The following is a 57671-nucleotide window of genomic DNA, read 5'->3' on the forward strand; positions in this document are numbered from 1 at the left end:
GTATCATCGAATAGTCTTCAAAAAAAGTCTTCGCGGCAAGACTATAATTATAGGCCAGTAATTTATACCGTAGATTGATCGCATAGGTCATGCTTTTATAGGCCGGATGATCCACAGGAGCGATATTATACGGCTCGCGGTAGGGATATTGTCCATGCGCCCTGAACAAAGGCAAGAATGCCCCGTATTGGTACCAGCGGCTATTTAGCTCGCGCCACTCCTCCAAGTCCGCCGCATTAGGTTTGTGAAACCTATTTTCAACCAAAAAGCCACCCGCATCCATGGTCCAGTAAGGTGTCCCGGACATCGAGAAATTGATACCCCCGGCAATCTGATCTTTCATGTCATGCCATCTCGAAGCAATATCGCCGCTCCAGGCCGCCGCCGCATAGCGCTGCTGCCCTGCAAAAAAAGATCGCGTCAGAATAAATACCCGTTTGTTAGGATCTGTTTCACGCTGGCCCTCATAGATACCCTTGGCATTTTGCAAAGGGAACGCATTATAATAGCGAACAGATGACCCTATACTCGGCTGAAAAACCGATTTACGCTCATCCAGATCAATATTGGAGTGAATATCTGGTTCGCTGGCATCCATCCACCAGGCATCAATCCCAATTTTGAACAGGTTGTTGTCCAACAATTTCCAGAACCCGTCGCGTGCCGCTTTGTTGAAAGGATCATAAAATGTCGAGGTATAGCCCTTTCCGATCCAATCTTTTCTGCCATCATAAATATTTCGTGGATAGATCCATTTATTAGCCTTAAATTCTTGGTATACGGAAGACTCTTCATTGATTTTGGGCCAGGCCGAAATCATGATCTTAAAGTGCTGATCATGCAGCTTCTTCACCATGGCCTGAGGATCTGGGAAACGCTTTACATCAAATTTCTGGCTCCCCCAGTCATTTTCAGCCCAGTAAGACCAATCCTGCACAATATTGTCGATTGGAATCTTACGTTTGCGAAATTCAGCTGCGACCGCTTCAATTTCCGCTTGCGTCTTGTAGCGTTCTCTGCTCTGCCAAAATCCGAAGCTCCAAAGCGGCATAATCGGTGCCTTGCCGGACAAGTGGCGATAACCTGCAATGACCTCATCCATTGATGCGCCCTGAACAAAGTAATAATCAATGGCATCGCCGGCTTCCGAATTAAAGGAAAATACGTTTTTACGCGCTTCTGGGATTGGACTCTGCCAGTTTAAGGTAAAATAAGACTCCCCTCCATCTGGTATCCATTCCATTCGGATCTGGTGGATCTTATCTTTCTGGAGGTCTCTCTCAATCTCAAAGGTACCTGCATTCCAGGATTGCCGCCAGCGGTCGGCGACCTGCTCGCCATCAATCCAGACTTTCATATAACCCGAATATTTAAAATGCAGCACATGTTTGCCTATGTAGGGCGAAGAGAAACTTCCGGCATAGATGACTTTGCTTTCGGCCAGATTTACGCCCTTTGGAAACTTGTGCTGATCTGTTAGGTAGCCATAGTCAATGATCGATTCCGGCCGGGATAGATAAACCTCTTCGCCCTTGTTCCGATTTACATAGGTTGCTGTGAGCCACCCCGGTTCACCTTCTTTTGACTGTAGCTTAAAAGCATTTAAGGGCAATAATGGCCTCACGTCGCCCGCTTTTGTAATGGAGTAATTGTGCCATAAAATACCATAGTTATTGGTGGAAAGTAAAAAGGGAATTCCGATTTCTGTATTATATTGCAGCAGCGAAACCTGTTTTCCGCGGTTATAATTCATCACCGCATTCTGATGTTGGCCGAGTCCATAGATCCCTTCTTCCGCATTGACAATAAAGTCTTGGTTAATGTGATAAAATGCATCACCTTGATAACTATTGGCTAAGAAAGAACTGGAATTCCGCTTTGCTTCTTTAAAGATGGATTGCCCCTTAAGATCAAAAAATTCCACTTTACCATTCATCAAAGAAACCACTGCTTGCATATTGGCCGTCTGTACATTTACCGTCGAGTCGGTCGAGCTTACCGCGAGTGATTTTACTTGCCGGCGCAGTGAATCGACGATCACTAAGCTTGTTTGTCCCGGTAAGGCTGCGCCAGCCGGAACAGCTGTGACACGCACAATCTTGTCGGTCACGACATCCAAATAAATATCCTGATCAATGGAGGTCTCCGAATTTTTGAAGCTGACCTTAATACCAGAAGGCATTTTTTCATAATGAGCTTTATTGGCTTGGCTAAATCCCTGCTGCACGATTGCGAAGAGCATCAAACCACTTAAAGCGTACGTTAAGTTGCGCATTTAAATAAGATTTATTGGTTATTATATTCCCTTGGTTATTACGCGTCCTTTCCTATTGAAAGAACAGATCAAATATAGAATGCAACCGGTTGTATAAGGGGTATGTTTTGTTAACTTTTAGGGGTTATTTTGTTAACTTATGCGGGAATACTCGCGGGCAACACTATCGATAATCCACTTATTTACAAGCTTTTTCGATAAAAAGAAGGCAGGTTACCAAATGCAGATTTAAAATATTTGCTGAATTGTTTCGGATTTCCGAATCCAACTTCATAAGCGATTTCAGCCATCGATAATTTCGAGTTCTGAACCAGATGCATGGCACGCTTGAGCCGAATATGTCGGATGTATTCCATCGGTGAATAGCCTGTGATGGCAAGCACCTTTTTATAAAGCCCTACGCGGGTGAGGTTCATTCTTTTAGCTAGCAGTTCGACAGAAAGCGAAGAGTCACTGAGATCCTGTTCAATTTCCTTTACAAGCACACGGATAAACTGTTCATCAGCAGATACGATATCGGGCTGCGCCAGATTAACGTTGATCTGTTTTTTATACCGTTTTACCAACGTCTGCTGCTGATGGAGTATCTGTGCCAGTTTTGAACGCAGTAGACTGATATTAAAAGGTTTGTTGATATAATCTGTTGCACCTGCCTGTAAGGCCTCCAGTTCAATCTTCTGATTGACTACCGCAGTTACAATCAGCACAGGGATATGAACCAACTTAGCCTGGGCTTTTATAAAGCGGCAAAAATCCAGTCCGCTCTCTCCAGGCAGGCTGAGATCGGTGATGACAAGGTCGACCTGCTGCTTGCTTAGGATCAATTTTGCATCATTAATACCTTGTGCAGAGTGAATTAGGTAAACCGAACTCAGGGTTCGCTCCAAGTAATGAAGGAAGTCAATATCATCTTCCACCAATAAAATAGCGGGTTTATCCTGCTTACTGCTTTCGACGGGATCGGCACTCGCTACGGCCTTATTTATGGGCAACTGAACATTAAATGTCGTCCAGTGCGCATTGCTACTCAGCCTGATATTTCCACTCAAGAATTCGACATAGTCTTTGACAATAGAAAGCCCGATGCCTGTACCTTGATTCAGTTTTCCATTTGGCACATCCAGTTGTATGTAACGCTCAAAAACGCGGGCTTGTAAATTTTCGGGAATCGCTATACCCTGATTTTGAACTTCAATACACAGTATCTTTTCTGTTTCTTGTTCAGTGATTTCGGCATGGAATGCCACAATACCGGATACTGGGCTAAATTTGACCGCATTTGACATCAGATTGAAAATAATGCTTTCCAATTTGTTTTTGTCAAACCAGGACAGATATGTGTCTGGAGCGATATTGACCTGCAGCGAGATTTGATTGCTTTGAGCTATCCCGGCAAAGGCATCGAGCTGTTCGCGGATAAATCCCATGAGGTCCCCATATTCTTCGTTCAGTTCAAGTTCACTTTTCTCCAATTTTCTAAAGTCCAGCAGCTGGTTGACCAATTTAAGCAGACGGTCTGCATTCTTCTTGATCAAGTTTAGGTCGGCTTTTTTTTCTGGATGCTGTTCTTCATCCAGCAGCTGCTGTGCTGGAGTTAGAATCAAGCTGATCGGAGTCCTGAATTCATGGCTGATATTGGTAAAGAAACGTGTTTTCAACGCATCCAGCTCCTTTGCCTGTGCAGCTTGCTCTTGTGCGAGGTAAAGTTGATTACGCGTCCTGACACGCAGTTTTGTCAAATAAAAATAAGTCCATAGGACGACTAGTATCAAACCGGCATAAAAAAGAAAGGCCATTGTTGAGCGCCAAAACGGTGGCTGTATATCGATTGTCAAAAGTAGTACACCATCTGACCAGCTACTTGAATCGATAGCATGCCGAATATACAAGCTGTAGCTGCGGGTGTCCAGATTGGTAAAACTGGCCCGCATGGTTCCCGGTTCAAAATCAAACCATTCATCACTTAGACCAGCAAGCTGATATTGGTAGAGTCCATTATGTTGCTGTAGGTAGTCAAAGGTTGAGAACTCCAGCGAAATGGCATTGAGGTTGTACGGAAGCCTCAGTTCCTTAAGATTATTCAGGGCTTGATCGTAAATGACCCGGCCCGAAAATTCTTCACCTACGGCTACCCGCTTGTTGAATAAATAGAGATTGGACAAAAGCGGCAAGATCAGTTCACTTTCGCGGCTAATTTTCGCAGGATCAATAAAATTGAACCCCTTTGGCCCCCCAAAGACAAGTCTTCCGTCCCGCATTTTTAAAGCAGCGTTTTCATTGAATACATTCCCCTGAAGGCCCAATTCCTGCGTAAAATTGCGGATGATAAACTTCTCTGCCTGCCCTGTACCGACAATCGCCGACAGGCCTTTGTTTGTGGAAGCCCAAATATCACCTTGATCATCTACCAAGAGCGCCAGGATTGCATCGTCACTAAGCCCATCTTGCTGTGTAAGATAGCTTATTTTTGCACCATCAATTACATGCAGTCCCTCTTGTGTCGCTACCCAAATACGACCAGTTTTGTCCTCTTTGATATCATAAATTAAATCATTCATGAGTTTCATAGGCGAACTAGATGTATTGATATAAGTAATCTTGTCGTCGGGGGCCAACAATGCCAATCCTGTAGCTGTGCCGATCCAGAGACGTTTTTTTGAATCCTCAAATAAGACAGAGATATAATTGCTGTTGATGGTTTGGCCCTGCCGTGTATATGTTTTCGAAAACTGTTCTGTTTTTTTATCAAACAGGTACAGGCCGGTACTTAGTGTTCCTATCCAAAACCGATGTTGACTATCTTCATAGATCTCCCATACACTATCGTCGTTCAATTTCCCGGGAGCCGAGTCACGGTGGAAAACCTTAAAACTTTTGCCGTCAAATCGACACATACCACCTCGATAAGTTCCTATCCACAGCCTGTCTTCCGCATCCAGCAATAAGGAAACAATCACGTTACTGCTCAAACTATTCGGATCCTGAGGATCATGCAGGTATTGCGTAAAGGTTTTCTGACTGATATCATAATAGAGCAATCCCCCACCATTTGTCCCAATCCAGAGATTACCCTTTCGATCCTGTACAAACTTATTGACGTCGTCAAAGGGAAGTGATTTGGGAAGTCCAGGATAGTTCTTGACTAAGGAGAATAATAACAAGTTGGGATGATAATAACTGATGCCGCCTTTGTATGTTCCCGTCCAGATAATACCTGACTTATCCCGATATAAAGCCGTTATGCTATTATAAGGTAGGCTCCGTAAATCATATTTATCGTTACCGATGATTTGTACACTTTTTGTTTTTTTATCATAAACATTGATCCCACCATGGTCAGTTCCTAGCCAGAGGTGCCCTTTATCATCTTGCACGATATTGCCTACAAAAGGATTGGATAGTTCTTTTTGGAGATGTTGAATTGATCCATCTTTCGGGTCAAGCCAGTATACACCGATTGGAATATCCTTTGAGAAGATCCATATCGCCCCATCCTGATCGGCAAATAGATTATAATTTACCAGCTTATTGCTGATCGGCAATAAGCTAGTTTTGGTACTTCGCAGTGATTTCGTATCAATGTGACCCAGCAGGCCATTTTCGTAGATTACCCAGATCGTCTGCCCTTGCCCAGCTATCACATCGGCTATTCGGTTGTTTTTGGTCAACTGCGGTACAGTACGATAGGTTTTCTTTAGGCTATCGTACAAGATCAGCGAACGATCGCTATACAATAGTGCAAAGGTCTGCCCTTCCAGCTGTCTTATCGTATGTACGTCTTTAACGGGCAACTTTAAACGGGTGAGTATGGAATCAAGCTGCTGGACGATAATGCCTGAATGCTGATCATACACATTCATCCGGTTGCTGGTACGGATCCATATATTGCCTTCTGGTCCCTCAAAGATTGCGGAAATCGCATTTCCACTTAGGCCGGTACGTTTATTGGCGGAATAGCGAAAATTTGTAAATTGCGCCCCATCAAATCGGCTCAGGCCAGATTCGGTACCAAACCAGAGGTAATTGTACTTATCCCTGAGTGCGCAATTGACATGATTATGGACCAGACCCTGGTCAGAAGTTAAGGTTTTAAACGCATACGTATTGACCTGGCTCCAAACGGAAGATTGCCCTAAGAAAAGGAAAAGAAAGAGTTGGAGATACGCGTATAAAAAAGACTTAAGCTGCTGCATTGGTTATCATCTCCTCAATGATACAAAAATTGAGCAAATACAGCAAATCAAGTTGCTATTAATATAAGCTTTAACATGGTCTGTTGATCGTTTAATCATTCTACAGCACGCACTATCACCTCTTATCATATTCCCAATATAAAAAAAATGGCATTATTGAGACAGCTATTCTTTATCCGCTAACCAAGTTACCACATTGCGATCACGTTCGTAAGTTAAATCGGAATAATACCATTTTTACAGGGGATTAACAGGGGGTTAGCAAGGGTTTACCCCTGTTATACCCCTGTTAACCCCCTGTTATCCCCTTGTTAAACCCCTGCTAATAGTAGAACTGGTATAAATTAATTAATACGTTTTGTAGGAAAAATTGAAAATCAGTTTTACAATGAAGCGCTTACAAAAGATTGCTATTAAATAGCCATGAAAATAGCACTATTTAAACAGCCCTATCAGGCAATAGAATTGCTAAAACCAGATGTTTAGATCTGACTAAAAATTCTTTATTTACCACTCGAAATAGCAGTTCAAAATACTGGAAACTTACTGAAATTGCTTAGGCCTGTCTTTTTCAGCCGCCCTTGCCACGATCTCATCAATGCGTTTTTTGCGGGTATCTGGTCTTTTGGCGAGAACAATCCATTGCAACATCATTTTTTTGACGGATTTACTCAATCCAAGAAAATAATCTTTTGAACCAGTATAATGTTGAAATGCTTCATCCAAATCCTCGGGAATAATTAATTCTTCCACACTGTCCAAAATTGACCAAGAACCATTTTCTTGTGCAATTTTTATAACCTCATACCCCGCTGGAGTCATCAGATTCGCATCGATTAGTTTTTTAACTTTTTCTTTATTGATTTTAGACCAGGTACTATTTGGCTTTCTTCTACTAAATAGCTGCATAAATGAATAGGGATCAATCGGCCTCCTCGTGCTATCAATCCAGCCAAAACACAAAGCTTCATCCACAAGTTCTGTCCAGTTGACCACCGGTAAATTTGATTTTTTAGTATTACAGATCACCCAAATTGATTGTGCTATGTGATGATTGTTTTCAAGCCAAAATCGCCACTCTTCCTTTGTATTCAGGTAAATAGTGATTCTCTCCGCCGAATTCCGTTTGATCATTGATATAGTTTTTTAGTCCTTACTGGTATGGATAAAATTTGTCTATTGTGAAAATACGTTTTTTTTGAATACTAGTCATCCATGTTTTGCAGAACAACAACGACCAGCTTGTCCTATTGACAATATCAGCCGGCTGCTCTATTATCCATTTTTCCACACTTGCCAAATGATTATTTTTCGTAGGTGCCAAGTCGATAGCGTCGAATAGCGTAAAAAAAAACCATCAACAGCCAATAATGGTAATTTAAGTCAAGCTAATCCGGATTTTCTTTATCATACGTATTTATTTTTGCATTTCGTTTCAAATAATAAGTCCTTAAAAAAATTATGATCAACACAGAAGTTAATCCCGAGACCAGAAAAGACGAAAACTGGAAAATAGCTTCACCAAAAGCTTTACTGTCGCCAAAACACTGTACTGAGTTTCCCCATATATCAGTGCCCATAGCTCCCTCATAAATACATTTCCGACAAGCCCAATATTCGGGAAGTATAATTCCGAGATAAATTGGTAGCAAAATACCATAACAAGTAAGAAGAATAATTGTTATTGCACGAATCAATTTCATATTATCTATATACCTAAACCTTTTATTCGTTAAACACCACAATCGCCAATTTACAGTATTACAATAGCTAAAAAATCGATAGTTTATATGTGTTGGCAATTATTTATAATTCGTTAGCGATCCATCAATTTACACAAACGTTTGTCTATTCAATTTACTTGAATCTCTAATTTATTCTCAGTATACTCGTGATAACATTATAATCAATTACCCAGAACAGTGGTTCAAAAAATAGACTAAACAGACCGTAAAGCAACATTACCGGAATACGGACTAATATATTCTTATAGCAACATATTTTAAAACGCTAAAAAAATGAAACAGATTGGCTTAAAAATCAAACGGGAATGGAAGTTTCTTTCCATATTCGTCATCTGCTCTTTACCCAGCTTATTCAGCATGGCACAATCCAACACACCGGTTCTCCGTATCGGTATCATGGCCGATATGCAATACGCAGACAAAACAGACCACGGTAGCCGTTTCTACCACAATTCATTAATGAAGGTCGATACGGCTGTAGACTTCTTCAATCGCAATAAGGTCGATTTTTCATTGATTCTTGGCGATCTTGTCGACGAAGGTCCAAAAGATCTTCCAGTACTGTTAGAACATCTCTCCCCATTAAAAAAAACGACTTATTGTCTACTTGGAAACCACGACTATGTCAACGTATCCAAACCAGATCTTTTGCACACTACTTTTGGGATGCCAGCTAAATACTACGCATTTACAAAAGGAAAATGGCGATTTGTTTTCTTAAATACGAATGCGCTCAGTGAATATGCCACAACGCCCAATTCAGCAGACCAACGTGAATGGAAAACCTTGGTGGATAGCCTACAGGCAGGCGGAAGGAAAAATACGCAACCCTGGAATGGCGGAGTTGACCGTAAACAACTCGAATGGTTACAAAACGAACTTGCCCAAGCGCGGAAAAACAAAGAGCATGTGATCGTATTGACACATCATCCTTTATTGCCAGAAAACGGCTATGAAACACTCAATAACCGGGCGGTTCTTGATATACTATACCAATTCCCCGAAGTTAAGCTGGTACTTTCCGGTCATAATCATAAAGGCAATTATGTAATGGCAAATAATATTCCTTTTGTAACCATGGAAGGTATGATCGAAACAGCTACCAGCAACGCCTATGGACTTTTGGAACTCTATCCGAAAGAAATCAAAATCAAAGGCCAAGGTAGACTCAGTTCAAGAGTTTTTAAATTATCATCCAAATAGGGCTCAATCGGGTGATTAATAAACTCACCATAAATGAGATTTAAATAAAACACCCGCAACAGCTAAAGCCGTTGCGGGTGTTTTTTATTGAATGGGTTTAGACAAAAATACTATTCCATGGTTGGATTAAATGTTCCGCCCCAATCTTTATTCTGCTTGATATTTGGGTTCTTGTCAATGACCGACTGCGCGACGGGAAAGAAATAATAGGTATCGGGTACCAAATTCACTTTGTTTCCTGTGCTTGGCACCTGCAAGACGCTATATTTGAACTGATTTTCCTTCAATGTATATGTTTTGGCCAATGCATTGGCATCATCCAGATTCATCTCGGTTCCATTTGAATTTATTGCTATCGCTTCAACTCCATGTTTGGTTGTATTGTTCAGTATATTGAGCTTACGTAACCTTCTTAAATCCCAAAAACGATGTCCCTCAAAACAGAACTCAATATTACGCTCTGCCAAAATAGCTTCACGCATTTGTTCCTTCGTGGTCGCCGTTATGCCATATTTATTGTCTGCGCCCGGCTCGATTCCCGCTCTTTTCCTAATTTGCGTAACCAGGTCTAAGGCTGTCGCAAAATCTCCTGTTTCATTTGCCGTTTCAGCATAATTCAATAGGACCTCGGCATAGCGCATCAACACAAAGTCGACATCATACTGAGTTTCCACTTCGGTTTGCTTTAATGACAGTTTGGAATTTTTTAAGATAAAAAACCCGCTATATCGATCCAAATTGGACGATGGAGTTTTTGCCTTCGGGTTAATGCCAAAGTCATCTAAAGCCGGAGCAATACCGACAGAAGTGTATTGTCTTTTGCCGGTCTTGCCGGAAACTTCATAGATTTTGGCATTCCACACAATAGACTTGTCAAAACGCGGATCGCGGTTTTCCCAATAGGATTGTAAAAATTGATCTTCTGTCTTATGGTATTTACCCGCTTGATCGGAATATAACTTTCCATCTTTCATTGGAAAAGCTTTTACAAATTCCCAGGATGGAACGGAACCTGCCGGCCCCCTACTTTCGGATCCCGGACGTACACCATTATCCCAATTGGCAACTTTATTTGGATAGGTATTAATCACAGCAAAAACAACCTCTGGACCCTTTTCTACCAGCGCAATGTTGGAATAATCTGAAGTCAAACTATAGCCATCCGCCTTAAGCTGATCATAAGCTAATTTATTTGCGGTATTGGCCTCCTGCCAATAGGCATTTCCATAAGGATTGGAAGGGTTAAACTGTGGAGAAGCTTTATATAGCAATACCTTTGCTTTAAAAGCGGCTGCAAAATCACCATCAATTTTCCCATAATCTGCCGTTCCTTTGGCAATTGTTTTTGGCAATTGTGAAATAGCCTGATCCAGATCTTTAACGATCAGATCAAAACATTCTTTTGTCGAATTGCGGGGCACATTAAGATCATCATTTTTTAGGTCTTGCGGTACAGTAATATAAGGAACACCGCCGTGAATCCTGACCATGTTAAAATACATAAAGGCACGCATAAACAACGCTTGGCCAATCACCGTTTTTTTAAAATCATCTTTTAACGAACTACTTTCATTGACTTTCTGTATGGCTGTATTGATTTTCCGGATGGTTGTATAATCCCATGATTTGTAAGAACCATTGTTGACGGTAACCGCATCCAATGGAAAAGCGATCCCGATTAGTTGTTCCGAATTTCCGTCCGCACCAGAATTCCAGTTACCAAATAGTGGATATAAATTGGCAAGATAGCCGTTCACTAGATTTGGATCAGCCCATACCTTAGCTTCATCCAGCGAATTGAGGTCCTCAATGTCCAATACATTTTTACAGGAGGACATGCACAAGGCCAATGCAATTAAAGGATAATATATTTTTTTCATCTTTTTTTCATTTAAAATTTAACATCAAGTCCAAACGTAAAGGTTTTCATGACTGGATAAGAATCATACAGCTTTTGTTCGGGATCGTGAAACTCTTTCATTGGCGAAAAAACAAACAAATTGGTCCCGTTAAAAAACAGATTGACATCTTTCACACGCAGTTTCTCTGTCATGCTTTTCGGCAATCGATAAGAAACATTAATGTCACGTAAGCGCAAATAGGCTCCATTTCTTATCCAGAATGACGAAGGGGCTGCACCGGATTCGGCCCAGCCAGAGTATCCTGTTGGCCGCGGATATTTGGCGTCGGTATTATCCGGTGTCCAGACATCGGAAGCCCAAATTGGATAATATGGACGGAAAGTATCGCCGTGCTGGCGCATTCCGCCGCCTTCTTGATTACTGATCATGCGATCATAAGCAAGAACTCCCTGAAATAAGGCCGAGACATAAAAGCCCTTCCAGCTCGCATTGAATCCAAACCCATAATTGATGCGCGGAGAATTATTGTCCGACAATAACTGCAAATCGTTATCATCAATTTTCCCATCCGGACCACCGGAGTAGTTCGCTCCCTGAATATCTTTATATAAGATCATCCCAGGAAAAGGATCCCTTCCGTAGGTCTTAAATCCTTTTGCTTTCAACGCATCAGCTTCCGCCTGTGTCCTAACCAAACCAAGGGATTCTAAGCCGATAATTCTATTCTCAGGTCGTCCAATTCTGGAGCGAAAGTTCTGCGGTTGGCCCGATGCATAAGAAGGTTCTTCGTCAATGATGTCCCAACGGTCTTTGGCATACCCCAGATTGGCATTGAGACCATAAGCCACTTCACCAACCCTGTCATTCCAGTTAAAAGAAATCTCGCCGCCTTTATAACTTCTCGCCGCATAATTTTCGGGAGCAAGTGCACGACCGTAATTGTCAGGGACTTTCAACGATCTTGGACCAAGAATATTGGTTTCCTTGCGTGAAAACAGATCAAGGCTACCGGTCAGCTTATTATTAACAAATCCAAAATCTAAACCCAGGTTGACACTCTTAGAAGTTGTCCAGGTTAGATTTTGTGTTGGGGTTGCACCATACGCAATACCATTATAATAGCGGTCACCAAACATATAGCCGCCCGAGGTGGTATACTTTTCTAAATAACCAAATTGCCCGATTCGATTGGCATTGACATCCAAATCATTACCCGTTGTACCATAAGAAGCTCTGAACTTCAAATCCGATATTGTATTTTTTAAATCCGTAAAGAAGTTTTCGTCCGATACACGCCAGGCTGCTGATACTGAAGGAAAAAATCCCCACCGCTTATCCGTCGGAAATAATGGTGAACCATCGTAACGAAAAGAAAACTCCGCAATATATTTATCCGCATAATTGTAGTTGGCACGCCCGATGATACCACGTCTCGAATCGATCGTTTCATTGGCAGTTGTCGACCTAAAGTTGCGATCTGTAGGATAAATAAACATTTGATCTAGGGCTGTAATTGGATTTTCTGCCCTTGAAGTGACATAAGTCCCTCCTTTTTTGGACTGTTCATAAACCAATGTTCCGTCTACGGAATGTTTACCAAACTTGCGGTTATAGTTTAAAAACCAGTTTACCTGATATTCCCACAATCGCTGTGGGCTGTAATCCATGAAAGGCTGGCTCTGACTAAAAGTAAAAATATTAATATTAGCTTCTGATGGCGGAGCTGGTATAAAGCGGTTGTCATTCGGATTTAAAGAGGTAAAGGTATAGTTCTTTTGAAAACTCATATAACGCTTGCGCATATAGTCTTGAGCAATGTAACTTCCTACAACTTTTGTCGAAAGGCCCTGTACCAATTTATCCAGCTTCAAGTTTAGGGTCATAATAGGATTGACCTGCCGCACTTTACGGTCTATATAGCGATCCCCGATGACCTGATCGATCACATTCCACGCCTGCCAGCTTCCCATAGGCGTCTGTACAGGATAAGCCGTTGGTGTATTGCTCGGTGTTCCGTCTGCATTCAGGTAAAACGGATACATCTTTGGCCAGTTGAATGTAACGCGGTAGAAATCGGATACATCAAAATCATCATCATTCGAAGATGTGCTGAATGGCCAAAAAAAGCGCTTCGAATTCGTCTGGTTGGCTGAAATATTAAAATCCATGCTGAAATCTTCGGTAATCTGCGCGGAGATATTGCTCCTTAGATTAAATTTCTCATGATCCAAAGATTTATAAGATCCATTTTCTTTACGGTAGCTCAGCAAGCTATAATAAGTAATTTTGTCGCCACCCCCATTAACCGATATCGATTGTCGATGTGTAAACGGATTGCGCCAGATAACGTCATTGGCATTGTAATTTTTGTCCTTGAAATAATCAAACTCTTTTTGTCCATTTGGGATGGAAAGACCACGAAATTCGGCAACCCGGTTTTGATAGGTGAGTTCATCTTTCGCAGTCGTTAAATTAGCAAGGAGCTCCTGTGTTGGCGTATTGAAAGTATAATTACTTTGTACATTAAAAACAGGTGCTTGCGCTGTTCCTTTTTTTGTCGTAACCACCACTACACCATTACCGGCCCGGGTGCCATACACTGCGGCTGTGGCAGCATCTTTTAAGAAGGTCATTTGGTCAACCTCGTTCGCTTCAAGCACATCAAATGCAGCTTTATCGCGAACCACGCCATCAATTACATAGAGCGGTTCGGCAAAACTCCCCCGTATACGCAAGCTCGACGATGCTCCGGCCATCCCCGAAGTATTGGTGACATTGACACCCGCGGCTCTACCGGCAAGTGAATTGGAAAGATTTGAACTGGGGATGTTTTTTAACTGTTCTGCATTGACGGTAGCAACCGAACCGGTGATATTCCCTTTCCGCTGCTTACCATAGCCAATGATTACGACCTCTTCAAGTGCCTGATCACTCGAAACCATAACTACGTTCACGTTACCTTCGGAAATCGCTACTTCCTGTTTTGTAAACCCTTGGTAGTTCACGACCAAAACATCACCACGCTTTGCGCGAATAGAAAAAACACCTTGTTGATTGGAGGACGCTTGAACGGATGTTCCTTTGACAGTGATGGTAGCACCGGCTAATGCCTGACCTTTCTCATCTTTGATGATCCCTGTAACCTGATCTTGATCGACAATAGCATTGATCGGATCCAGATTCAGCGCGTAAGAATCAGGCTGACTAAACAGCAGGCAGAGCCCCAAAAGGCTAATGGGTCTCGCCTTTCCATGAAGAAAAAAATTTCTCATCATAATTACAAATTGGTTTAAAATAATAAAGAACCGTGGGGTTCAACTTTGGTTTATTGACTTTGCATGCCTCTCTTTTTATAAAAAACAGCAAAAGTGGATTAGATTGTCTATTAAATTTAAAAAACAAAATCTTATTAACGAAACTAATATGATTTTTTAATCTAAAATTCACAGAAACGTTACATGCTTAAAATAGGGAATGGAAATGCCTGACACAGCAGTCCCGATCTTCAGGTAGAACACCTAAAAACTGCAGTGAACACAGGGATTTAAAGTGGATTTATATCCCTGTAAGAATAATCTCTAGGAAATTTTGTTTTCAGGCGAGCCGCGTACGAGCAATGTAGAGGCTCCGAATGGGGCTTAAAAAAATAAGAGCCTAAAACTGTAAGCTGGCATTTAGACAAAATTGCCGCCCATTATAGGTTGGTAATACCACATAACTCTTTTTTGAATTCTGCAATCGACTGTCTACCAAAGGTAGCAACCAATAAGCGATTTTAGTACTTAAGATACCGACCCCAGCTCCCATAGCGATGTCTGAGAACCAGTGCTTGTCATTGTGCATCCGCAGATAACCGGTACCAGCAGCAACAGCATAACCCGCTATTCCGTACCAAATTGACTCCTGTCTGTATTCCTGCCAAAGAAGTTCAGCTCCAACAAATGCAGTGGCAGCATGCCCTGAAGGAAAGGAATTGTTCGCTGAACTGTCCGGCCGCCACACAGGAATCGTAGATTTCATAATTTTTACGGTCGAAGTCATGATAATATTGGAAACCGCTGTGGTAAACAGCCGTTGCTTAAGGTTATGTTTCGCAGGTACCCCGACCGCATCCAGAACAAAAACTCCGGCAGTTCCAGCAAAGCGGGTGAAATCGTCCAGTTTAATTTTTCCGCTCTTCCCTCTCGATACACCGTCTCTAATGTCTTCATCTATCCCTTTTAAAAAGGGATTCCCTTTGGCAACAATACCATAGGTGATCAATCCAACAGGAACAGCAAGTTCTTTGTAAGGAATTTTCTTAAAAAAATGAGATCCGCTGCTCGAATCCGAAGGTTGTTCCAACTGGATCTGCGCAAATGAGGTAACCGGCATTACAAAAAGTAAAACCAGTAGACAATAAAAAACAATCTGTTTCCTGTAATCGATCATTTTAGCCTTAAAAAATTTTATAATGCGCAAAGATAATATTTATAAACTACCTCTTTGACAGTATTACTCTATACAGCACGACAATATTGGGCATCAATCTCCATTTTATCATTAAAACAAAGGAAAAAGCAACGAAAGTCTGCTGTTTACACCATTTATATACACAGCAGACTTTAACTTCAAAATATATAAATTATCAAAATCCTATCGTAACCCCGTTGGCAATGATAGCATCTTTTTTCACAACAACGATGCCGTCACAGATCATATGCGTATCAAAATCGCCATCATTCAAGCCCGGTCCACCAATGATACGAACGTCATCTCCAATACGGCAGTTCTTATCCAAAATTGCATTTTCAATATAACAACGTTTACCCACGCCTACCGGTGGTGGCTTTTGTGTATTTCCCAATTCCAATACTTCTTCCAATTGCTCATAGTAATCTGTTCCCATCATGTAGGTCGATTTAATAACCGTCCCTTCACCAATACGGGAGCGTATCCCAATAACAGACCTTTCCAGTTTATCTCCATTTAAAATACATCCATCAGCAATTACCGTATTATTTAAAGTCGTTCCTGAAATTTTCGAAGGCGGAAGCATCCGCGCACGTGTATATACGGTCTCATTAAACAAGTTGAAATCCGGGATATCATCCGTTAATCCGATATTGGCATCAAAAAAAGATTTGATGGTCCCGATATCGGTCCAATACCCCTCAAATTGGTAGCTCAATACCCGAAGTGCTTCGATGGCATCGGGTATAATTTCTTTGCCAAAATCCATCCCCGGGTTGGCAATTAAAAGGTTACGCAATATATTTTTTGAGAAAACATAAATCCCCATGGATGCCAAATAATGCCTTCCCTTCTTATGTAAATCCTCCGAGACCTCTGAGGTCCAATTTAATACTTCGTCCTTATCGGGCTTTTCGACAAAAGCGGTAATTTCATTTGCTTCATTCGCTTTTAAAATACCAAATCCCGTAGCATCCTTACCATTGACTGGTATGGTCGCAATGGTAACATCACCCCCATTTTCAACATGGAAGTCAATAAGCTTCGAATAATCCATTTGGTATAACTGATCACCAGACAAGACAAGAATGTAGTCGTAATCGACATTCAGGAGATGTTTCTGCGTTCGCCTAACAGCATCGGCCGTACCCTCAAACCACCGATCGCCCTCATTGGTCTGTTCAGCAGCCAAGATGTCAACAAAGCCCTTACTGAAAATGCTGAAATTGTAAGAATTTTTGATGTGCGTGTTCAAAGAGGCTGAATTGAACTGCGTCAGTACGAAGATCTTATTATAGCCAGAATTCAAACAGTTCGAAATCGGAATATCGACCAAACGATATTTTCCAGCTATTGGAACCGCTGGTTTCGAACGTTGCTGTGTCAATGGGAAAAGGCGCGATCCTCGACCTCCTCCCAATACAAGGGAAACTACTTTGTGTATCATACCTCAATCCATTAATTGGTTATAAAATTGTTATCTTCAAGAACAAGGACCTGATCAGGTTTAGTCTCGAGATTCTTTAAATTCAGGTTTAAGAATCCTTATTAAATTAGCAATTTTCCGGATAAGAAGCAAACAACAATTTTGATCAATCATTCTTTTTACAAAAAAAATAATTTTCGAAAAACGAGCAGAAACATGTTTAATTTTAACCGATTAAAAGACGATGATGACAAGTCCGTGTCTCCCACAGGTTTAATATCCAAATAGACCAGTGAATAAAAAAAGGCAGTAGATATAGCCAACAAGCAATAGGTTAACACCTATTTGCGGATATTTCTTTTGGGTAAATAACCATAGGATCTCAATAAAGGCATAAATGGACAACGGTGCTGCAAGACTGACGGTCATAAAATAGAGTAAATATCCAGCCCCCAAACCATCATTTTGTTGTTTAAGAATCAAATATGGGACAAGAAGTAGCAGAAAGGCGATGCAGACTACAGAAAATCGAATAAAAAAATGTCGTTTTAGTTTTCTATCCCCTTTAAGAGGCTTATACATAAACAGTGTTGAGCCTGATATATATAGTGATAACAACAAATAACCGATATAGTGATGCACACTCTCCAAACCATTCCAATCTTGATTAGCGTAGGCAAGACCAACAATTAGAAATAAAACAATAAATAAAACTACTTTAATATAATTCATCTAAAAACATCAGGGATTATCCCTACTAGAGTAATTGAACGCTATAAATTTTAATATCGTATGGAACACACGTGAATTTCAAGATTTCTCTCCAATACGACATCTTGCCAATCGAACTTTGACCACGATAGCGCAAATCAATAGCACATCATTGATCCATCGATTTAGAAAATCTACTTAAATCTGAATACCAGCGACAAAAATAACTATTTAAATAGATAATTATAATTATATGTAATAATAATGGCATATATTAAATTGTTTGAATGGCTCAAAATTCAAAATTTCTACCAAATCCACCTGTAATTTGTCTTGTAATTCGACAACCCAACATGAATGGCGTTAATTTTAGCCACTATTGTTGTGGAGACATTTGTTTAATATAAGCTAAACATAAAGGTATGCGCTATTTTAAAGTAACTCTAGTTTATTCAATAGCCATGGTACTATTGCTATTTTTTAGTCTGGCGAATGCACAGACAAGCAGTAATTTGACATATTTTATCAAAAGTGCCCAGCTCAATAGTCCCCTATTGACAGACTACAACAATCAGATGCTTTCTACACGCATTGATAGCCTAAAATTAAGAGCGACCTATGGATTTATTGTCACCGCTGAAGGTAATGCCAGCTATGCGCCCAATAGCAAAGGCTGGGGCTATGACAATGCACTAACGAACGGCCAATCAATCTTTGCAGGCGTCCGTGTCTCGCGAGAATTTATCAGCCGGAACAATCTCTCGACAAGACTCAAGACTTACAAAAATAGTATCGCTCAAGTTCTCACACAAAAAGACCTTGCGATTCAAACACTTAATAGACAGATTACAGATCAATACATTGCGACATACACCAGCCAAAAACAGATGGACTTGAGCGCTGAAATTATTGCCTTATTGTCCAAAGAAGATCTGGTACTACAAAAACTAACACAAAAAGCAACGTTTAAACAAACAGACTACCTTTCTTTTAAGGTTACATTACAGCAAAATCAACTTGCATTACAGCAGCAGACTGCAGACTGGCAAAATAACTATGCCCTGCTCAATTACTTGTCGGGAATTATCGATACCAACTTTCATGCGCTTAGCCTTCCTGATCTAGGAGAAATATCATTTTTTCCTTCTTTTCAAGAAAGTATTTATACAAAATCATTTCAAGCTGACAGTACAAAGCTGGCGAATGAGGCAATGGTTATTGCATATGATTACAAACCAAAGGTAAATGCTTTTTCCGATGGTGGCTACCAATCATCGCTCACACATACCCCTTTTAAGAATTTTGGTATGAGTATCGGTCTTTCAGTCTCTTTACCATTTTATAACGGACATCAGAAACAACTCCTATTGCAGCAAAACAACCTTGCCTTACAAACCCGAAAGAAATACCTCGAACAAACGCAGAACCAGTATCAACAAGAAGTTTTCAATCTGCAGAATCAGATACGACATTATGATAACATGTTGGGAATGGCAAGTCAGCAAATTGAATATGCGAAGGCTTTAGTTGAGGCTAATGCAAAACAATTGCCCACTGGAGACGTAAAAATGGTCGATTTTATCCTGTCCATCAATAATCTCCTCAATCTAAAAGCAAATATTATCCAATATAACAATGCGTTATATACACTTAAAAATCAGATGAAATACCTCATCATCCAATAATTATGAAACATATTCTGGCCCTTTTCATATGTTCTTATTTGCTGTTTTCTTGTCATTCAGGGAAAAGTGAAAATGCGAACATAGCTGATCCGATCATAAAACCGGCAACCGAAGTGAGTATTGCATTTCCTTCGGATACAGCCAAGCTAGCCAATATGGTCACGCTCAATGCAACAGCATATTATCTATTAAAGTCCGATGTCAAGGCTAACACCAATGGTTATATTACAAAAATTACCATAAAAATGGCCGATCATGTCAATAAAGGAATGTTATTATTCGGTCTGGAGACAAAAGAGGCCCGGGCCCTGGGCAATACAATCAATAAACTGGATCCATCGTTTCATTTTAATGGTAATACCACTGTGGTAAGCCCAGCAACAGGATACGTCGCTATGCTTAATCATCAAATCGGCGATTACGTCCAGGATGGTGAAATCCTGGCTACGATAACCGACGCGAACAGTTTTGGTTTTGTAGTGGACGTTCCCTACGAATATCTTCAGGTCGTAAAAAGCAAAAAGATATTACCGATTACGTTGCCAGACGGCATTGTTTTGCAAGGCTCAATAGCGAAGGTCATGCCAACGGTGGATGCCGTCTCCCAAACAGTAAAAATTTTATTAAAAGTCGCTCCTAATGACATTCCCGAGAATCTTATTGGCACAATTAGTTTCTCAAAAAATCTCGATTATGGCCTTTCGGTTCCCAAGATGGCCGTATTGAGCGACGAAGGACAGACCTCTTTCTGGGTAATGAAACTCATGAATGATTCGACCGCAATAAAGACAACAATCGAAAAAGGTATCGAAACAGATAAATTTATTCAAGTGAAATCAGGCGATTTAACAACAAAAGACCGCGTGTTAATATCCGGAAATTTCGGCCTGGCAGACACCGCTGCAGTTCATATCAGAATAAATGGAAAACGATAAATAATAGGACCCTAGTATCCCTAAAAGCATTTTCTCATGAAAAAATCATTCTTCGTTACTTATAAAATCCCCCTGTTTGTTTCGATACTCCTGATCATTATGGGCGGTATATATGCGTATTCCAAGATTCACGCGGCATTATTCCCGCAGATTACTTTCCCCAAAATAAAGATTATAGCAGATGCTGGGCAACAACCTATTGACCAGATGACTGTAGGCGTAACTAAAATACTGGAAGATGCAATCAAAAAAGTACCTGATTTGCAATTACTCAAAAGTACGACCAGTAGAGGGAGCTGCGAAATATCGGCATTCATGTCCTGGGATATGAATATAGATTTGGCCAAGCAACAAATAGAGAGTAGTATCAACCAGATACGTAATCAATTGCCTAGCGATATTAATATCACTGTAGAGAAAATGAATCCTGCTATTTTACCCGTCATCGGCTATTCATTAAACTCAAATACACTTGATCCAATTGAACTAAAACAACTTGCCCTATACACCATTAAGCCATTTCTTTCCCAGGTGCCCGGGGTCAGTGAAGTGCGGATTATCAGCGGTCAGGACAAAGAATACCAGGTTCTCATGAATCAGCAGATGATGGCGCGATTGGGTATTACGTCCACTAAAATAGAACAAGCCATCAATAGTACAAACTTTATTAAATCCAATGGCTACTCTGCTGATTTCCATTTTTTATACTTGACCTTGACCGATGCACAAATCCGTAATGAAGCGCAATTGCAAAATTTGGTCATCAGCAACGATGGCAACCGTATTGTTAAGCTCGGAGATATTGCTCAAATTATGGTACACCAAGCCAAACAATACATAAAGGTAAATGCCAATGGGCAAGAGAGCATTCTGCTCGCCGTGATCCAACAACCCAACGCCAACGTTGTCGACGTGACAACAGCCATGGAAGCGAAAATCAGTGAGCTCCAAAAAACATTACCGAAAGACCTTACCTTAAAACCGTACTATGTTCAGGCAGATTTTGTAAAAGATTCAATAAAAAGCGTAACAGATGCTTTATGGATTGGACTATTATTGGCAATTATTGTAGCCGTTATTTTTCTGCGTTCCTGGAAAGCTAGCCTTGTTATCCTAATTACCATTCCGATAACACTGGCACTGACGATTTTATCGCTTTACGCCATGGGGCAAACGTTTAATATCATGACATTAGGAGCTATTGCAGCAGCTATCGGACTTATTATCGATGATGGCATTGTCGTTGTAGAACAAATACACCGTACACACGAAGAACATCCCGAAGAAACGGCCACAACACTTGTGCAAAAAGCTATAAATTACTTGCTAAAAGCCATGATCGGGTCGTCGCTTAGTACCATCGTGATATTTCTACCATTTATGTTGATGAGCGGCGTAGCTGGAGCCTACTTCAAGGTCATGACCGACACCATGATCTTGACGCTTATATGTTCATTTTTTGCAAGTTCAATTTTACTTCCTGTCATTTACCTCTTTTTTTCATCCGAGAAAAAAAGGCAGCACACGTCCCAGCATCATGATGTCAAAGAACGGAAATGGGTAGGATTTTTTCTGGCCCGCCCCTGGCTAAGTTATTCGTTCATCGTTATTTTAATACTGTGTGCAATGGTTATTTTGCCAAAGATCGACACCGGTTTTCTACCAGAAATGGATGAGGGCAGTATCGTTCTTGATTATAACTCACCTCCAGGAACCTCGCTGGAAGAAACAGACAGGGAGCTGAAACAGGTTGAAAAAATAATAACCTCTACACCGGAAGTAGAAGCTTATAGCCGGAGAACGGGCACACAAATGGGCTTTTTTATTACGGAACCGAATCGAGGCGATTATCTTATTCAGCTAAAAAAACAGCGTAATAAAACAACAAATGAAGTCACCGACGAGATACGAAATCGCATTGAAGCATCAGGGCTGCCTTTGACAGTTGACTTTGGACAGGTGATCGGCGATATGCTTGGCGATCTAATGAGCAGCGTCCAGCCAATAGAAATCAAAATCTTCGGAACTGACCAAAGAACAATACAGGCATACTCAAAAAAAATAGCCAGCATTGTACAAAAGGTTAACGGTACAGCTGATGTATTTGACGGTATTATCATCGCCGGTCCTTCGATAATCGTTAATCCCAAATTCCCTGTACTAGCACAATACAATATTTCTCTCGCCGATTTCCAAAGTCAATTACAGACCAACTTAGATGGTAATATTGTGGGCAACATCTTTGATAAGGTGCAATACACGCCAATACGTTTACTTTACAACTCGCGTACAAATCAATCACTCAGTGACATCAACAACAGCATGATCGCCCTCCCTAATGGTATACTGAAGCCACTAAGCGAATTTGCAAATGTTACTATTACTGCGGGATCGGCAGAGATCAATAGGGAAGATCTTCAATCATTAGGTATTGTGACTGCTCGATTAGACAATGGGGATCTTGGCGGAACTATCCAATCAATCCGGCAGCAAATCGACCAACAGATCAAATTGCCAACAGGTTATTCCATTATCTACGGTGGAGCCTATGCCGAACAGCAACAATCTTTTGGCGAGTTATTGACAATTTTGCTCATCTCCTGTTTATTGGTTTTTGCGATCATGCTATTTCTATTTCGGAATTTCTTGCTTGCGCTTACGATCTTATTTATCTCAACATTGGGTATTTCCGGAGGTATTATACTCCTCTACCTTACCAGCACACCCCTCAATGTTGGCAGCTATACGGGTCTTATTATGATGGTCGGGATAATTGGCGAAAATGCTATTTTCACCTATCTACAATTTCAGGAAACTTTAGCAACCAAGACAAAGGCACAGGCAATCATCTATGCCATTAGCACCCGATTACGCCCCAAACTAATGACTGCAATTGGCGCTATCATCGCCTTGATGCCGCTCGCCTTAGGCATCGGCACAGGGGCTCAGATGCATCAGCCTCTAGCAATCGCAGTTATTGGGGGATTTATCGTTGCTTTACCCCTGTTGCTCATTGTTTTTCCGACTTTACTCAATAAAATCAACTTCCGAGCGGGTAGCTAAAAGCAATTTTCAGCAAAGAGAAGCACCCTATTGACTTAATATTTATGTAAATTGCTAAAGCATATAGAACAAAACAGCTATGAATTCTTCACTATTGGATGGAAACTATTGGGATGAACGTTATAAGAACAAAGCAACAGGCTGGGATATTGGCTATGCCTCTCCTGCTATTATCAACTATGCAGCGGAGTCTATTGCCAAAGATGCATCTATTCTTATTCCCGGTTGTGGAAATGCCTATGAAGCAAAGGCTCTACTTGACATGGGGTTCCATCAAATTACCTTACTTGATATCGCTCCGACCCTCGTTGCGAAGGTAAGAAAGGAGTTTGCCAATAGCCCTCAGATCCAAATTGTATGTCAAGATTTCTTCCAGCACCAGGGCCAGTACGACTATATAATTGAGCAAACATTTTTTTGTGCACTGGATCCTTCATTACGCCCCAGCTATGTACAACAAATGCATACTTTGCTCAAGCCTCAGGGTATACTGATGGGTTTATTGTTCAAACGGGAATTTGCACAACAGGGACCACCTTTCGGTGGAGATCAAACGGAATATCAACAATTATTCGCATCGCAATTTGACATTTTAAAGCTGACAGATTCAACCAATAGTATTCCCCAAAGACAGGGAAATGAACTGTTTTTTGAGCTGCGCAAAAAATAGTCTACTTGCCCGGCATGACCCGATAGGTTGGATCTTCCATGATATTGACCTTCACAATGCCCGCAGCATTTTTTAACAAAGAGCGACAATCTTCACTGAGGTGCCACAATTCGATTTTTTTCCCTTGTGCAGCGTAGCGTTCGGTAATTTTGTTGAGTGCATCCACGGCGGACATATCCACCACACGACTTTCCTTAAAATCTAAAATCACACGCTCGGGATCTTCCAAAACATCAAATTTATCCAAAAAATTAGCTGTCGAACCAAAGAAAAGAGGTCCATAGATTTCATAATGCTTGATGCCCTCGGCATCCAAATATTTTCTTGCCCGAATGCGCTTTGCATTATCCCAGGCAAATACAAGTGCGGATACCACTACACCAATAAGCACCGCAAGTGCCAAATTATGTAAAACCACGGTAATTCCGGCGACAATAATCCCAACGAAAATATCTGATTTGGGAAATTTATTGACGATCCGTAAGCTCACCCATTGGAAGGTTCCAATGGCTACCATCATCATCACACCGACCAGCGCGGCCATGGGTATCTGCTCAATAAAAGGAGCACCTACCAAAATAATCACTAAGATGGTCATCGCTCCAATAAAAGAAGAAAGCCGCGTGCGTGCACCAGCATTTAAATTGACCAGTGTTTGAGCAACCATGGCACAGCCACCCATTCCCCCAAAAAATCCATTGATTGTATTGGCTATCCCCTGCGCCATGGATTCGCGGTTTGCATTTCCTTTACTCGCCGTTATTTCGTCCACCATGTTCAGTGTCAAAAGCGACTCCACCAACCCTACTCCAGCCATCACCAAAGAATACGGAAAAATCAGTTGCAATGTTTCCCAGCTCAGGGGTACATTAGGTAAATGTAGATGTGGTAATGTCCCACTAACAGAGGCAATATCTACTACTTTTTTGGTATCAATACCTAAAAGAGAAACCAGGCCAAATACAACCAAAATAGCAATTAAAGAAGCTGGAACAGCCTTCGTTATCCGAGGAAATCCAATCACAATCAACATCGTCAGCAGAGTCAATCCCCCCATGATGTATAAGGTACTTCCCGACATCCACTCCGCCCCCTGTCCGGTATTTACCTTAAATTGGACTACTTGAGCCATAAAAATGATAATGGCCAGTCCGTTCAAAAAACCGTACATAACGGGCTGCGGAATTAAGCGTACAAATTTCCCCCATTTAAAAAGCCCAACTAAAAATTGCAGGAGCCCCGCCAAGACGACAGCAGCAAACAGGTAATCAATCCCGTGACTTGCCGCCAGGGCCATCAAAACAACCACCGTTGCGCCAGCACCTCCAGATACCATCCCTGGCCTACCTCCCAAAACGGAAGTGATCAAACCCATTAAAAATGCTGCGTAAAGTCCCGTCAACGGTGGTAGCCCGGCTAAAATTGCAAATGAGAGTGATTCCGGAATCATTGTCATTGCGACCGTTAATCCTGCAAACAACTCATTCTTAAGATTAATCGATTTTATATTGAATATTTCAAAGGTATTGTTCATTTTTAAATTACTTGAACAGGATAATTGCCGCAAAGGTACTAATCACACAAACACTTTTCCCCTATATTTGTTATTCTTTACAAATTTTATCGCAAAACAGTATGTTCATTTCGATCAAACAACGCATTAACCAACGTCATTATAGTCTCTTTATATTTATCTTTTTGTTGCTTGTCCAGCTCGGGAGTATAGGGCCTAGTAAGGCTGCATTCCTACCAGCTAGAGATTCCTTAATGACTTCAGATAGCCTATTTCGAGCGAAACCTATCGAAAAATATCCCATGTACCACGATGAGCAACCACGACTTTGGAACAATCATCTTATCAACGTAAAACAAACAGACAGTCTATTCGACTACCAAAAAAAGAATTTCTTAAGGGCGGGAATTGAGTGGTTTTCCATCCAAGCTATTCCTGCTTCGGTTAATTACTTCATTCGAAAAGATCCTGTTTCCCATATTTCCTTTAAAAACTTCTTTAGCCATTTAAAACTGTCTGCCTGGACCTGGGACGACAATCTTTTTGCAACAAATCAAATAGCGCATCCTTATCACGGTCAGTTTTATTTTAATTCGTTCCGATCCAACAACTACAGTTTTCTACAATCGACAGCAGCAACCGTAGCTGGTAGCTATATCTGGGAAACTGCAGGTGAAACGGAACCACCATCCATCAATGATATCATCAACACAAGTTTTGGCGGTACTATTTTAGGTGAAATGACCCATAGACTATCGCATCATATTCTTTCGCGCCCAAGTCTGACCAAAGGACAACGTAATAAAAAAGAACTATTGGCCATGCTGATCAATCCAATAAACGGGCTCAACCGTCTGCTCGACGGGCGCTGGGGAGATAAGGTAAAAGGTGCGGTGGTCGACAGTTCTTTAGTGCACACCGAAGTTGAATTGGGACTAAGACGGTTTGATGCCAAGGAACATGACATCTTGAATAAAGGAAAGAACGACATCTATGCACGTATCAAACTGATTTACACCAACGATGATCTTGACAAAAAGAAACCCTTTGATGACTTCTTCCTCAATTTGGAACTTGGATCAGATGATAGTTCCATCGTCAATGCGGTCAATGTGTATGCCTCGTTATACGGTAACCGTATTTTATCCAATTTAACAGGACGTCATCGTGGTATCGTGTCTGCGCATTTCGACTTTCTACGCAATGAAGCTTTTTATTACGGATCACAGAGCATCAATTACAATGTCTTTTCAAACTTCAATATTGGTAGCCGTACCAAGCTCACAACCATCCTTGGTGGTGGTCCAGTGGTACTGGCCGCTGTACCCGATCCTTATCTCCATTTTGGTGAAAGCCGCACATACGATTATGGCCCCGGGGCCGATGTTAGGGCTTCAGCCACCTTGAGCACATTAAACCGCTTTAAATTTGGTGTAGATTATCGTGGCGGATATTTTGTCACAATCAGTGGCAACAAATCCCACCATTTTCTACACGCGGTATCCACAAGTGCTTCAATGCGTATCTGGAAGAACTTCGGTCTCAACCTTTACTCCGGTTACTTTAGATTGGAAGGTCATTATCAAGACCATAACAATGTCAACAAAGACTATCCTTTTGTCCGGATAGCGCTAGCCTACAACTCTGAATACTAGCTATAAAAAAAGGCTTAACTAAATGAGTTAAGCCTTTTTTGTTAATTTGTCCAATATTTCTTTAACGCTTCCTTCAAACGCGAATCATAACCATATATATCCGGGTAAGTAACGATTTTTCCTTCGTCATCCAACCAGGTTGTATAATAGGTGATATAAACTGGCATCTGCCGTTTTAGTGTTACCCAGCGAGACTTTGAAATTGAATCTGTCGTAATTTCCTTCGCTATTTTTTCGGCCTGTTTTTCATTATTGACAAGGTAAGATGCCAAATCAACGGGTTTTTCAACACGCACACAACCATGGCTCACGGCGCGATTGCTCTGCCCAAACATTTGTTTTGCAGGCGTATCATGCAGGTAAATGGAATAGGGGTTCTCAAACAAAAACTTCACATTCCCCAATGAATTATCCGAACCAGGATTTTGTTTAAAACGAAAATTCTCCACAGAATCCGAATTCCAGTTGACCGTTGCAGGATCCACTTGTTTACCTTTGTAATAAGCCACCATATTGCGCGATGCCAAATAGTTTGGATTGTTTCGAACGCTTGACAATAACTCTTTCTTGACAATACTGCTTGGAATATTCCATACAGGATTTACTTGCATGGCATCCAACACCCCTTGCATGACAGGCGTCTCGTGGTTCTCACCTTTTCGCGTATACGCCGGATTATCTGTTTCACCGACACACACATTCATCAGTTGACTTGTCTTCCCTTCTTCCATAATATGTAACCGTTGTTCAGGTATGTTCACAAATACATATTTCTCCGGAAAAGCATCTCCCATCCAGCGCAATTTTTCCAATACCATTAACACCTGGCTACGTTGTGCACTGTTTAGGTTCCCATTTTCCAATAAATCCTGAAACCTGGTGTAATACTGATTTTTAGGTTGGATATCGGTCAACACAGTTCCAATTTTTACACTATCCAGCATTTGTACAACTTTGCCATAGCTCATACGCTTTTGAGGAACGAAATATCGTCCATAAAGGCGTTTGGGATTGACCACACCATATTTTATGCTGCTGATATAAGCCACGAGCCCATCAGTACTCAATAAGTCAAGTTTGGCCAATAATGGATAAACTTCAGCAACATCTTTGCTTTTCAGTTTTCGAAGCGAAGATAATGTTTCCTTAATCGCAGTTGTATGGAAATAACTAGCTCGAATACCATGCGCATCACTTCGCTCAAAGTAAGTTAACATGGTGTCGATACTACCATCAAAAAGGTGTTCGGCAATTAAAGTCATCCCTTCAGTAGAATCCGATAATTCCTTCATCCAGCTCGGATTAACCAATTGAGATTTTTCCTTGCCATACACTTCATGGAAGGCCTTTACATAAGCTGCTGTGTCAAAATCCTTATAAGACTTATTCTCAAACCCCTTCGCTAAAACATCACCATAAGTTGGGGGATTCTCCTTACAAGAAAAAAATACTACTGAAACAAATGAAATAAAAACTAAAAATCGTAACATATTACAAATCGTGAAAAAGAAATGGCTTCGCAATAATGAAGCCATTTTCTGAGGACAAAGATAAATAATTCTTATTGTCTAAAGAATCTTACCTGTCATTGAATCACTACAGAATCAATCACTGTATTTTTTCAGGAAATCTTCCAGCAATTCCACCATATCGGTATTACCCAAAAAAGCTGCTGATCGCTGGTGCAAAGTTTTTGGCTCAATATCTAATATACGCTGAGATCCATTCGAAGCTTTACCCCCTGCCTGCTCAATGATGAAGGCAATTGGATTGCACTCATACATCAATCTTAGTTTACCATTAGGGTGCGCAGAAGTCGTTGGATAAAGAAAGATGCCCCCTTTGAGGAGATTGCGGTGAATATCGGCGACCATTGAGCCGATGTACCGTGATGCATAGGGGCGTTGCGTTGCACTGTCCTCCATTTGGCAATATTTGATATATTGCTTAACGCCGTTTGGAAATTTGGAATAATTTCCCTCGTTAATCGAATAAATTTGACCCGAAGCCGGAATTTTCATATCAGGATGGGATAAACAAAACTCGCCGATCGAAGGATCCAATGTGAATCCGTTTACGCCCTTTCCCGTTGTGTACACCAACATGGTTGAACTACCATAGATCACATAACCTGCAGCGACCTGTTTCGTTCCATGCTGTAAAATATCATTGCTATTACAAGAAACACCCGTATCAGAAATTCGTCGATAAATGGAAAAAATGGTCCCCACAGATACGTTAACATCGATATTGCTTGAGCCATCCAGTGGGTCAATACACACAATATATTTGGCATTTTTGGAAACCCCTGATTGGATATACACTGGATTTTCATGTTCCTCTGAGGCAACTACACAGCATTCTCCCCCACTTTGAAGCGCTTTGATAAACTGTTCATCGGCATAAACATCCAGTTTCTTTTGTCCCTCGCCCTGCACATTGACCTGTCCTGCATCGCCTAAAATATCAACCAATCCCGCTTTATTAACCTCTCTATTTACAATTTTTGCGGCGATTCCAATATCGCGCAGTAGCCTAGAAAGCTCCCCTTTAGCATACGGAAAATCGGCCTGTTTTTCAATGATAAATTGACCTAGTGTAGTTATACTACTCATAATGTTGTTTTATTGGATATTTGTTGCACAAAGCTAAAAAAGTTAAATAAACTTTAGCAAATACATCCTTCTCATATTTAGCATTTTAGCAGACTAAATACGCAATCGATTGCGCTAAGTTTTGAAAACTCTTCTTTGCTAAAACGATTATTAGCTATTAAAAAAATAATAAAAGGTTGAAAGCACTGGATAAATTTCAAATAGCAACGATTAGAAAAAAAACAATAAATGCTAAGTATTTGGTAATTTTGGCTAAATATTTTGATACAATGCAACAACTTATACAACTCATCGAAAAAGAAAAATTAGGCAATCGGCCGGCAACACAGCACACGTTGATCATCGACGATAAGCAAGTGATTCACGGAGCTCTTTTCCTGGTAAAAACCGCCCGAAAAACATTTAAATTGATGATCCCGGCTCCTTTTCACGAAGCAGTTCTGAAAGAACAAGTAACCATCAATACCTTGATCAAACATCCCCAAGTAATGTTACTGGCTTAATCAAAGGGAAATTCCCCTATCCCATACCTACCCCAGAGCAAACAAAACATCGCTCGGTTGTGTTTATCACAGCGTAATTTCGCTGTTTTTTTTACACCATATTCCATTTCCGGAAGACTATAACGCTGGTTCGACCTAGAAAATGAGAGCAAACCGGAAGCACATATTATCAACGGGAAATTTTACAAGAAAACCCGGTAAAAGTGTAAAAATCACCTCGATATAACGTTTAACTTTAGGCAACAAAGACAACGCTATGCAACACCACTATACACTTTCGGGAATGTCCTGTGATGGATGTAGAACCACAATCGAACATGCATTGAATGAGTTTCCTGGGCTTCATGCCGAGGTAACTTTAAACCCGCCAAGCATGACAGTAACATCCCAGAAACATATTCCGTTACAGCAATTACAGGAAATAATATCAAAATTAGGTCCTTACCAGGTCGACGAAATACATAAGCATAAGGGTGACGTACAATCCGATCAACACATTGTAGCACAAGCTTCAGACAGGTATGGTTGCCCTATGCATTGCGAAGGTGAAAAAACGTACAGCCAGCCAGGAAATTGTCCGATCTGTGGTATGCATTTGGTGAAGCTGGATGCAGACACAGCAATTAAAAATAAGCTACATACTGAGCATGCAGCGACCTCGCATGCCCATCACGAACAGCAACACAACCATTCCGCTCAGTCAAATGCTACGGTACATCAATCACAGACAATATCTTCAGCTGACAAAGCACATGGTCATACATCCGCTGATAAATACTATTGTCCGATGCATTGTGAGGGCGACAAACTTTATAACGAACCTGGAAACTGTCCGGTATGCGGCATGAATCTGGAAAAGGTCCCCATGTTAAAGACAGACCTTCAATATAGCTGTCCTATGCATCCTGAGATTGTACAAGATCATCCCGGAAATTGCCCTATATGTGGTATGGACCTTGTGCCTATAGCCAATGGTAATGATGAGGCCGACGATCATACCTATCGTGATCTACGCATGAAATTATGGGTCTCTATCCTATTTACGGTTCCGATCTTTATACTTTCCATGGGTGAAATGCTTCCTGGCAATCCAATAGGTAAAATCATTTCGCCCAGCTGGTCTGGATGGATACAACTGGTTTTATCCCTGCCGGTCGTTTTTTATACCTGTTGGTCTTTTTTTCAACGAGGCTGGGTATCTTTCAAAACTTGGCGCCTTAATATGTTTAGCCTGATTGCACTTGGTGCTGGAGCTGCATTTGTCTATAGTTTGGTTGGTCTATTTTTTCCGCAGGTCTTCCCTGCTGAATTAAAAAATCATCATGGCTACATTGCACTTTACTTCGAGTCTGTTACCGTCATATTGACTTTGGTATTATTAGGCCAGGTGATGGAGGCCAAAGCACATTCCAAAACCAATTCGGCGATCAAAGAGCTAATCAAGCTGAGTCCTTCCGAAGCTACGCGCGTAGAAAATGGAATAGATAAAAAAATCGGCATAGATCAAATTCAACTCGGAGATATACTGAAAGTAAAACCCGGGGACAAAATCCCCGTTGACGGACAGATTACGGATGGCAACAGTAACATTGATGAATCCATGCTGACGGGTGAACCTATTCCGGTAGAAAAACAAGCTGGAGATCATGTCAGTTCAGGAACAATCAATGGCGACCGTAGTTTCCTCATGAAAGCAGAGCGTATCGGTTCGGACACACTACTGGCTCAGATCATTCAACTCGTCAATGATGCGAGCAGAAGCAAGGCACCCATTCAACGATTAACGGATAAAGTATCCGAGGTATTTGTCCCGATTGTCATAATCATTGCAATTTTGACATTTCTTACCTGGTGGCTTTGGGTTCCTTCTGCTTCCCTAGCATTCGGCTTTGCCAATGCACTTGCCGTACTTATTGTCGCCTGCCCCTGTGCCTTGGGACTCGCTACACCAATGTCCGTCATGGTGGGTGTCGGCAAAGGGGCCAAACATGGGATCCTGATCAAAGATGCAAGTGCGCTGGAAAAAATGAACCAAGTGGATGTGGTACTAACAGACAAAACAGGTACCATTACCGAAGGAAAACCCACCGTTGATGATATTCAGCCAAACTCGTCCAGCAGCAAAGACGAGATATTGTCTTTGGCTGCCGCTTTAAACGCCAATAGCACACATCCTTTGGGCCATGCTATTATTGAAAGGGCAAAAAAGGAAAATAGTAAAACGGACCTTGCAGTTTCCGATTTTGAAAATGTTGCCGGGCAAGGAATCAAGGGAAACATAGCTGGACATAGCATAGCACTGGGCAATCAATTGTTGATGGAGTCTATCGGCATAGCAATCCCTCATGATATGAAGCAGATGGCCGAAACCGCCCAATCCCATGGAAAGACGGTATCCTTCCTGGCAAAAGACAGTAGCTTATTGGGGTATTTTAGTATTTCAGATCAAATAAAAGCCTCTTCGAAGCGTGCAATTCAATATCTTATACAGCATAAAGTCGATGTCGTTATGCTGACGGGAGATAATATCCATACGGCAAGGGCTGTGGCGGATCAAGTTGGCATCAAGCATTTCAAAGCCAATGCCTTGCCCAAAGATAAATTGCAGGAAATTCATGCGTTACAGCAAAAAGGACATGTGGTGGCTATGGCTGGTGATGGCATCAATGATGCCCCTGCCCTTGCTCAAGCCGATATCGGCATTGCCATGGGCACAGGTACCGATGTTGCCATACAAAGCGCTTCACTCACTTTGCTGAAAGGAGACCTTATCGGAATAGCCAAAGCAAAGGTACTGAGCCAAAAACTACTCCGTAATATTAAGGAGAACCTGGGTTTTGCTTTCGTCTATAATATACTCGGGATTCCATTGGCTGCCGGACTTCTATATCCTTCTTTCGGAATTCTCCTGTCCCCGATGATTGCTGCCGCTGCGATGAGTTTCAGCTCCGTTTCGGTTATCTTGAATTCTTTACGCTTAAATCGTGCAAAGATCGATATCGATTAAAAACAGATATTCCCTATATTCGCTGTTAGAATAACGACATATAGTTTACAGTAACATGCGTAATATCTTTTTAATCTTGATAACGGTTATCATCACAGTTGTGTGTGTCAAAAATCCGCAATCGGTGCAGCTCAATTTTCTCGGGGAATCACAGGTGACACTATGGAAGCTACTATTGGCCTTTTTTATTGCGGGAATTGTATTTGTATCTCTATTGAAAATCGGAAAAAAGAAACAGCGGGCGTATGAAGAGGAAGAAATAGACGAATCGGAAGAAGAAAACAGCGACAGAAAGTCCCAATTATCCGATGAAGACCGGGAATTTCTGTCCTAAATAAAAAAATAAATCACTAAAAATGAAGCCCTAAACAGCCGTAGCGCATTTTTATCGCACAAATACTTGCGTGGAATAGGGATTAACCCTATCTTTGCATCACTTCAAACAAGGAACGGTAGTTCAAAAACAAAGAAGTAAGATTCCGTAGCTCAGCTGGTAGAGCAATACACTTTTAATGTATGGGTCCTGGGTTCGAATCCCAGCGGGATCACTGAAAAAAGCTAATCGAAAGATTAGCTTTTCTTGTTTTAAGGCTATTAGGATTCGAAAGAAGGGTCGGCCGGGTTCGATCCAATGGAGGCTCAGGGCTGTGCTTGGGACATGAGGGGCTGAGCCAATCCCAGCGGGATCACTGAAAAAAGCTAATCGCAAGATTAGCTTTTCTTGTTTTAAGACTATTAGGATTCGAAAGAAAGGTCGGCCGGGTTCGGTCCAATGGAGGCTCAGCGCTGTGCTTCAAGGATAAAGTGTATAACAGCCTCCATACGTTGTACGGAGCAATCGGTTTCAATTTCCAATTCGTTGATTGCCGTTTCCAGTTTAGACAATGTCTGATTGTAAAATTTAGCTCTCATTACCTGCTGTTATTTTTCTTTCTTACCCTTTTCATTAGACTGTAATTACACGCTCTGTTTTCTGCATATTCAATTTTATGTTCAGCTAGAAGCTGTACAATTATTTCGTTTGTTTCATCTTCATTAAGTCCTATTTTTTCCCCGAGGTCAATTTCATTGAGTTGACCGTCATTTTCTATTAATGCTCTGTAATATTTTTCTTTATTTTCCATAATTATATTTTTTTTGCACAGCTATCATCATGTGTGGACTAAAGGGTAAAAGATAGCTGTCGTTTTCAGTAACTTGAATAAGTTCCATTAATGTTCTTCGTTTTTTGTTATTCAGCATATTGGCAAAGTATTCTTTATCCAACCATGCCATACCCTCAACCGCATAAGTATTTAGATAGGTTAAGCCTTGATTTATAAATTCATCTTTTAGCTGTTGTGGCTTATGATAAAATGCTTCTGCTAAAAGCCAAGGGAAATCATCGGGCGGATTGTGCATCCCCCTTATTAGTTCTTCTTTGCACATTTCAAAAAATGGCTTTTTGTGAATTAAGCCGTTTAAAAGACCAACCAATGTTGATGCCGTATAATTGATGGCAAAACCCAAAATAATCCCATCATTCTTTAAAATACGTTTAGCTTCGCAAATGGCTAAATCTCTATCCTCCTTTTTTTGAAGATGATAAAGAGGGCCGTGTAGTATTATTAGGTCTGCATAATTATCTGGAAATTCCAATTTTCGAGCTTCTCCTAAATGTACAAAAAACTTGTTCTTTAATCTATTCGCTCTGTTTTGGGCTATTTGTATATGTTTTGCAACTGGCTCTACCAAATGAACTTGATGTCCTTTTTTAGCAAGCCATTCCGAATACTTTCCCGTACCACCACCAATGTCTATTATTTTTGAAGATGAAGTTGGTATATATTTTTCTACGAGTGATTTAATTCTTTCAAATTCAAATACGCCCATTCCTTTGTCAAGTCGAGTTTCTTCGGATGCTCTATTGTAAAATAGCTCTATATCTCTACTTATTAACTGTTTACTATTCATTTTTATTCATCGTTTCACCACATTTTGAAATGTTGAATACACCGCAAAAGTGATAATGCAATCGATTTGATAATCGTTTGTTTTGTTTAAGATTAAGAAATAAGTCGATAGGATTATCTGTGCATTAAAAACCACAAGATTTCAATGCATTAATCACTCTGTTTTTAGAGTTGTCTTTCGAGTAAGACCAGATAATATGTTAGATATAGTATAACAGACCACAAAGATAGAAAATTTGGATTAATTTTTAACGGTGAATTGGCACTAATATTCCCCCGATTAAAAATCAGTATTTTCATTGATTTTTTAACAGATCTAATTTGATAGTTTTGTTATGCACATTAAATAGCACAACGGATGAAAAATTTTGTTTTACTTCTTCTAACCCTCTTAAGTATACCTACTCATGCCCAAGATAAATTAGCTTTAACGGATTTGGTGTATCCTGATTTAATTCCGACACTCATGCAGAACGGCTTATTTGGCTACTGTGACAAATCACTAAACGTTAAAATAAAGGTACTTTTTGAAAAAGCAGAACTATTCGAAGCTGATTACAATTTCCAACTTTTCCATGTAAATAATCCCGAGATCATTAAATATGGAACAGAAGACTATGCTTGGGTACTATTCAATGGCGAACGCTACCGTATCGATAAAAAGGGAACACGAGTATATAAATACAATGCTGCCGATTTTAAAACAGGTGAAACAACAATTTATCTGTACAAAAATTCAACTGTTTATTATAGCGACAGCATAGATCAAAACACACTCTTTCAACACATCAAAGACAACCAGAGTGGAAAACAAATATTTCCGGAAGAACAATCCATTCAGGAATTTCGCATAAAAAATAAGGCGTTGATTGAAGAAGGAGTTAAATTGATTTTCCGCCCCAAAAGAAAAGAAATACCTTACGTAGATTTTACCAGTGAGAACACTTTACTAAAGGGAATAAAAAATAGTGAGACTAATCAAATCATTGTAAAAGCAAAGTATGCGAATATTGAGGAGCTTTATAATAATCCATTACGTGAACAGCAGTATCCGCTGTTTATTGGCTATCGCGGCGACCTCGACAAGGAAATATATGTCGGTCTGAATGGAACCGAGTACTACATCCAAAAAGAATAGCAAGCATTTTTTTCGGATCCTTCAATCTCTTCAAAAGCAGTTGTAACAACGATAGCATCCGTAGGAGAAATGACACCTCACAGTAAAAATCTCAATGCCGGTACAAAGCCGGGTATAAATACGGCAGACACATTAGCAACACCTGTCACTATAAATCGCCCGGACGACTTTTTTATATGTATCTGCCGTAAGCCCCTTTTCCTCCTTGATGTTATATAAGAAATCTGCGTATTTTATTTAGCAATTTCTTTCGGTGGGAATATTCGCAATAACTCGCTTCCGTTTAGAAAGCTGCATTTTTTACTCTGATTAACTTACCATCAATTTCATCCGTAAGAATATATAATTTACCCATGGGGCTTTGTGTCACTTTTCGTATCCTTACTCTATCATCAGTAAATAATTCTTCAACACGTTGTACATACTCCCCTTCGATAACCATTCGCCATAAACTACCTTTCGATAATCCGCCCACAAGTAAGTTTCCCGACCAAGCTGCAAACTCGCTTCCCGAATAAAAATGTAACCCTGTCGGTGCAACAGTGTGTAACCAGTACCATACAGGGTCCGTATAGACATTATTGGGGATAGCTTTGGGTGCAAACTCCGCAAAACGATACTTCCCAGTCGTTTTCATTGGCCAACCGTAATTCGCTTTTGCATGGAGCACATTAATTTCGTCTCCCTGATGCGTACCGTGTTCGGTAAACCATATTTTGTTATGAGTTCTATCAAGCGTTATTCCTTGCGCCGCCCTAATTCCTATCGCATATAATCCAGGAGTCGCCTTACTTCCAAAATCCGGATTATCCTTTGGGATAGTTCCATCAGAATTAATTCGATAAATTTTCCCTCTTTTATCTTCGATATTTTGTGCAATAGGAATAATTGGTTCGTCCTGCTCAGAAAACAATCTTTCGCCAATGGTAAAATAGAGTTTACCATCGTTCCCAAACACCATTCCACCACCGTAGTGATACCGCTCTTTCGTATAAGGCTCAGCGACAAAAAGGACTTTAATTTGCTGTAAGGAGTCGTCTTTCAGCACTGCTCTTATAATTTTTGTCGTTCTGCTCGCTGACTTTTTGGCGACATACGATAAGTAAACATACTTATTTGTATTAAAATCGGGATCTAATAATATTTCAAATTTCCCGGTATTGTCCCCAAAACCAGCGATGCTATCCTCCAAATCGGTTGGATAACCTTGTATCTTAGTCTTTTCTTTGGTCAAAAGATTAATCTTCACAAGATGGCCTTCTTTCTCTGATATCAGCACTTCATTCTCTGACATAAAAGCAATACTCCACGGCCGTTTTAAACCTTCTATGATGGTTTCCTTTTTCGGTAGAATAGCGTTTACATCCACTATTTTATGGGGTGTTCGTGTCGAAACTTTATCGGCAATAAACCAGCCCTTGTTGGTTTTCATCAGATTAAAATAGTCTGTATACAAATCTCTCTCCGTGCTGATTTCAACTTTTGCGCTCCCCATATTGTTGGTAATATCCATCGCCACTATGCGCGTTTTTAAATTTTTGTTACGCTCATGAGGTTTGAATAAACTTAGGTATTGATCTCTGGTAAACTCCACAAATTTACCATTGTTATAGTTCTTTAAATGACAGGAAGAATGCATAGCCTGTCCTAATTTAGTACTATCTCCGGTTGCCCAACCATCGAAATAAAGCTCTATTGTCTTTTCTATTAGCTGTCTCTCTGTCGGCTGATTTTGAGAAAATGCGGAAGAAAAAAGAACGACAATTAATAGGAGAGTCAGAATTACATTTTTCATAAAAGTGTTTTGATAAGTAATAAAATTTTTATTTGATTCTCAAATTTGCACCTTACTTTTATGATTAGGGTCTTATAACCTAAATGCAGTACTACGATTTTATAAATCTGGAGTATTTAATTTCTGATAAACACTGGGAGTTGTACCCCGCATTTTTTTAAACGCGGCAAAGAAAGTTGATTTTGCATTGAACCCGACTTCATCCGCCACAGCTTCAACCGTGAGGTTTGGATTACTTAACAATAGTTTGCAGGCCTCATTTATTCTATACTCGTTCACAAAAAGGGTAAAATTCTTATCAATACTTTCATTTAGAATCTGTGAAAGTTGATGAGTGGAAATATTGATTGCTTTTGCCAACTCTGATATCTTCAAGTTTGGATTTTTAAAAAGCTCCTTTTCAGTCATTACCAGTGTTAACTTCCCTATTATTTGCTTTACCTCCTCAGTATCTATTTTTTTGTCTGCATATTTATGCAAAGAGAAAGAAGAGAGGTCGTTCGTTTTTTTTCGATAAAGCAACGTAAATATGACGAGATAAATAATCAAAGAGAAGAAAATAGCTGCATGGATATAGCTGCCCTTGGTAATATTAAAAAATGCCCAAACGTAGGATACAAAAAGTAGCAATACCCCACCACATATGGTCAATATCCATTTTTCAAAAACTTTTATTTCTTCTTTACCAAACGCCCTTTTTATTATTGGCATCAGTAAAAAGACTGAAAAAACAATATAAATCCCCCATTGAAAATAAATAAGAGGGATGATGTAATGCCACCATAAAGGCGCAAAATATTGGTAAGGGTAAATAACACCGATTACAACAATCAATATAAACCAGACGACAAGTTGCCATAACCACAGGCGAGGTAATCTTTTAATCTTTCTGATTTCAGATTTTATGAAGAAATACAAAAAAGGTCCGATAAAAAGACATGCGGTTAACCCGATTTGAAGAAATGTCCGTGGTAAATTGGCGTCAAAAAAATAAATAACCGATTTGCCAATCCGAATACTCAGTACCATCAACAATCCACCTAAAAGGTAATTAGGCAAATATTTCTTAGCTGTAAAGAAGATAAAATAAACGCCTAAAATGAACGCGTTAAATGCTCCCAACAAACTAATAAAGAAAAGAATTTTTTCAGCAAAGCTCATACTGCCCTCCCCTCTTTGAGATGCCTGCTATTGTGATAGCGATATAAATCTCGGGATAAACAGATGATCTGAAGACTTTGCCATCTTTTTGTTGAATAGTTATTTTAACAAGAAGATGCTGCTTAAATAAATTCGTTACTTTTTGCCCTGTTTTTAGCACAATTGCACCCCTATCCATTTTGGCTAAGGCTTGCAGTCTAGGTGAATGAACTAAAGCAGAGATACTCGCAATAGTATTCAGTATGGTTAGTGGAGAGAACATCGTTAATGGCATCACTATTTATATCACTCAAATATAAATATTTGAGTGATATAAATAGTGATTCAGGAATCAATTCCTAATTTGCAGATCTAATTCAAAGCGACAGCAATTTCTCTCGTTTTGATAATGAGCCGGCAAATTGTTTGTTTCAGTCAATTTAACCATTCCTAAGAAACTAAAACCTGCCGAAGTATAATGTTGAATCAATTTTGTGTTATTTCCCAAAGTGTCAAGGCGGACAAAACGTTTTCCAAGGTTCTTTGCATATTCTTTTGCCCAGTCTACGATTTCATCGATATATCTATTTCCCCTCAATTTTGGATTCGTACAGATACGGTGAATATAAATAGCATCGTTTTTATCTTTTTCGCCCCAAATCTCCTTATCTTCGAAGGTGATGGTCCAATTGCATGCTATTATATGGTCTATAACGATTTTCCATTGACGGCTCTCGTCTATTTCCTTTTTTAGATATGAATATTCAAAGAAAGGCCAAACGACCATTTTCCGCTGCATTTGCAAATCTCTGGCGGCATTATAAAGTGCCATTATATCTTCAATATCGCTTGTTAAACAATTTTTAACTTTCATAGCATAAAATATTTATAATACAAATATCTATATACTTAAAAATTTAAAAAATCCGAATCTTGCGTAATTCGACACTGCGGGGTTTAGCGGGTGTAGTCGGTAAAAATCCTTTACTCAACTACGTGCTGGGAAATATGCCAAGCACTATTATTTTATATGCAATGGAATATTAAGTCATTCTAAACTGGACGCTGATGGCAATACCATCTACAAAGTCTTTTTTGAAGAAAATAGCTTTTGTGCTTTCACCGCCGCCATCACCAAAAAAAAATCGAGCGCATTCAACATCATTGCACTCGACGATGTAGCGTTGATTCAGAATTCAGTCAAACCTTTCCCTGAGTGTAATGATGATCCGACACGATTTAGCACTCTTTCAGATTGTTTATCTCGAAAAGAACTGGGTAGTAAAAAAAACCGTCGGAATGAAATCCTAATAAGTTTTCATCTGTACCCCCAAAAAAGCATAAAATATGTATACATCAATGCCCTTCGTACTATTTTTTTCTTTAAGTTTGGACGAGCTGGAAAAGTATTGGCCCGTATGATCTGAAATTGAACATTTTGTACAATTTGGTCCACGGCGTCTATATTTTTTCCATTAATCACCAGCAGGTCGGTCAACTGCGAGACTTAATAACTAATCAATTATGAATTTTAAAGTATTATTTCTACTCCTATTTTTTAAAATAAATTTCAGCTTTGCGCAAAACAACTTTTTGTTTGATAAAACCCTAAAAAAAGACAGTATTACCGCCGAATTTACTACGCTATATAACTTGATGAATAGCATTCATCCTGGAGAGTTTATGTTTACCTCAAAGAAGGAATTTGACAAAACTTATTTTGATCTAAAAAACTCCATCAAGCATGATTTGTCAATCATAGAATACTATAAATTGACCGCTACATTAATGGCAAAGGTTAAAGATGGTCATACCGCAGTTGACAGAAATAAAATTTTAGCATTACTAAAAGAGAGATTGGTTTTCCCATTCAGTGTCTATAAAATTAAAGATCAATACTACTTTGATAAGTCTGTTGTAGAAAACAGCAACTATTCCGGCTTACAGATTCTGAAAATCAACGGAAAGAACATCCATTCGGTTGTTAAAGAAATTAAAAACTATATCCATCTGGAAGGAAATAATGAGACTGGATTAAACACAAGGTTTAAAAATTTCCCCTTCTATTATTTTATTTATAACCCATCTGAAACATTCGAAATTGAATATATGGAGGAAAATGGACATGTCAAGAAAGCGATTTTTCCTGGGATTACTTTTGATACGTTCACTAAAGCCAGTACCGAAAATATTCAACCACTAACGACAGACTTCAAATCAAATAATGCCGCCATACTCAGATTTCATTCTTTTGAAAATGGCTACAACGAAGCTGACAGAAAAATTGCACAAAGTCAACTAGATGCTTTTTTCGCAAAAGTTGACAGTTTAAAAATAAAAAACCTAGTTATTGACTTACGTGACAACGGTGGCGGCGCCGCAGAAATAGCCAATTACTTATTTTCGTATCTGGTCAATGTGCCCTATGATTATTTTAACTATGTTGGAGCCAAATACAACAGCGTAAAAGCTTGGAAACACTATGCACAGTTTCCTGATAATATCGAAGAAATAGACTTAGAAGAAACGAAGAATAAATACGGACTAAACTGCTACACATCGACCAATAGTCCTGATGATTATTGGTGGTTTAAAAAACAAGAAAATAAAACGAATTTTTATACCGGACGAATTAGTGTTTTGATAAATGGTGGATGTTTTTCAACCACAGGGCATTTATTATCCCTAATGCGGGAATATAAAATTGGAAAATTCTATGGTGAATATAGCCAGGGAAGTAGCTACAGTAATGCAGGTGGACAGGCTTTTGCCTTACCATATTCGAAAACATTAGTTTGGATACCTACTTTCCAGTATAAAATGAAGACGCCGAATTTTAGGAGTGATCCAAAAGGCATAAAACCAGATGTTGAAATAGCATTACAACCAAAAGACTTAAACACAAAATTTGATCGACAGCTAGATTTTATTCTCCAACAGGTCGTAAATACCTTGTAATGATTTTACTCCTGTTTTCAGACGAATAATGCTTATACATGGCATTGTCCAATTGCATAAATTCTTTTTTCCTTAGCTTTGCAATTCGGTATTACATGACTCGGTATTGATAAAAAAGAAAACATGGAGCAACGATGATAGAAAAACTCCTTTTCGAAATGAATACTTATGCTGCGCTTAGCCCAGCTACGACAGAAATTTTGAAAACTATCTTTCAGGTGAAGCAGTTCAAAAAAAATGAACATATTCTACGTGCTGGAGAATATGCTAAGTACTATTATTTTATATGCAAAGGATTATTAGGTTATTATAAATTAGATCCTGATGGTGATACCATCTACAAAATGTTTTTTGAAGAAAATAGCTTTTGCGCTTCCACCGCCGCCATCATTGAAGAAAAACCGAGCACCTTCAACATCATTGCACTCGAAGATGTGGAGCTAATTCAATATTCAGCCAAGGCTTTCCGTGAGCTTGTCCGCACAAAGCATGATTTGGCGCTCTTTCAGATAGCCTACCTTGAAAAGAATTGGGTGGTCAAAAAAGAACCACTTGAAATCGAGCTCAAGTGGGAATCTGCAAAGGAACGTTATCTTGAACTTGTTAAGAATCAGGTGCTTTTCAAACGCCTCAAGCAGCATCATATCGCCTCCTATCTTGGTGTAACTCCCACGCAATTAAGCCGTATCCGTAAGGAATTAAAAGAATAATTCCATCAACATGTGTACACGTTTTTAAAGATTATACTGTTGAATTTTGCCTTATAAAGACAAAATTTTAAGCTATGAAAACAGTATACACACTCCTATTTTCTGCCCTTAGCCTACCACTGGCGGCGCAAAAAGTCGTTAAGACAAAAATCCATAGTGCCAAAATGGACAAAAACATTGAAACCATTATAATTACACCCGACATGCAAGACGGGATCAATTATAAAACAGTTTATATTCTCCATGGTTATAGCGGCAACCCGACCCGTACAGTGCAAGAAGATATTCCGGACTTAATCCAAAAAGCAAAAACATTTCAGACTATCTATGTACTACCAGATGGAAATTTCAATTCTTGGTACGTAGATAGTCCCATCGATCCACATGCACAGTACACCACTTTTATCGGAAATGAGCTAGTAAGTTACATCGATCATCACTACCCGACGCAACAAAACCGAGATGCGCGCGGAATACTGGGCTGGAGCATGGGCGGCTACGGAGCATTGCACATCGGCATAGCCTATCCACAGACATTTTCGATCGTCGGAAGTTCATGCGGTGCTCTTGATTTCGACCGCTTCGGACAAGCCTACCAGCAATATCAGGTAGACAAGGTATTGGGCGATTATAAAAATCTGAACGATGTAGACCGCATCTACAGCAACGAAGATAAAATGAAACTAAATAAACAACGCTATATCCTCGATTGTGGGACCGAGGACCTACAAATGCTGGCAATGAACCGTACATTCCACAAGCATCTGACCGACAAAAATATCGAGCATCTTTACATCGAATCAAAAGGAGGACACGATACTGCTTATTGGAGCAAATCACTATCACAACAATTGGCTTTATTTCAAAACTACTTTCAACATGAAGGATTATAAATCGACACTCTATGTTGCTGCCGGAGCTTGCAGCTACGGACTGCTCGCAACAATTGTGAAATATGCAAACCATTTAGGGATACACACAAGTCTGTTGACCTTTCTGCAGTTTATGTTTGGTTTTCTTTTTTTGTTAGCCTTTAATCTGTTGTCAAAGCGTAATGCAGAAGAACATAAAGTCATCAAATTTTCATCAAAAATTAAACTGATGGTCTGGGGCATTTCCCTTGGTCTAACAACAACACTTTACTATCTCTCCATCCAATATATCCCCGTATCCGTTGGAATTATTTTACTGATGCAATCCATTTGGATAAGTTTGGTTGCAGAAGCAGTGTTGTTGAAAAAGTTTCCGTCAAAGGGCAAGATAACAGGAGTTATTATTGTTTTGTTAGGCACGACTTTAGCAACCAATCTCTTCCAAAACAATAATAACCTTGATTACAGAGGAATAATACTGGGTTTCGGAGCGGGAATAAGTTATGCGCTGGCAATTTGTGCATCAAGCACAGTGGAAAAAGAGCTGCCGAGTCCGATACGTAGCCAATTCTTGGTCTTAGGCGGACTGCTGCTCATCGTAGCATTTTGGAACATTGATATTATTCGGTATATGCAACCTAATGCATTACCTTGGGGATTTTTGATTGCCATTTTTGGAACTATTCTTCCACCCTTACTATTTACAAAAGGAATCCCAAAAACCGGCATAGCGATGGGAAATATTATTTCCAGTTTAGAAATTCCCGTTTCTACCTTATCTGCCATGTTGGTTCTACAGGAAGTTGTTTCAGGATTCCAATGGTTTGGCATACTCCTGATTTTAATGGCCGTCATTATAATTAATGTTGGTAAGTCGTAGTAGCCAGCCAATGATTAAATCTATTATATTGCCATAAGATCAGCCCCCATACCGGAACTATGGTTGCAGCCATGTGGAGCATTTCAAATAAGTTGGATGCTCCACCAGTTTGGATCAGAAAGGACGAAAACAATAGGCTAACTGCGGCGGGCAATAAAACAAAGGATAGTGCCCGTGCGAGCCTACTGCTTCTGAATTGCTTATTTAGATTTAGAAAAATAGACATCGTACCAATCGCAATACAGAGTGCCACGAATGAAAGCAGCAATTCAGTAAATAAGGGCATGTAGCAACGTGCTCTTTTTGCCGCCTCATTATTTGCCTGAAGTATAGCTGTAAGGACAAAGGTCGTCAATACACTAAACCCTATAACTCGCAAGAAAATAAAACTCAGCTTTCTTTTCATCAGCACAATATTTTAAAATAAATAAACAAAGCGGCGAATAGGCCTGAACTCCTCGTTCCCTCCTATTTCCCTTTAATAAATTTCGACCAGTTCCTGCGGGGAGCGGCAATCCCAAAACTGATTTCAACGCCGACCTTTTACAAGTTACAGCTGATAAATCCCTTTAACCATCAAGCTTTAAGTAAAAACAATAATCTTCTTTAAAGATGCGAATTAATCCGTTAAGATAAATGCCAAAGCAATATTGGACGTGGTATTGACGATATTGGTCGGTTGGAGCTTAATATTTGTCGACGTGCTACACCTAATTATTTTTTTACTTTTTTACTAAGGTTTATCCTCCCTGTTACGTATCTATCTAAAATTATATACCATGAGATTGACTGATGATATCAAACAACTAATCATAAAGTATATCGGCGACAACTTAACGTCCGATGAAAAGACCGATTTAAAGTTATGGTTGAATGAATCAGCAGAACACCGTATTTTTTTTGAAGACCTCCTGGATAACCATGATTTGATAAACGACTTGAATCAATGGAGCGAGCTTCAGGCTTCAGATACAATGGATTGGAACGAAAGGTTAAAAGCAAAGACCCTAGAAACTATTCGGACCTCTGCTGTTAAACCATCTCCTATCAGAAATATAAAACACCTGCTTCCCTATGCAGCAGCTTTAGTAAGCATAATCTTAGGAGGTTTGATGTATTTCATGGTTAGAAAACAACTTGCACCGGTCAGTAATCGAATCGTCTTAAATGATGTAGAAGCACAGAGCAACCAGGCAGAAATACGGCTTTCGAACGGCAAAGTGCTCCAGGTATCGAGTCAGAAAGGAGCCTTGGTTTCAGGAGAAAATTTAACCTACGAAGACGGTACTATCCTTCAAAACGCATCTTTAAAAGGAGATCTGATGGCCACGGTCAACACCCCTACTGGCACAATGCTGCAACTCCAACTGGAAGATGGATCGGAGATTACGCTCAATGCAAAAACAACACTTAAATACCCGCTTCATTTTGCAAAAAACAAACGTGTTGTTGAAGTGGACGGTGAAGCCTATTTTAAAATTGCAAAAAATAAAAAGGTGCCCTTCCATGTCCTTTCCAACGGGCAACAAATTGAAGTCACGGGCACTGAATTCAACGTAAACACCTATTCGAAATCCCAAAGTAGTACAACGCTTGTAGAGGGGAGTATCAATCTATCGGCGCAAGGGCAAACGTTACAGCTCAAGCCCAATCAGCAAGCGCTCTTAGCTTCGGGTCAACTATCGAAAAAAGTGGTCGATCCCGCTAATTACATCGCATGGCTCGACAATAAATTCTATTTTAATGAAACGGACCTTCATACTGCTCTACAACTGATCGGTCAATGGTATGACCTGCAAATCATCTACACGCAACCGATAAAAGAAACACTTTTATATGGCGAAATTAAACGCACGAAAAGTCTCGCGGCAGTCCTAAAGATCCTGGAGCGTAGCCATATTAAATTTGAATTGATCCAAGAAAATGGAGTTCGTAAACTCTTTGTTTCAAACTAACCAATTATCCATAAAATAACCCAAAAACAAAAATTATGAGAAAACCAACCTAACGAGACCAAACGAGATACTAAAAAAGCCGACCAATGCTACGAACATTAATCGGCCATAATAGCGATCTCCATTTTTGACCGATTTACCCAATCAGTTTAATAATAGATTATATCCCTAATTCAACAAATTTATGAATTTTAATTTTCTTGTTCATAGAAATCGAATTGCTGTGAACATACCCAAGCAATGGAAGACCAAAATGAAGCTTAGTGCCTTTTTTACCCTTGCATGTGTTGTTAAGCTGTCTGCAGCTAGCTACGCACAATCAATTACTATTAACGCCAAAAAAATGTCTTTGGTGCAGGTATTACGTACCATCCAAAAACAGAGTGGCGTCCCCTTTCTGTTGAATGGTAAAGAACTTGCCGACATTAAAATTGAGGCGCAGGTTCGTAATATGCCTTTAGAAAAAGCCATACAGGTTCTCTTAAAAGACCAACCTGTCGATTGGAGTTTTCAGGATAATATGCTTGTCGTAACGAAGTTAAAAACAAATTATCCGACTTATGAGCTTCCAAATAACTACACGTTAGTACAACAAACCCGCACATTCAAAGGAAATGTTCACGATAGCAAAGGAACAATGCTTCAAGGCGCGACGATTATAATAAAAGGTTCGACAAGGGCAACCACGACAGATGAAAGTGGTAACTTTCAGATCGAAGCAAATAATAATGCCGTACTCGTGATTAAAATGATCGGCTACCAAACCAAAGAAATCCCATTATCCAACCAGCTTTACCTGAATATTGAACTTAGCCAACATGTCGATGCTTTGGAAGAAGTCGTCGTCGTAGGCTACGGTACGACAAAAAAGAAAGAATTAATCGGTTCGGTTTCCCAAGTTGATGGGAAACAACTAGCAAAACGCTCGGTTCCCCAGCTTGCTCAGGCCCTTACAGGTCAAATGCCCGGTGTGACCGTTATACAACGATCTGGTCAGCCTGGAGCAGCAAACAATACCATACAGATCCGTGGGGTGGGTTCGTTCGGTGCAAGTACCGACGCACTTATTTTAGTCGACGGTATACCCACCAATTCCTTCAATGATATCGATCCAAATGATGTTGCATCGATCTCGGTACTGAAAGACGCCTCTTCGGCAGCCATATACGGAGCTAGAGCCGCAAACGGCGTTATTCTAGTTACAACAAAAACCGGGGCAACGGGTGGAAAATTAACGGTCAATTACAATGCCTATTACGGTATCCAGAAACCAACAGCTTTCCCCGAATTTGTCAACTCTTGGGAGTACGCTTCCTTGCTCAATGAAACGACAAGTGGCGGCGGCGGCTACACGGCAGAGGAGATCCAAAAATTTAAAGATGGCTCGGATCCCGATAACTATCCAAATAGTAACTACTTGACCAGTTCATTCAAGTCCCAAGCGGCGCAAACAGGCCACAACTTAAATATATCCAATACCACAGATAAAATACAATACACCTTATCTGCTGGCTTTCTCAATCAAAAAGGTATTGTCATCAAAAACAATTTTGACAAATACAATGTCCGCCTCAATCTCATATCAAACCTCAATGACAAGCTCAAATTAACGACGCGGGTAGCGGCAATTCAGACCGAAACAGACGAACCGGCAGCACCAGCAACGCTTGACTTCTCCAGCATGACGGATATCATTTCTCAGGTGATTCGCTATCCTGCCATATACCCGATCCGCCTGAGCAATGGCGACTGGGGCGCAGGGAATAACCTGAAGGGGACACCAGTATCTTTCCTGGAGAGCGAATCCTTCTACAAAGAAAAAGTGTCCAATATCTCAGGAAACGCAAGACTCGACTGGAAACCAATTTCAGATCTGACCTTATCCGCTATTGGGGGCTATACGCAGACGAATGGCCGCACAAAACTTTTTAGAGCCTCACAACGGATCAACAATTCCATTACGCTCGGACCTTCTAGCCTCAATCAAACTGCTCCTTATGAAACGTATAAAACTTTTCAGGCCTTAGCAGACTATAATAAAACGATCGGGGAACATTCCTTGAAAATATTGGGCGGTTATTCTTTCGAGAAAGGCTACAGCGAAGGTTTAAGCGCTTACCGCCAGAATTTCCCCAGCAATGATCTTACCGAGTTAAATGTAGGCTCACCAGATGGGCAACAAAACACAGGTACAGCTACTGAGTGGGCATTGGAATCTTTATTTGCACGCGTACAATATAACTATGCCAAGAAATACCTTGTCGAAGGTGTTGTTCGATACGATGGATCTTCCCGCTTTCCAACGAATAAAAAATATGCTACCTTCCCTTCGATTGCAGTAGGTTGGCTACTAAGCGAAGAATCGTTTATAAAAGACCATTATAGTTGGATAGACGAATTAAAAATCAAAGGATCTTATGGGATTCTCGGTAACCAAAATATTGTCAATAATGTCCAACAGCGCGTTGTCTCCAACTACCCATACCAGGATGTTTTAAATCCGGGTTATAATTACCCCTTTGGAAACACTATTTCTCCAGGGGTCGCTCGAACCACAATTGTTGATCCTATGCTACGCTGGGAATCGACCCGAACGGCAGATGCGGGCGTGGAAGTGGCTTTATTTAAAAATTTACTGACATTCAGCAGTACCTATTACAACCGATATACTTACGATATTTTGGTGAGCCCAGGTTCTAGTGTTTCCAAAATTTTGGGTTTTGAAGTAGGTGTACAAAATTCTGGAAAACTTCGAAATACAGGATGGGAATTTACACTAGGGCATCAAAAAAAATTAAATGATTTTTCTTACAACGTAAATCTGAACTTCTCTACGGTCAAAAATAGGGTCGTCGATTTGGGAGTCGGCAATATCAATCAACCGAATGGCTTAGTGGGAAATGGTTCCACCCTGTTTATCGGCTACCCGATTCAAGCCTACTACGGCTACCAAGCCGATGGCTTGTTTGTTGACGCAGCCGATATTGCAAGCTATGCCAATCAAACCAACATCAACCCCAAACCGCAACCTGGTGATATCCGATACAAGGACATCAGTGGCCCCGACGGTGTACCTGATGGAAAAGTAGACGCTACGTACGACCGAACTGTAATTGGATCACGTATCCCCAAATACACCTACGGGATGAATATCGGAATGAACTACAAAGGGTTTGACTTAGGAATACTTCTTCAAGGTGTAAGCGGTGTCAAAGGCTTATTGGACAATTATGCTGGATTTGCGTTGACACAAAACGGCAATATCCAACGCTGGCAAGCTGACGGCAGATGGACTGCAGCCAATCCCGATCGAAATGCCATATACCCAAGAATTGAACAATTGCCGAATACCGGCACACCAAATACCCTGCTATCAGACTACTGGTTACTGGATGCGAGCTACCTACGACTCAAGAACATCCAATTGGGCTATACCATACCTAAGCACATCCTTACCAAATGGAAATTGTCGGGTCTAAGGGTTTACGCAAATGCCGAAAACCTATTCACGAAAAGCAGCTATAGAAAAGGTTGGGATCCCGAAATCAATTCAAGCGGAGCCTACTACCCTATTATGCGCAATTTTACATTTGGGGTTAACCTTAGTTTCTAACCAATCGATAAAAAACCATGATACACATCTCATACAAACCTATAAAATTGGCCTTATGCATTCTTTTTGCATCAAGCCTAAGTACCAGTTGCAAAAAACAATTGGAAACCAATCCACTGGATAAATTTGCCAACGAAACCTTTTGGACAAACGAAACGAATGCTCGAGCAGCGCTGACAGGATTATACAAAGCGGAAATACAAATGAACTCCCTCGCCGAATTCAGCCCCACAGATTGGTGGTCCTATAACGGACTTCTTTACCTGGAGTTTGCTTCGGACAATGCCTACGATAGACGTGGTGATAATTCGGTTTTCAATAAACTATCCGATGGTACCTTGACAAGCAATAATAGCAACTTAGACAATTATTGGATGTATACCTACAAGAAAATCGCCCGTGTAAATTATTTTCTTGAAAACATAGATAAAACTCCTATTTCAGCAGATCTACTCGCACGATTTAAAGCAGAAGCTCGGTTTATTCGTGCTTGCCAATATTTCTACCTGTCCCAATACTGGGGTGATGCCCCTTTAGTTACCAAAACTTTAACACCCAGTGAAGCAAATCAGGTTTCCAAAGCGAAAAAACAGGAATTGGTTACATTTGTCGCGCGTGAATTGCAGGAAGCAGCAAACGACTTACCTAGTTATGGCAAATTGACTACCGCAGAACGGGGCCGCGCAAGTAAACAGGCAGCCCTCGCTTTCCTTGGACGCATCCAACTGGCAGAAAAATCTTACGCCGACGCTATCAAAAGCTATGAGCAGATCATCAATGCCAATGAAAATAGCATAGATCCTAACTATTCAGGCTTGTTTAATGGAACCAACGAAACGAGCAAAGAGATTATTTTTGCCACGCAGTACTTGGTTGATCTTGCCGGAAACGGTATGTTTCAGCACAATTTTCCGGCAATCGCAGGCGGCTGGCATCTTCACTGCCCGCTCGGTAGTCTTGTAGAAAGCTATGGTTTCACCGATGGAACGGCATTTTCGTACGATGATGCGCGGTATAATGCGCAAGACATCAGCAAAAACCGGGATCCGCGTTTAGCCTTCACGGTGATAACGAATGGTGACCGTTTCAAAAACCTTAAATATACGTCTCACCCCGACTCCACCCTATCTATCGACCAATTGACAACCACAAAACAGGCCACACGTACGGGCTACGGATTACGCAAGTTCAACGACGAAGGGTTTAGTGGAAACTTACAAAACTCTGGAGCCGACGTTCCTATTGTACGCTACGCCGAAGTTCTCCTGAGTTACCTTGAAGCCAAACTCGAAAATGGAGATCCTATTACCAGCGACCTACTGGACAAAACCATCAACGCTGTCAGAAAAAGAAGCAGCGTTAATATGCCAGCCATTAACGTCCAAAGTAGTACCTCCTTGCGTACGACGTTACGCAACGAAAGACGTATTGAACTCGCATTGGAAGGACTACGTTATTGGGATTTACTACGTTGGGGTATCGCAAAGGATGTACTGAAAGGTGACTTTTATGGCGCTCCATTTCCAAATGCGAAAAATCTTCGTATAAAATCCGGTGGAAGTAAAGACCCTTATAGCCGATGGTATGTGACCAGCAAGTCCTTCCGGGCTGGCCAAGATGAACATTGGCCAATTCCACAAAATGAAGTTAATATCAATCCAAATTTAAAATAGTATCTTGGGTATCGTCAATTGTCAAACGATACCCTTTAAACAAAACTTAACGTATATGAAGAAGCCACTATCACTAACGTTATTACTCTCCTCGAGCCTTTTCGCAGCGCTCCCCACGGTTAGTTTTGCCCAAAAGGCTAGTAAACCAAATGTGATCTATATTTATGCTGACGACCTTGGTTTTGGTGATTTAAGCAGCTATGGTGCCAAACAGATCGAAACCCCCAACCTGGATAAGCTCGCCCAAAGTGGCGTACGATTTACCAATGCTCATAGTACTTCGGCAACCTGTACCCCTTCCCGTTTTGCATTGATGACCGGAACGTATCCATGGCGTCAGGAAGGAACAGGCATTCTGCCCGGGGATGCCAAGCTAATCGTTCCTACTGATAAAATCACCTTACCCAAAGTATTTAAACATGCGGGCTACGCTACTGCCATTGTTGGCAAATGGCATATGGGACTCGGAAATCAGGTCCAAAAAGACTGGAATGCCCCCATCAAACCCGGACCTAATGATGTAGGTTTTGACTATTCATTCATTTTTCCTGCAACAGCAGATCGCGTCCCAACGGTGTTCCTTGAAAATGATCAGGTCGTGGCTGCAGAGGCCACTGATCCAATCCTGGTCGACTATGAAAAGAAAATAGGTAACGACCCCACAGGAAAAGAGCATCCCGAACTGCTCAAAATGCATTCTTCACCTGGCCAGGGACATAATCAAACTATTGTCAACGGTATCGGAAGAATCGGTTACATGAGCGGTGGAACACGTGCCAGATGGGTAGATGAAGAAGTTTCCACAACATTTCTTCACAAAGCCCAGGACTTTATTTCGCAACATCAAAACAAACCGTTCTTTCTCTACTTCTGCTTGACAGAACCACACGTCCCACGTATGCCTGCAACACAATTTAAAGGTAAAAGCAAACTCGGCTACCGCGGCGATGCAATTCTTCAATTGGATTGGACCGTCGGACAAATTCAACAGCAATTGCAACTTTTGGGACTTGACAAAAACACGATTATAATTTTCAGCAGCGACAACGGCCCCGTTCTCGACGACGGCTATATGGATGGCGCTGTGGCCCAGCAAAATGGCCATTTACCCGCAGGTCCACTACGCGGTGGCAAATATAGCATCTTCGAAGGCGGAACTCGGGTGCCCTTTATCGTAAGCGGCAAGGGCGTTGCACAGGGAAAAGTTTCCAATGCATTGATCAGCCAAATAGATCTCTTGGCAACAAGTGCCCAATTATTGGATGTTCCACTAAAAGCAGATGAAGCAAAAGACAGCGCGCCGCTCTTGAAAACCTTAACCGGTCAAGATAATAAGGGACGTAGCAGTATGGTTCAGCATGCACAGACACTTGCCATCGTAAAGGACGAATGGAAATATATTGCGCCAAGCAAAGGTTCCCCCTACATGAAATTAACCGATACAGAAACAGGAAGTCTTCCGGAAGATCAGTTATACGATCTTAAAAATGATATCGGCGAAAAGAATAATGTGGCTTCAAAATATCCAGAAAAGGTCGCTGAACTCAAGCAATTATTGGAAGGAGAACGTAAAAAATGAAACTAAAAGTTGGACTCTCCCTCATCCTCCTCGGATGGGGGACTCTTTTTGCACAACAAAAGAAAAAGCAGCATAAATTGCCCAATATTATATTTTTTTATGCGGACGATTTAGGTTATGCCGAAACTGAGCCCTATGGACAACGATTGATCAAAACACCACATATCCAACAGCTGGCACATGAAGGTTTACGCTTTATAAACCACTATACAAGTACTCCAGTATGCGCCCCAGCCCGTTGCATGTTATTAACAGGCAAGCATGGTGGCCAATCTTATATTCGTGGAAATTATGAATTGGGCGGTTTCGCAGATAGCCTCGAGGGTGGCCAGATGCCACTACCTGAAGGAACATATACCATGGCTCACCTATTTAAAAAAGCTGGTTATCAGACCGCTGCCATTGGAAAGTGGGGACTTGGGATGAATAATTCCACCGGAAGCCCCAATAAACAGGGATTTGACTATTTCTTTGGTTACCTGGACCAAAAACAGGCACACAATTACTACCCAACACATCTTTGGGAAAATGAAACAAAATATCCCCTTCAAAACAAGGAAAAATTTGTCCATTCTCCTTTGGATTCCAGTAAGGCCACGGCGGAGGAATTCAAACAGTTTGACGGTAAGGAATATGCACCTGAACTAATGACAGAGAAAGCACTGGCTTTTATCGACAAAAACCAACACAAACCTTTTTTCTTATACCTTCCTTATACATTGCCGCACTTATCACTACAAGTTCCCCAGGAATATGTAGATAAATATAAGGACCTCTTCCATGATAAACCTTATTACGGACAGGACGGCTATACGGCTACCCCCTATCCAAGAGCAACCTATGCCGGTATGATCACCTATCTGGATGACCAGGTCGGCACGATTATGAAGCATATCAAATCATTGGGAATAGATGACAATACCATTATTTTGTTCTCCAGTGACAACGGAACTGGTTTTAATGGGGGTATAGATTATCGTTTTTTTCGCAGTGTCGATTCACTTAGAGGATTGAAAATGGATGTTTTTGAAGGCGGTATCAAAGTTCCGTTAATTGTCAGGTGGCCCAACCGCATCAAAGCGAATTCCGAAACAGACTTGATTTCGGCCCAGTACGATCTCATGGCTACCTTCGCTCAGCTGGTTCAACAAAGCCCCGGCCACAGCAATGGGCTCTCCCTCCTTCCAACCTGGCTGGGTGAAAAGAACCAACAAAAACATCAATATCTTTATTTCGAATATCCAGAAAAGGGCGGCCAGATCGCCATACGCGAAGGACGCTGGAAGGCAGTCAAACTCGATCTGAAGAAAAACCCCAAAGCAAAATGGCAATTATATGATTTAACAACAGACCCTTGGGAAGAAAAAGATATCGCGGTACAGCACCCACAAATGCTGCAGCATTTCGATGAAATTGTCAATAATGAACACCAGCCTGCTCATATACAGGAATGGGAGATTGTAGCGAATAAGATGATTAAAAAATAAATCGATTTCTTTCTTAATTTTTTAATCTTAAAAAACTTGGGTTGTCCGGATTGAATCATGACAACCCAAGTTTTTTATGTAATTTAGCCAAGCAATCCATAGCGGGGCTCTTATGTGAATTTACCTATTGAATGACGTATTGACCACACAGGAATATAACATATTCCGACGGCCAACGTAAAACGATCAATAACCAAGTATGCGGCAAATAGAATCATACATCAATACACTGAAAGAAGGTGATGAAATGGCTTTATGCTTTTTTATGGATCATTTTGGTCATTCTTTACGCTATTTTGCCTTTTCCTACCTCCGTAACAAAACCGATGCCGAGGAAATTGTCTCAGATGTTTTTGTTAAACTCTGGAATAATAGACAAAAGGTAGAGAATTATGAAAGCCTTAAAGCCTTTCTTTTTATCGCTACTAAAAATGCCTGTATCGATATGCAAAGAACTACTCAATTCAAAATACGGAAAGAGGAGCTCGATATTCTTCAGCATATGTCGGTTCCAGATGAAGATGTACTCAAGAAGATATTCCGAACAGAACTCACCGAGTTGTTACTTGCTGAAATCAATTTGCTTCCCAAACAACAAGCTCAGATCTGCAAGCTCAGTTTTTTGGAAGGCTTGAATACAGATGAAATTTGCGAAACATTGAACACAACCGCATCAACCATCTATTATGCGAGATCCAAAGCATTACATGCCTTAAAAGAACGTTTCAAATCGAAAAAATTTGAATATCTCACCATACTAATGCTGACAGCATGGTATGCCTTCAAAAGTTAACGGCTACCACACAGCCCGCATCCCCATCCCAGAATTTTATAAAAGAAAGTAAACACCTCGCTATTAAGCGTTTATGGAAATAATAATCAAAAAAAAATGATCAAAAAAAAAAAGCTTAGCATTCGGTCGGGCGACCTGCTAAGCTTTTATAAATACCTCTTTGTAAGAGGCAATCAACCTAAACCTAGGACAAAGATAGTGGTTCAAATGATATAAACAAAAATTTTGTTATATTTTTTTTCAACTCCCATAAATTTGTTTTAGCACAGCAATCACAAAAGGAATAGTAAGTGTACAATGTACACTACAATCTTTTTGCATTTTTCAACAGGCTATTTTTTTGGTAGCTTCGCTCAGCTAGTCCCAACCACAGTATTTAACCATTGCATTATTTAAATTTACTATAGAATGATCTGTCACCTCATTGCATCATTTTATCAATTAATCTTTTCTTTATAGACTCAATTGGCTCAATAGACAGGCTCGAAATTAGGGGTTACCCTTTTTAAAGCTCCTTTTAGCGATCCAATTGGCTTGAATATCAAGTTTAGTTTCAATTTGCATAGGCATGATTTATCGCGACAGTATTTGTGCTATCTAAACAGCGATATTTCATTTAATTATTTAGTAACTTTGGAATAAATCAAAAAAAATATCATGTTTACTGGAATCATAGAAACCCTAGGAAAAATAGAAAATATCGAACAGGAAAAAAGCAATATCCATTTTTACGTCAGTTCTGCTATTTCCAATGAACTTAAAATAGACCAGAGTGTAAGCCATAATGGCGTTTGCCTTACCGTTGTGGGATTGAACAATGATCTACATAAAGTTACGGCAATTGATGAAACCCTACAGAAGACAAATCTCGCTCAATTAAAGGTGGGCGACCTGATCAATCTGGAACGTTGTACTTTGGCAGGCGGAAGATTTGATGGACATATCGTCCAGGGACATGTGGATCAGACTGCGCGTTGTATCCAAAAGAAAGATGAAAATGGTAGTTTTATTTTTACCTTTCAATATGATGTTTCCAAACAAAATATAACCGTAGAAAAAGGATCCATTACCGTAAATGGTATCAGCTTGACCGTAGTAGACTCTAAAGACGATCAGTTTTCCGTTGCTATCATTCCGTATACACTAGAGCATACCAATTTGCAACAAGTTGAAGTGGGTAGCACAGTCAACTTGGAATTTGATATTATCGGAAAATATGTCACAAAGATTATGGCTTTGCGTGCTTAAAAAATTTGCTGTGCTTCCTTGGGTTTAAAGCCAACCCAAGGAAGCCTATCCGAACACGCTTCATTTCGAGTTCTAACAATGTGTACTCGATTTATTCCAAATAATGCCCCTGACGTATCAGTAACGCGCGATATTTGTTGAATACACTCGATTTGGAAACAAAGCCCATATACTTATTTTCATCCCCTAAAACTGGAAGTATCCACGTGTCGTCCTTATTCATTTTAGCCATCACGATTTCCATGTTTTCATTGATTCCTACCGTATCATTTGGCTTCTGGGCTAATTTTTCAAAGGTCGTATCTCCCCCATCCACTTCGCCCAATAATACCGAAAATAGAAACTCGCTATAAAGAAGCCCCATA

At 40.4% G+C, this 57671-nt stretch carries 40 protein-coding genes and 1 tRNA gene (2 of these 41 cut by a window edge); 22 read left to right on the plus strand and 19 right to left on the minus strand.

All coding sequences use genetic code 11. The features are described 5' to 3' along the window. From HS960_RS11070 to HS960_RS11080, 3 genes are all read right to left on the minus strand, one after another. Positions 1 to 2275, minus strand: the 5' portion of a protein-coding gene (locus tag HS960_RS11070) for a glycoside hydrolase family 31 protein (RefSeq protein ID WP_228280285.1). Its footprint begins 590 nt before the window's first position; only the first 2275 of its 2865 coding nucleotides appear in the window; the start codon lies at positions 2273 to 2275; its stop codon lies beyond the left edge, outside the window. Positions 2276 to 2457: 182 nt separating this feature from the next. After that, a complete protein-coding gene (locus tag HS960_RS11075) occupies positions 2458 to 6468 on the minus strand; it encodes a hybrid sensor histidine kinase/response regulator transcription factor (protein ID WP_182332657.1) in 4011 nt (1336 codons plus the stop codon). Between the two features lie 543 nt (positions 6469 to 7011). Beyond that, positions 7012 to 7602 carry a YdeI/OmpD-associated family protein gene (locus HS960_RS11080; protein WP_153846931.1) on the minus strand — a complete coding sequence of 197 codons (591 nt, stop codon included), beginning with the start codon at positions 7600 to 7602 and terminating at the stop codon, positions 7012 to 7014. Between the two features lie 884 nt (positions 7603 to 8486). Between HS960_RS11080 and HS960_RS11085 the strand changes: the two genes are divergently transcribed. Beyond that, positions 8487 to 9416, plus strand: a complete 930-nt coding sequence (locus tag HS960_RS11085) for a metallophosphoesterase (RefSeq protein ID WP_153846930.1) — start codon at positions 8487 to 8489, stop codon at positions 9414 to 9416. A 110-nt stretch (positions 9417 to 9526) separates the two neighbouring features. Here HS960_RS11085 and HS960_RS11090 read toward each other — a convergent pair whose 3' ends face one another. From HS960_RS11090 to HS960_RS11110, 5 genes are all read right to left on the minus strand, one after another. Next, positions 9527 to 11296, minus strand: coding sequence for a RagB/SusD family nutrient uptake outer membrane protein (locus tag HS960_RS11090; protein ID WP_153846929.1), 1770 nt, complete (start codon positions 11294 to 11296; stop codon positions 9527 to 9529). An 11-nt stretch (positions 11297 to 11307) separates the two neighbouring features. Further along, on the minus strand, positions 11308 to 14553 hold the full coding sequence (locus HS960_RS11095) for a SusC/RagA family TonB-linked outer membrane protein (RefSeq protein WP_200845591.1): 3246 nt from the start codon (positions 14551 to 14553) through the stop codon (positions 11308 to 11310). A 379-nt stretch (positions 14554 to 14932) separates the two neighbouring features. Continuing rightward, positions 14933 to 15709 carry a phosphatase PAP2 family protein gene (locus HS960_RS11100; protein ID WP_153846928.1) on the minus strand — a complete coding sequence of 259 codons (777 nt, stop codon included), beginning with the start codon at positions 15707 to 15709 and terminating at the stop codon, positions 14933 to 14935. Positions 15710 to 15905: 196 nt separating this feature from the next. Further along, positions 15906 to 17177: a glucose-1-phosphate adenylyltransferase gene (locus HS960_RS11105; RefSeq protein ID WP_153846927.1), complete on the minus strand. Its 1272-nt coding sequence runs from the start codon at positions 17175 to 17177 to the stop codon at positions 15906 to 15908. A 252-nt stretch (positions 17178 to 17429) separates the two neighbouring features. Then, positions 17430 to 17888: a hypothetical protein gene (locus HS960_RS11110; protein WP_153846926.1), complete on the minus strand. Its 459-nt coding sequence runs from the start codon at positions 17886 to 17888 to the stop codon at positions 17430 to 17432. A 401-nt stretch (positions 17889 to 18289) separates the two neighbouring features. Here HS960_RS11110 and HS960_RS11115 point away from each other — a divergent pair, with 401 nt between their 5' ends. The 4 genes from HS960_RS11115 to HS960_RS11130 all read left to right on the plus strand — a co-directional run bounded on the left by HS960_RS11115 (position 18290) and on the right by HS960_RS11130 (position 24220). Further along, positions 18290 to 19552, plus strand: coding sequence for a TolC family protein (locus HS960_RS11115; protein ID WP_182332658.1), 1263 nt, complete (start codon positions 18290 to 18292; stop codon positions 19550 to 19552). 2 nt (positions 19553 to 19554) lie between these two features. Continuing rightward, entirely contained in the window at positions 19555 to 20487 is a 933-nt protein-coding gene (locus tag HS960_RS11120) for an efflux RND transporter periplasmic adaptor subunit (protein WP_182332660.1), read from the plus strand. Positions 20488 to 20523: 36 nt separating this feature from the next. Next, on the plus strand, positions 20524 to 23550 hold the full coding sequence (locus HS960_RS11125; RefSeq protein ID WP_182332662.1) for an efflux RND transporter permease subunit: 3027 nt from the start codon (positions 20524 to 20526) through the stop codon (positions 23548 to 23550). Positions 23551 to 23629: 79 nt separating this feature from the next. Then, complete coding sequence (locus HS960_RS11130) at positions 23630 to 24220, plus strand: methyltransferase domain-containing protein (protein WP_159728613.1); 591 nt, start codon at positions 23630 to 23632, stop codon at positions 24218 to 24220. Position 24221: 1 nt separating this feature from the next. On the opposite strand, the gene HS960_RS11135 is transcribed toward HS960_RS11130, so the two are convergent. Further along, complete coding sequence (locus tag HS960_RS11135; protein WP_182332664.1) at positions 24222 to 25754, minus strand: SulP family inorganic anion transporter; 1533 nt, start codon at positions 25752 to 25754, stop codon at positions 24222 to 24224. A gap of 101 nt (positions 25755 to 25855) precedes the next feature. Here HS960_RS11135 and HS960_RS11140 point away from each other — a divergent pair, with 101 nt between their 5' ends. Beyond that, complete coding sequence (locus HS960_RS11140; protein WP_182332666.1) at positions 25856 to 27388, plus strand: DUF3943 domain-containing protein; 1533 nt, start codon at positions 25856 to 25858, stop codon at positions 27386 to 27388. 41 nt (positions 27389 to 27429) lie between these two features. On the opposite strand, the gene HS960_RS11145 is transcribed toward HS960_RS11140, so the two are convergent. Continuing rightward, positions 27430 to 28878, minus strand: a complete 1449-nt coding sequence (locus tag HS960_RS11145; RefSeq protein ID WP_159728619.1) for a L,D-transpeptidase family protein — start codon at positions 28876 to 28878, stop codon at positions 27430 to 27432. Positions 28879 to 28992: 114 nt separating this feature from the next. Beyond that, positions 28993 to 30003, minus strand: a complete 1011-nt coding sequence (gene fbp / locus HS960_RS11150; RefSeq protein ID WP_153846921.1) for a class 1 fructose-bisphosphatase — start codon at positions 30001 to 30003, stop codon at positions 28993 to 28995. 269 nt (positions 30004 to 30272) lie between these two features. Here fbp and HS960_RS11155 point away from each other — a divergent pair, with 269 nt between their 5' ends. The 4 genes from HS960_RS11155 to HS960_RS11170 all read left to right on the plus strand — a co-directional run bounded on the left by HS960_RS11155 (position 30273) and on the right by HS960_RS11170 (position 34061). Then, the gene (locus HS960_RS11155) at positions 30273 to 30506 is read left to right on the plus strand and encodes a hypothetical protein (RefSeq protein ID WP_182332668.1); all 234 of its coding nucleotides are present in this window, start codon (positions 30273 to 30275) and stop codon (positions 30504 to 30506) included. 256 nt (positions 30507 to 30762) lie between these two features. Then, a complete protein-coding gene (locus HS960_RS11160) occupies positions 30763 to 33513 on the plus strand; it encodes a heavy metal translocating P-type ATPase (RefSeq protein WP_182332670.1) in 2751 nt (916 codons plus the stop codon). A 55-nt stretch (positions 33514 to 33568) separates the two neighbouring features. Next, complete coding sequence (locus tag HS960_RS11165; protein WP_153846918.1) at positions 33569 to 33847, plus strand: lipopolysaccharide assembly protein LapA domain-containing protein; 279 nt, start codon at positions 33569 to 33571, stop codon at positions 33845 to 33847. 141 nt (positions 33848 to 33988) lie between these two features. Then, positions 33989 to 34061 (plus strand) — tRNA-Lys (locus HS960_RS11170). A 232-nt stretch (positions 34062 to 34293) separates the two neighbouring features. On the opposite strand, the gene HS960_RS27015 is transcribed toward HS960_RS11170, so the two are convergent. From HS960_RS27015 to HS960_RS11185, 3 genes are read right to left on the minus strand one after another with little or no spacing between them, the layout of a single operon-like run. Next, on the minus strand, positions 34294 to 34425 hold the full coding sequence (locus HS960_RS27015) for a hypothetical protein (RefSeq protein WP_259255229.1): 132 nt from the start codon (positions 34423 to 34425) through the stop codon (positions 34294 to 34296). Further along, on the minus strand, positions 34425 to 34637 hold the full coding sequence (locus HS960_RS11180) for a hypothetical protein (protein WP_120334664.1): 213 nt from the start codon (positions 34635 to 34637) through the stop codon (positions 34425 to 34427). Before HS960_RS11180 ends, HS960_RS27015 begins: the two co-directional genes overlap by 1 nt. After that, complete coding sequence (locus tag HS960_RS11185) at positions 34627 to 35466, minus strand: class I SAM-dependent methyltransferase (RefSeq protein WP_159728627.1); 840 nt, start codon at positions 35464 to 35466, stop codon at positions 34627 to 34629. Before HS960_RS11185 ends, HS960_RS11180 begins: the two co-directional genes overlap by 11 nt. A gap of 357 nt (positions 35467 to 35823) precedes the next feature. On the opposite strand from HS960_RS11185, the gene HS960_RS11190 reads away from it, so the two are divergent. Further along, the gene (locus tag HS960_RS11190; RefSeq protein ID WP_182332672.1) at positions 35824 to 36603 is read left to right on the plus strand and encodes a hypothetical protein; all 780 of its coding nucleotides are present in this window, start codon (positions 35824 to 35826) and stop codon (positions 36601 to 36603) included. A 283-nt stretch (positions 36604 to 36886) separates the two neighbouring features. Here HS960_RS11190 and HS960_RS11195 read toward each other — a convergent pair whose 3' ends face one another. The 3 genes from HS960_RS11195 to HS960_RS11205 all read right to left on the minus strand — a co-directional run bounded on the left by HS960_RS11195 (position 36887) and on the right by HS960_RS11205 (position 40412). Continuing rightward, positions 36887 to 38398: a PQQ-dependent sugar dehydrogenase gene (locus HS960_RS11195; protein WP_182332674.1), complete on the minus strand. Its 1512-nt coding sequence runs from the start codon at positions 38396 to 38398 to the stop codon at positions 36887 to 36889. 99 nt (positions 38399 to 38497) lie between these two features. Beyond that, positions 38498 to 39559, minus strand: coding sequence for an AraC family transcriptional regulator (locus HS960_RS11200; protein ID WP_182332676.1), 1062 nt, complete (start codon positions 39557 to 39559; stop codon positions 38498 to 38500). A gap of 331 nt (positions 39560 to 39890) precedes the next feature. Next, on the minus strand, positions 39891 to 40412 hold the full coding sequence (locus HS960_RS11205) for a GNAT family N-acetyltransferase (RefSeq protein ID WP_153846913.1): 522 nt from the start codon (positions 40410 to 40412) through the stop codon (positions 39891 to 39893). 650 nt (positions 40413 to 41062) lie between these two features. Between HS960_RS11205 and HS960_RS11210 the strand changes: the two genes are divergently transcribed. The 4 genes from HS960_RS11210 to HS960_RS11225 all read left to right on the plus strand — a co-directional run bounded on the left by HS960_RS11210 (position 41063) and on the right by HS960_RS11225 (position 44958). Next, positions 41063 to 42496, plus strand: coding sequence for a S41 family peptidase (locus HS960_RS11210; RefSeq protein WP_182332678.1), 1434 nt, complete (start codon positions 41063 to 41065; stop codon positions 42494 to 42496). A gap of 134 nt (positions 42497 to 42630) precedes the next feature. Further along, positions 42631 to 43206 (plus strand): Crp/Fnr family transcriptional regulator, encoded by a 576-nt coding sequence (locus tag HS960_RS11215; RefSeq protein ID WP_182332680.1) that lies wholly within the window; start codon positions 42631 to 42633, stop codon positions 43204 to 43206. A gap of 74 nt (positions 43207 to 43280) precedes the next feature. Continuing rightward, the gene (locus HS960_RS11220) at positions 43281 to 44099 is read left to right on the plus strand and encodes an alpha/beta hydrolase (RefSeq protein ID WP_182332682.1); all 819 of its coding nucleotides are present in this window, start codon (positions 43281 to 43283) and stop codon (positions 44097 to 44099) included. Beyond that, positions 44086 to 44958, plus strand: coding sequence for an EamA family transporter (locus tag HS960_RS11225; protein WP_182332684.1), 873 nt, complete (start codon positions 44086 to 44088; stop codon positions 44956 to 44958). Before HS960_RS11220 ends, HS960_RS11225 begins: the two co-directional genes overlap by 14 nt. On the opposite strand, the gene HS960_RS11230 is transcribed toward HS960_RS11225, so the two are convergent. Further along, positions 44939 to 45364 carry a hypothetical protein gene (locus tag HS960_RS11230; RefSeq protein WP_153846908.1) on the minus strand — a complete coding sequence of 142 codons (426 nt, stop codon included), beginning with the start codon at positions 45362 to 45364 and terminating at the stop codon, positions 44939 to 44941. The two genes, HS960_RS11225 and HS960_RS11230, sit on opposite strands and share 20 nt — an antisense overlap. 373 nt (positions 45365 to 45737) lie before the next feature. On the opposite strand from HS960_RS11230, the gene HS960_RS11235 reads away from it, so the two are divergent. The 7 genes from HS960_RS11235 (at position 45738) to HS960_RS11265 (ending at position 57306) form a co-directional block, all read left to right on the plus strand. After that, positions 45738 to 46913 carry a FecR family protein gene (locus HS960_RS11235; protein WP_182332686.1) on the plus strand — a complete coding sequence of 392 codons (1176 nt, stop codon included), beginning with the start codon at positions 45738 to 45740 and terminating at the stop codon, positions 46911 to 46913. 184 nt (positions 46914 to 47097) lie between these two features. After that, on the plus strand, positions 47098 to 50526 hold the full coding sequence (locus HS960_RS11240; RefSeq protein ID WP_182332688.1) for a SusC/RagA family TonB-linked outer membrane protein: 3429 nt from the start codon (positions 47098 to 47100) through the stop codon (positions 50524 to 50526). 17 nt (positions 50527 to 50543) lie between these two features. Continuing rightward, positions 50544 to 52199 carry a RagB/SusD family nutrient uptake outer membrane protein gene (locus HS960_RS11245; protein WP_182332690.1) on the plus strand — a complete coding sequence of 552 codons (1656 nt, stop codon included), beginning with the start codon at positions 50544 to 50546 and terminating at the stop codon, positions 52197 to 52199. A gap of 55 nt (positions 52200 to 52254) precedes the next feature. After that, positions 52255 to 53778, plus strand: a complete 1524-nt coding sequence (locus HS960_RS11250) for a sulfatase-like hydrolase/transferase (RefSeq protein WP_182332692.1) — start codon at positions 52255 to 52257, stop codon at positions 53776 to 53778. Next, positions 53775 to 55265: an arylsulfatase gene (locus tag HS960_RS11255; protein ID WP_182332694.1), complete on the plus strand. Its 1491-nt coding sequence runs from the start codon at positions 53775 to 53777 to the stop codon at positions 55263 to 55265. The genes HS960_RS11250 and HS960_RS11255 overlap by 4 nt, the downstream gene beginning before the upstream one ends. Before the next feature lie 199 nt (positions 55266 to 55464). Next, the gene (locus HS960_RS11260) at positions 55465 to 56058 is read left to right on the plus strand and encodes an RNA polymerase sigma factor (RefSeq protein WP_153846902.1); all 594 of its coding nucleotides are present in this window, start codon (positions 55465 to 55467) and stop codon (positions 56056 to 56058) included. A 657-nt stretch (positions 56059 to 56715) separates the two neighbouring features. Further along, the gene (locus HS960_RS11265; RefSeq protein ID WP_046675860.1) at positions 56716 to 57306 is read left to right on the plus strand and encodes a riboflavin synthase; all 591 of its coding nucleotides are present in this window, start codon (positions 56716 to 56718) and stop codon (positions 57304 to 57306) included. A gap of 91 nt (positions 57307 to 57397) precedes the next feature. On the opposite strand, the gene HS960_RS11270 is transcribed toward HS960_RS11265, so the two are convergent. Further along, on the minus strand, positions 57398 to 57671 hold the final stretch of the coding sequence (locus HS960_RS11270; RefSeq protein ID WP_075992018.1) for a chloride channel protein. It continues 1526 nt past the right edge of the window; the window shows 274 of its 1800 coding nt (coding positions 1527–1800); its start codon lies beyond the right edge, outside the window; it ends in the stop codon at positions 57398 to 57400.

Origin of the sequence: Sphingobacterium paramultivorum (assembly GCF_014109745.1) — a bacterium.
Taxonomy (GTDB): Bacteria; Bacteroidota; Bacteroidia; order Sphingobacteriales; family Sphingobacteriaceae; genus Sphingobacterium; species Sphingobacterium paramultivorum.

Excerpts from the sequence above, each read along its gene's own strand:
- HS960_RS11075 (WP_182332657.1), bottom strand. The coding sequence starts at position 6,468 with ATGCAGCAGCTTAAGTCTTTTTTATACGCGTATCTCCAACTCTTTCTT.
- HS960_RS11080 (WP_153846931.1), bottom strand. The coding sequence starts at position 7,602 with ATGATCAAACGGAATTCGGCGGAGAGAATCACTATTTACCTGAATACA.
- HS960_RS11085 (WP_153846930.1), top strand. The coding sequence starts at position 8,487 with ATGAAACAGATTGGCTTAAAAATCAAACGGGAATGGAAGTTTCTTTCC.
- HS960_RS11090 (WP_153846929.1), bottom strand. The coding sequence starts at position 11,296 with ATGAAAAAAATATATTATCCTTTAATTGCATTGGCCTTGTGCATGTCC.
- HS960_RS11095 (WP_200845591.1), bottom strand. The coding sequence starts at position 14,553 with ATGATGAGAAATTTTTTTCTTCATGGAAAGGCGAGACCCATTAGCCTT.
- HS960_RS11100 (WP_153846928.1), bottom strand. The coding sequence starts at position 15,709 with ATGATCGATTACAGGAAACAGATTGTTTTTTATTGTCTACTGGTTTTA.
- HS960_RS11105 (WP_153846927.1), bottom strand. The coding sequence starts at position 17,177 with ATGATACACAAAGTAGTTTCCCTTGTATTGGGAGGAGGTCGAGGATCG.
- HS960_RS11110 (WP_153846926.1), bottom strand. The coding sequence starts at position 17,888 with ATGAATTATATTAAAGTAGTTTTATTTATTGTTTTATTTCTAATTGTT.
- HS960_RS11115 (WP_182332658.1), top strand. The coding sequence starts at position 18,290 with ATGCGCTATTTTAAAGTAACTCTAGTTTATTCAATAGCCATGGTACTA.
- HS960_RS11120 (WP_182332660.1), top strand. The coding sequence starts at position 19,555 with ATGAAACATATTCTGGCCCTTTTCATATGTTCTTATTTGCTGTTTTCT.
- HS960_RS11125 (WP_182332662.1), top strand. The coding sequence starts at position 20,524 with ATGAAAAAATCATTCTTCGTTACTTATAAAATCCCCCTGTTTGTTTCG.
- HS960_RS11130 (WP_159728613.1), top strand. The coding sequence starts at position 23,630 with ATGAATTCTTCACTATTGGATGGAAACTATTGGGATGAACGTTATAAG.
- HS960_RS11135 (WP_182332664.1), bottom strand. The coding sequence starts at position 25,754 with ATGAACAATACCTTTGAAATATTCAATATAAAATCGATTAATCTTAAG.
- HS960_RS11140 (WP_182332666.1), top strand. The coding sequence starts at position 25,856 with ATGTTCATTTCGATCAAACAACGCATTAACCAACGTCATTATAGTCTC.
- HS960_RS11145 (WP_159728619.1), bottom strand. The coding sequence starts at position 28,878 with ATGTTACGATTTTTAGTTTTTATTTCATTTGTTTCAGTAGTATTTTTT.
- fbp (WP_153846921.1), bottom strand. The coding sequence starts at position 30,003 with ATGAGTAGTATAACTACACTAGGTCAATTTATCATTGAAAAACAGGCC.
- HS960_RS11155 (WP_182332668.1), top strand. The coding sequence starts at position 30,273 with ATGCAACAACTTATACAACTCATCGAAAAAGAAAAATTAGGCAATCGG.
- HS960_RS11160 (WP_182332670.1), top strand. The coding sequence starts at position 30,763 with ATGCAACACCACTATACACTTTCGGGAATGTCCTGTGATGGATGTAGA.
- HS960_RS11165 (WP_153846918.1), top strand. The coding sequence starts at position 33,569 with ATGCGTAATATCTTTTTAATCTTGATAACGGTTATCATCACAGTTGTG.
- HS960_RS27015 (WP_259255229.1), bottom strand. The coding sequence starts at position 34,425 with ATGAGAGCTAAATTTTACAATCAGACATTGTCTAAACTGGAAACGGCA.
- HS960_RS11180 (WP_120334664.1), bottom strand. The coding sequence starts at position 34,637 with ATGGAAAATAAAGAAAAATATTACAGAGCATTAATAGAAAATGACGGT.
- HS960_RS11185 (WP_159728627.1), bottom strand. The coding sequence starts at position 35,466 with ATGAATAGTAAACAGTTAATAAGTAGAGATATAGAGCTATTTTACAAT.
- HS960_RS11190 (WP_182332672.1), top strand. The coding sequence starts at position 35,824 with ATGAAAAATTTTGTTTTACTTCTTCTAACCCTCTTAAGTATACCTACT.
- HS960_RS11195 (WP_182332674.1), bottom strand. The coding sequence starts at position 38,398 with ATGAAAAATGTAATTCTGACTCTCCTATTAATTGTCGTTCTTTTTTCT.
- HS960_RS11200 (WP_182332676.1), bottom strand. The coding sequence starts at position 39,559 with ATGAGCTTTGCTGAAAAAATTCTTTTCTTTATTAGTTTGTTGGGAGCA.
- HS960_RS11205 (WP_153846913.1), bottom strand. The coding sequence starts at position 40,412 with ATGAAAGTTAAAAATTGTTTAACAAGCGATATTGAAGATATAATGGCA.
- HS960_RS11210 (WP_182332678.1), top strand. The coding sequence starts at position 41,063 with ATGAATTTTAAAGTATTATTTCTACTCCTATTTTTTAAAATAAATTTC.
- HS960_RS11215 (WP_182332680.1), top strand. The coding sequence starts at position 42,631 with ATGATAGAAAAACTCCTTTTCGAAATGAATACTTATGCTGCGCTTAGC.
- HS960_RS11220 (WP_182332682.1), top strand. The coding sequence starts at position 43,281 with ATGAAAACAGTATACACACTCCTATTTTCTGCCCTTAGCCTACCACTG.
- HS960_RS11225 (WP_182332684.1), top strand. The coding sequence starts at position 44,086 with ATGAAGGATTATAAATCGACACTCTATGTTGCTGCCGGAGCTTGCAGC.
- HS960_RS11230 (WP_153846908.1), bottom strand. The coding sequence starts at position 45,364 with ATGAAAAGAAAGCTGAGTTTTATTTTCTTGCGAGTTATAGGGTTTAGT.
- HS960_RS11235 (WP_182332686.1), top strand. The coding sequence starts at position 45,738 with ATGAGATTGACTGATGATATCAAACAACTAATCATAAAGTATATCGGC.
- HS960_RS11240 (WP_182332688.1), top strand. The coding sequence starts at position 47,098 with ATGAATTTTAATTTTCTTGTTCATAGAAATCGAATTGCTGTGAACATA.
- HS960_RS11245 (WP_182332690.1), top strand. The coding sequence starts at position 50,544 with ATGATACACATCTCATACAAACCTATAAAATTGGCCTTATGCATTCTT.
- HS960_RS11250 (WP_182332692.1), top strand. The coding sequence starts at position 52,255 with ATGAAGAAGCCACTATCACTAACGTTATTACTCTCCTCGAGCCTTTTC.
- HS960_RS11255 (WP_182332694.1), top strand. The coding sequence starts at position 53,775 with ATGAAACTAAAAGTTGGACTCTCCCTCATCCTCCTCGGATGGGGGACT.
- HS960_RS11260 (WP_153846902.1), top strand. The coding sequence starts at position 55,465 with ATGCGGCAAATAGAATCATACATCAATACACTGAAAGAAGGTGATGAA.
- HS960_RS11265 (WP_046675860.1), top strand. The coding sequence starts at position 56,716 with ATGTTTACTGGAATCATAGAAACCCTAGGAAAAATAGAAAATATCGAA.